Consider the following 52,558-nt stretch of genomic DNA (forward strand, 5'->3'; position numbering starts at 1 on the left):
GCATATAGCGGACAGATACGTTCCGTGATGGCCGGGCGGTGTGGAACGATCACCCGATGACCGTAGAAGCGACGACCGAACGGGTGCTGCGGCTGCTGTCGCTCCTCCAGCACCGCTCGTCCTGGACGGCCGGTGAACTCGCCGCCGAGCTGGGCGTCACCGACCGCTCGGTGCGCCGCGACGTGGAGCGGCTGCGCGCGGTCGGCTACCCCGTGCACGCGGTCCCGGGCGTCGGCGGCGGCTACCGGCTCGGCGCGGGCACCCGGCTGCCGCCGCTGCTGCTGGACGACGACGAGGCCATCGCGACGGCGGTCTCGCTGCGGCTGGCGTCGGGCGGCACGGTCGCGGGCGCGAGCGAGGCGGCGCTGCGGGCCCTCGCCAAGCTCGACCAGGTGATGCCGCCCCGGCTGCGCGCCGAGGTGCGGGCCGTCCAGGGCGCCACCGACACCCTGGTGGGCCCCACCGACGAAGTCGACCCGGACCTGCTGATGACCTTCGCGCGGGCCTGCCGGGACACCGTACGCGTACGGTTCGCGTACAGGGGCCGGGACGGCGGCACGGCGCGCGAGCGTACGGTCGAGCCGGTGCGGATGGTCACCACGGGACGCCGCTGGTACCTGATGGCCTGGGACGTCGACCGCGACGACTGGCGCACCTTCCGGCTCGACCGGATGCGCGACGCGCAGACGACCACCTGGCGCTTCCGGCCCCGCGAGCACCCCGACCCGGTCGCCTACGTGCGGCGCTCCGTGACCGAGTCCCCGTACGCGCACCTGGCCCGCGTCCGGCTGCGCGCCAGGACGGAGCTCGTGAGCGACATGGTGCCGCCGCAGGTCGGACGCGTCGAGGACGACGAGCGCGACGGCTGGTGCGTCCTCGTCATCGGCGCGGATTCCCTGGAGGTGACCGCCGCCCGCGTGGCCGCGCTGGGCTTCGAGGCCGAGGTGCTCGAACCGCCGGAGCTGCGCGAGGCCGCCGCCCGCCTGGCCCGCCGCCTCGCCGCCATGGCGGAGGGCGGCTGACCTCAGCCGGTCGGCGCGACGGTGTCCGTCGGTGCGGGGCCGGTGGCTCCGGGGCCGGTGGTTCCGGCTTCCGTCGTCGGCGGGGTGAAGGTGCCGGTCCTGGTGGGGGCGGCGCCGGAGGGGGTGAGGTTCGGCGGAGAGGAGACGTCGGCCGAGGTGGGGTCGATGGGCGGAGTCGTCGTGTCCGTCGGCGCTGGAGTCGTCGTAGGCGGCGGCGTCGTCGGAGTTGTCGGCGGCGTCGAGGGTGTCGTCGGCTTTGTCGTACGCGTCGGCGGCCTCGACGTCTGCGTGTTGCGCGGCGGCGTCGGCGTATCGCCCGGTGCCGACGTCAGGCCGCCGTCAGGGGGCGTGAACGGGGCTCCGGGGGCCGTTGTCGGGCCGCCCGTCGTCCCGGCCGGTGTCGACGGCGTCGGGGACGTGGCGGAGGCGGACGGCGAGGCGGCCGTGGGGCCGTCCGTCGAGGGATCGTCCGTCGGGGCGTCGGCCGAGGGGTCGTCCTGCTGGGCGGACTCGACCGGCTGGACCTGGTTGGGCTTGGGGCCGTCGCCCGAGGTGGCGCCCATGGTGACGATGGTGGCGAGGGCCGCCGCGAGCGCGACGCCGGTGCCGACCACCACCAGATTGCGGCGTCGGCGGTGCGTGGCGGGGCGCCCGGCCTCGCCCTGCGGTGCCGGGGCGCCGCTCTTGTTGATCACCGTCAGCGGCGTCGTGGCCGCCGTGATCGCGAGCGGCGCCGTACCGCCGGAGCCGCCCGGCGGGAGTTCGAGCAGCGCGGGCAGGTTCGGGAGGCCGCCGCCGTCACGGTCGTTGACCAGCGCGAGCGTACGGCGGCCGACGACGGTGCCCTGCCGGTCGGCGAGGGCCCCGCGCAGGGCGATGGACGCCTCCAGTTCGGCGCGGGCGCGGTCGGTGTTGCCGGTGCACAGCGCGAGGACGCCCAGCTCGTGGTGGAAGTACGCCTCTTCGGCGACCTCGCCCGACAGCCGTGCGGCTTCCTGGCCGATCCGCAGTGCCCGCTCCCAGGCGCCCCAGTGCAGCGCGGCGGCGAAGGCGGGCGCGACGGTGCGGGCGAGCAGGACGGCCGCGCTGGGGTTGCCGCCGTCGCGGCAGGCGGACATCGCGGCGAGGATCGCCTCGGACTCGGCGGCGGCGCGCTCGGGGCCGACCGAGGGGTGCCCGGTCCACCAGGCGTAGTGCAGGGCCGCGGTGTGCGACTGGACCGCGCTCAGCTCTCCGTCGGCGGTGAGCCGCGGCGCGAGCTGCTGGACGACTCCGGCGGCGAGGCGGAAGTGCGCGGAGACCGGTACGGCCAGGCCGACCGCGGTGAGTTCGCCGAGGGCCGCGTCGCCGTGGGTGTCACCGACGAGGGCGGGCAGGTGCGAGGGGTGCGGGCACTCGCCGTCGAGTGCCACGGCGAAGGCGAGGGCTTCGCGGGCCGATTCGCTCAGCCTGCTGGCGAGCAGTTCCGCGGGTGCCGCGCTCTCGGCGAGCGACGGCAGCGGCAGGTCGACGGGCGGGCCGGTGTATCCGGCGGGGCCGGGCTTGGGGGCGGACCCCGGTATCTCCGGTGTCGCGGGGGTCGCCGCGGTGTCCGGGCCGGCGGTGAGCGCGTCCGCGGGGTCCTCGGCGCCGTGCCCGGTGGGTGCGTCGGGACCCTGGAGTATGTCGAAGCCGGTGAGGTCGGGTATGGGCGGCGTTCCGGCGCCCTGCGGGCCGGTCGGCGAGCCGTTCTCCCACACCGAGTCGTCCCAGTCGGGCTCGGGCGGCTGGCGCAGCGCGTCCCGCTGCCGCAGCAGCGCGCCGGCCTGCACGAAGCGCAGCGGCAGGCCCTCGGACTCGAACCACAGGTCGGCCGCCCACGCGGTCTCGTCCTCGCCGAGGGGCCGCCCGGTGACGAATTGCAGCAGGTCGACGCAGGCGACGCGGGTCAGGCCCGACAGGAAGACCTCTTCGATCATCGAGTCGGCGGACGGTGTGGTGACGTCGGGCGTCGCGGACATCAGGAAGGCGCACTCGGGGGCCGCGGAGAGCAGTTCCTCCAGCCCCGCGCCGCCGAATTCCAGGTCGTCGATGACGACGACGGCGCCGGTGTCGCGCAGCAGGCCCGGCAGGTCCGCGCGGTCGGGGCGGTGGCCGTCGGTGGCGTAGACGGTGGCGAAGAGTTCCTGGAGCACGTCGGCGGGGGTGCGGCGGTAGCCGGACAGCCAGAGCACGCCGTCGGGGGCGAGGTCGGCGCAGGCGTTGGCGACGGATTCCAGCAGCGCGGTGCGGCCCGCGCCGGACGGTCCGGTGACCCGTACGGAACGGCCTCTGGCCAGCAGCCGGATCAGCCGCTCGCGCTCCTCGTCGCGCTCCAGCAGCGGCAGTTCGGGGGCGGGCGGTCCCGGCGGCGGCGAGGGGCGGCCCGCGGCCAGGTGCGCGACGCGCTCCTCGGGGGTGCGGCGCAGCGGCAGCGGGCGCTCGGCGGGCGGGCAGAGGGTGACCTCGGTGCCGTCGATCGGGTTGACGGTCAGCAGGTAGTCGGAGGTGGTGACGCGCAGCACGCGGGCGTTGCCGCCGCTGGAGGCGCCGCCGAGTTCCGGGGTGAGCGGGTCGCGGGAGGCGCGGGGGCCGCGCAGCGCCAGGGTGCTGTCCGTGAGGGCGGGCAGGGACCCCGTGGCGGGGCCGTGGCCATTGCCGTGGCCGTGGTCGGCGGGGGCACTGAAATCGGAGCCGGAGCCCGCGGCGAAGTCGGAGCCGAAGCCGGTTCCCGGGCCGGGCGTGGGGGCCGGGCCGAAGTCGGCGGCGAAGTCCGCGCCGTGCCCGAATTCGACGCCCTGGCCGAAGTCGGGGCCGGTGGCGGGGCGCGCGTCGGCGTCGGCGACCGTCAGGTCGTCGACGTCCGGTATCGGGCGTTCGCCCGACTCGCCGGTGCGGTGGTCCATCTCGTACGCCCCCCAGGTGCGTGACGTGCGGGGGCCCGATCGGGCCGCCCTGTGTCCGCTGCCGGACCCGGCCCGATTCCCCTTTTCTGGCGTACGGGGTGGCACGCCTGCTGGCAATCTGCGGCAAACTCTAAAGGCTGCCACAGTATTCATGAAGTGCCGGGGCCACGGTGCCGCCCTTACGTCACCTTTCGGCCTCGATCGCGAGGATTCGGTGCAGCCGGGTGGCGACCAGCAGGCGCTGCATTCGCGGCGGGACCCCGCGCAGCACGAGCCTCCGGTTGGCGCGGCCCGCTCTGCGGTGGGCGCCCATGATCACGCCGAGACCGGTGGCGTCCCACGAGTCCAGCTCCGTGAGATCGAGCACCAGGTCCCCGCGGCCGGAGTCGACGGCGGTGTGCAGGGCCGAACGGGCGTCCGCCGCGCTCCGGACGTCGAGGCGGCCCCCGACGACCAGCTCGGCGTGGTCGCCCTTGATGTGCATAGTCGCTCCCCGAGGAGTGCCGGCTCGTGGGCCCGGCTCGTGGCATGGCCGCCGCGGGACGGCGACGGCACGGATCATCCGTATGTCTTCACACAACTGACGGTCCGTCGTATGGAGAAGTTGCCGTCTGTGAGCGAACCGATACCGAATTCACTCCTGGGGGTGACGTTGTTTAGTACGCGTGCCCAGGATGCGCGTTCCGTACGGTGCCCCGGTGCGGGTGGAAACTCAGTACGAGTAGAAGCCCTTGCCGCTCTTGCGGCCGAGGTCGCCCGCGTCGACCATGCGGCGCATGATCTCCGGCGGCGCGAACTTCTCGTCCTGCGACTCGGTGTAGATGTTGCCCGCGGCGTGCAGCAGGATGTCCACGCCGGTGAGGTCGGCGGTGGCGAGCGGGCCCATCGCGTGGCCGAAGCCGAGCTTGCAGGCGATGTCGATGTCCTCGGCGGAGGCGACGCCCGACTCGTAGAGCTTGACGGCCTCGACGACCAGGGCCGAGATCAGCCGGGTGGTGACGAAGCCCGCCACGTCGCGGTTGACGACGACGCAGGTCTTGCCGATCTCCTCGGCGAAGGCGCGGGCGCGCTCCAGCGTGGCGTCGCTGGTCTTGTAGCCGCGGACGAGTTCGCAGAGCTGCATCAGCGGGACCGGCGAGAAGAAGTGGGTGCCGACGACGCGTTCGGGGTTGCGGGTGACGGCGGCGATCTTGGTGATCGGGATCGCGGAGGTGTTGGAGGCGAGGACCGCGTCGTCGCGCACGATCGTGTCGAGGGCGCGGAAGATCTCCTGCTTGACCTCGATCCGCTCGAAGACGGCCTCCACGACGATGTCCGCGTCCGCGGCGGCGTCGAGGTCGGTGGTCGCGGTGATCCTGGCCAGCGCCGCCTCGGCGTCCGCCGCGTCCAGCTTGCCCTTGGAGACGAACTTCTCGTACGAGGCGCGGATGCCGTCGGTGCCGCGCTTGAGCGCCGCGTCGGTGACGTCCCGCAGGACCACGTCGTACCCCGCCTGGGCCGACACCTGCGCGATACCGGAGCCCATCAGTCCCGCTCCGACGACGGCGAGCTTCTTCGCCACGGCACACACCTCTCCATTGGGGCCGAGCCATTGCGGCCGACTGGCCGAATTCGCTGATCTCGCCGGACCTTAACGCCCGTTCACCTCCGCGCGCAGCAGGAAGTAAGCGGTGTCACCGTGTGTCCTTCGTCGCACTGGGCGTCAACCGGCCGTCGGACGGGGGCGGGAGACGGCCCGTCGGGCGGGCACGCTCTACGCTCGACCGTATGGTCAACCTCACCCGCATCTACACCCGTACCGGCGACGACGGCACCACGGCGCTCGGCGACATGAGCCGGACCGCGAAGACCGACAGCCGGATCGCCGCCTACGCCGACGCCAACGAGGCCAACGCCGCGCTCGGTGTGGCGCTCGCGCTCGGCGCGCTGCCCGAGGAGGTCGCCACCGTCCTGGTGCGCGTGCAGAACGACCTCTTCGACGTCGGCGCCGACCTCGCCACTCCGGTGGTCCCCGACCCGGAGTACCCGCCGCTGCGGGTCGAGCAGACCTATGTCGACCGGCTGGAGGAGGAGTGCGACCGCTTCCTCGCCGATCTGGAGAAGCTCCGCAGCTTCATCCTCCCCGGCGGCACGCCCGGCGCGGCCCTGCTCCACCAGGCGTGCACCATCGTCCGCCGCGCCGAACGCTCCACCTGGGCCGCTCTGGAGGACCACGCGGACACGATGAACCCGCTCACCGCGACCTACCTGAACCGGCTCTCCGACCTGCTGTTCATCCTCGCCCGCACCGCCAACAAGTCCCGCGGGGACGTCCTGTGGATCCCCGGCGAGAACCGCTGACACCAGGGGTCGACATGGTCCAGACCTCTTGACCGGTGGTCCAGACCTTTCTAGGCTCCGGCTGACCCATACGGCCGGGGGTCGACACCGCCGCCCGTCGGCCTCCGGTCCTCACCGGGCGCGCCCGGGAATCCGCCCGCGAATCCGCCCGGCCGAAACCCGCGCCGAGCGACGCACCGGCCCTGAAACGCGCGAAGCCGCGCCTCCCAGAGGCACGGCAAGGAACAGGTGCTACGCCACGTTGACCCGCTGGCCGGGCGGCGCCGCTTCGAGCCAGGCGAGGAAACCCGTCAGGGCGTCGTCGCTCATCGCCAGCTCCAGCCGGGTGCCCTGATGCTCGCAGGAGAGCACCACCGCGTCCGACAGCAGGGCCAGCTCCTCCGAGCCCTGCGGGTCCCGGCGCCCCAGTACCTCGATCGCCGGACGCAGCAGCACCCGCCGCGGGCGGGGCGCGTACGAGAAGACCCGGAACCACTCCACCCGGTCACCGCTGTAGCGCGCGACTCCGTACACCCAGCCCTTGCCGCCGCCGCCGGCCGGCTCCGCGTCCTGCTCGGGAGCGGGGCGCAGGCTGCAGTCGAAAGTGCCGCCTGGCCGTTGGATCAGCCGGCGGCGCAGTCCGAAGACGAAGAGTCCGAGCAGCGCGGCGGCGATCACCGCGCCACCCACCTCAAAGGAGAGGATCACGTCCACCGACCTCCTCGCCTAGAAATGGGTTACTGCCCTTGCTGTACCGGAGCCGCGGACCGCCCCAGGAGGGCAGTCCGCGGCACCGTGGTCGTTCGGTCACGCCTGGTACGTCTGCTGATGCGGTTGTGGTGGTGCGGTTGCCCGGTCAGCCGGTCGCGCCGACCCGCGGACCGTCCTGCGGACCGGTCAGTGCGCTCCCGCGGCGGCGGCCAGCCGGACCTCGGCGCGGCGCTCGGCCGCGGCGTCGGTCTCCGACTTCGACCGCTCAAGAGCACGCTCGGCGCGCGCCACATCGATCTCGTCCGCCAGCTCCGCGATCTCCGCGAGAATCGAGAGCTTGTCGTCGGAGAAGGAGATGAAGCCACCGTGCACGGCGGCCACGACAGTGCCGCCGTCAGAGGTGCGCACCGTCACCGGGCCGGACTGGAGCACCCCGAGGAGCGGCTCGTGTCCCGGCATGATGCCGATGTCACCCGACGTGGTACGGGCGATGACCATGGTGGCCTCGCCGGACCAGACACTACGGTCCGCGGCGACCAGCTCGACGTGAAGATCGGCCAAGACGGCTCCTCGGGTTGGCACCCACCGTCCTCAGTGGATGCGTAAGACACAGAATAAGGGGTGCGAGAGGGGGCGGGCGCCCCGGGGCTTCGCCACGGGACTCACCGCCCCCCTTTTACGCTGTCGCGCGCGCTCCTACCGACGCGGACGCGCGGCCTGCGCGAGGCTCCCGCGTCAGTTGACGCCGAGCTTCGCCGCGTTGGCCTTGAGGTCGTCCAGGCCACCGCACATGAAGAACGCCTGCTCCGGGAAGTGGTCGTACTCACCGTCGGCGATGGCGTTGAACGCGGAGATCGACTCGTCCAGCGACACGTCGGAGCCGTCGACACCGGTGAACTGCTTCGCCGCGTGGGTGTTCTGCGACAAGAAGCGCTCGATCCGGCGGGCGCGGAAGACGGTGAGCTTGTCCTCTTCGCCCAGCTCGTCGATGCCGAGGATGGAGATGATGTCCTGGAGGTCCTTGTACTTCTGCAGGATTCCCTTGACGCGCATGGCGCAGTCGTAGTGGTCCTGCGCGATGTAGCGCGGGTCCAGGATGCGGGACGTGGAGTCCAGCGGGTCCACCGCGGGGTAGATGCCCTTCTCCGAGATCGGCCGCGAAAGCACGGTCGTCGCGTCGAGGTGGGCGAAGGTGGTCGCCGGGGCCGGGTCGGTCAGGTCGTCCGCGGGGACGTAGATCGCCTGCATCGAGGTGATCGAGTGACCACGCGTCGAGGTGATCCGCTCCTGGAGCTGACCCATCTCGTCGGCCAGGTTCGGCTGGTAACCCACCGCGGACGGCATACGGCCGAGCAGCGTGGAGACCTCGGAACCGGCCTGCGTGAAGCGGAAGATGTTGTCGATGAAGAACAGCACGTCCTGCTTGGCCACGTCACGGAAGTACTCCGCCATGGTCAGACCGGCCAGCGCCACGCGCAGACGGGTGCCCGGGGGCTCGTCCATCTGACCGAAGACCAGCGCGGTCTGCGGCAGCACGCCCGACTCGGCCATTTCCGCGATGAGGTCGTTGCCCTCACGGGTGCGCTCGCCGACACCGGCGAACACCGAGACGCCCTCGTGCAGCTTGGCCACACGCATGATCATTTCCTGGATGAGCACGGTCTTGCCGACACCGGCGCCGCCGAACAGACCGATCTTGCCGCCCTTGACGTACGGGGTCAGCAGGTCGACGACCTTCAGGCCGGTCTCGAACATCTCGGTCTTCGACTCGAGGTCGTCGAACTTCGGCGCCTTGCGGTGGATCGCCCAGCGGTCGGTGACCTCGGACTCGGCCTCCGGCTCGTTCAGGATCTGGCCCAGGGTGTTGAACACCCGGCCCTTGGTGACGTCGCCGACGGGCACCGTGATGCCGTCGCCGGTGTCGGTCACCGGGGCCTGGCGGACCAGGCCGTCGGTGGGCTGCATCGAGATGGCGCGGACCAGGCCGTCGCCGAGGTGCTGCGCCACCTCCAGCGTCAGCGTCTTCGTGCCGGACTCGGCGCCCGTGTCGGCCACGTCGACGTGCAGCGCGTTGTAGATCTCCGGCATCGCGTCGACGGGGAACTCCACGTCGACGACCGGGCCGATGACCCGCGCGACGCGGCCGGTGGCCGTAGCGGTTTCAACAGTGGTGGTCATAGTGGTTAGTCACTCCCCGCGTTCGCGTCGGCCAGCGCACTGGAGCCGCCGACGATCTCGCTGATTTCCTGGGTGATGTCGGCCTGTCGGGCCGCATTGGCAAGCCGCGTGAGCGACTTGATGAGGTCTTCCGCGTTGTCGGTCGCGGACTTCATCGCACGGCGGCGGGCCGCGTGCTCCGAAGCCGCCGCCTGGAGCAGCGCGTTGAAGATGCGGCTCTCGACGTAGCGAGGCAGCAGCGCGTCCAGCACACCCTCGGCGGAAGGCTCGAACTCGTAGAGCGGCAGGATCTCGCCCTTGGCGGCCCGCTCCTCGGCACCGGCGGCGGCCGTCTCGTCCAGCGAGAGCGGCAGCAGCCTGGCGTCGACCGGGGACTGCGTCATCATCGACACGAACTCCGTGAAGACGATGTGCAGTTCGTCCACGCCACCGTCGGCCGTGTCCTTGAGCACCGACTCGATCAGCGGCGCCGCGACCTTCTTGGCGTCGCCGTAGCCGGGGCTGTCGGAGAAGCCGGTCCAGGACTCGGCGACCGTCCGCTCGCGGAAGCTGTAGTACGCCACGGCCTTGCGGCCGATGAGGTACGAGTCGACTTCCTTGCCCTCCGCGCGCAGCCGCTCGATGAGCCGGTCGGCCGCCTTGATCGCGTTGGACGAGTAACCGCCCGCCAGACCGCGGTCGCTCGTGACGAGCAGGACCGCGGCGCGGGTCGGGTTCTCGGCCTCGGTGGTCAGCGGGTGCTTGGTGTTGGAGCCGGTCGCCACCGCCGTGACCGCACGGGTCAGTTCATCGGCGTACGGGGACGAGGCCGCCACCTGGCGCTGCGCCTTGACGATGCGCGAGGCGGCGATCATCTCCATCGCCTTGGTGATCTTCTTCGTGGCGGTGACGGACTTGATCCGGCGCTTGTAAACCCGAATCTGTGCGCCCATGCGATCAGCCCTCGACCAGCAGCGCGCCCGAGGACGTCTCGAACTGCTTCTTGAAGGCGGCGACCGCGTCGGTGAGCACCTCGACGGTCTCGTCCGGCAGCTTGCCGGTCTCGACGATCGCGGTGAGCAGCGACTTGTGCTCGCGGTGCAGGTAGTCGAGCAGCTCGCGCTCGAAGCGGCGGACGTCCTCGACCGGTACGTCGTCCAGCTTGCCGGTGGTGCCGGCCCAGATGGAGACGACCTGGTCCTCGATCGCGTACGGCGCGTACTGGCCCTGCTTGAGCAGCTCGACCATCCGCTGGCCGCGCTCGAGCTGGGCCTTGGACGCCGCGTCCAGGTCGGAACCGAAGGCGGCGAACGCCTCCAGCTCGCGGAACTGGGCCAGGTCCACGCGCAGCCGTCCGGCCACGCCCTTCATGGCCTTGATCTGCGCGGAGCCGCCGACGCGGGAGACCGAGATACCGACGTTCAGCGCGGGGCGCTGACCGGCGTTGAACAGGTCCGACTCCAGGAAGCACTGGCCGTCGGTGATGGAGATGACGTTGGTCGGGATGAACGCCGACACGTCGTTCGCCTTGGTCTCGACGATCGGCAGACCGGTCATCGAACCGGCGCCCAGCTCGTCGGAGAGCTTGGCGCAGCGCTCCAGCAGGCGGGAGTGCAGGTAGAAGACGTCGCCCGGGTAGGCCTCGCGGCCCGGCGGACGGCGCAGCAGCAGGGAGACCGCGCGGTAGGCGTCGGCCTGCTTGCTCAGGTCGTCGAAGACGATCAGTACGTGCTTGCCCTGGTACATCCAGTGCTGGCCGATGGCAGAACCGGTGTACGGGGCGAGGTACTTGAAGCCGGCCGGGTCGGACGCCGGGGCGGCGACGATCGTCGTGTACTCCAGCGCGCCGGCCTCCTCCAGCGAGGCGCGCACGCCCGCGATGGTGGAGCCCTTCTGGCCGATGGCGACGTAGATGCAGCGGACCTGCTTCTTCGGGTCGCCGGAACGCCAGTTGTCGCGCTGGTTGATGATCGTGTCGATCGCCAGGGCGGTCTTGCCGGTCTGCCGGTCGCCGATGATGAGCTGGCGCTGGCCGCGGCCGATCGGGGTCATCGCGTCCACGGCCTTGAGGCCGGTCTGCATCGGCTCGTGCACCGACTTGCGCTGCATGACCGTGGGGGCCTGCAGTTCAAGGGCGCGGCGGCCGTCGGTCTCGATCTCGCCGAGGCCGTCGATCGGGGTGCCGAGCGGGTCCACGACCCGGCCCAGGTAGCCCTCGCCGACCGCGACGGAGAGCACCTCGCCGGTGCGCTGCACCGGCTGGCCCTCCTCGATTCCGTTGAACTCGCCGAGGACGATCGCGCCGATCTCGCGCTCTTCCAGGTTGAGGGCGAGACCGAGGGTGCCGTCCTCGAACTTCAGCAGCTCGTTCGCCATGGCCGAGGGCAGACCCTCGACCTTCGCGATGCCGTCTCCGGCAACGCTGACCGTGCCGACCTCCTCGCGCGAGGCGGCGTCCGGCTTGTACGACTGGACAAAGGTCTCCAGCGCGTCCCGGATCTCCTCCGGCCGGATCGTGAGCTCCGCCATCTGGGTTCCCTGCTCTCCTTGTTGGGCCCGAAAGTCTTCTTGGGGGTTTCTGGGGTCAACCCCCAGAAAGGCTCTGTTAGGCTCCGTCGGCCCAACTCGGGCCGCTCGTACTGCGTCGTCGTGCTTCGTACTGCGTTCTGCGTGGCTGGTGCCGCGCGGTCCTGGTGGAGCGACCGGCTGTCAGCCCGCCATCCGCCGGGCCGCCTCGTCGAGACGGTCGGAGATGGCTCCGTTGATGACCTCGTCACCGACCTGCACCCGGACTCCGCCGAGGACCGTGGGGTCCACGTCCAGGTTCAGATGGACCTGGCGGCCGTAGATCCGGGCCAGCGCGGCGCCGAGGCGCTGCTTCTGCTGGTCACTGAGCGGAGTCGCCGACACCACTTCCGCGACCATCCGGTCACGGCGGGCCGCGGCCAGCTTGGACAGGGATTCGATCCCCGACTCCAGGCTACGTCCCCGCGGCGTGGTGACCAGCCGGACGACCAGCCGTTCGGTGACCGGATTGGCCCGCCCGCCGAGCAGCGTGTGCAGCAGTGCGGCCTTGGCCGGAGCGCCGACGACGCGGTCGGTGAGAGCGGAGCGCAGTTCGGTGCTGCCGGAGACGATCCGGCCGAAGCGGAACAGCTCGTCCTCGACGTCGTCGAGGTGACCGGCCCGCTGGGCGGTGGCGAGGTCGGCGCTCGACGCCAGCTCCTCGACCGAGTCGACCAGGTCGCGCGAGCGCGACCAGCGGGACCTGACCATGCCGGTGAGCAGGTCGAGGCTTTCGCCGCCGATCTGGCCGCCGAGGAGCTGCCGCGCCAGCGACGCCTTGGCCTCGCCGGACTTCGCCGGGTCGGTCAGGGCGCGACGGAGCGTGCCCTCGCGGTCCAGCAGCCCGGTGACGGCGGCCAGGTCCTCGGCGAGCTTGGCCACGTCGACGGACTGGACGTCCGTCAGCGCGTCGAGCCGTTCGCGGGCCGCGCCCAGCGCGTCGCGGCTCGCGCCGTTCATCGCGCCGCCTCGGCCGTCGCGGAACCGGCGGCGGGAGCCGCGTTGTCCAGGCCGTCGAGGAAGCGGTCGATGGTGCGGCTCTGCCGGGCGGAGTCCTCCAGGGACTCACCGACGAGCTTGCCCGCCAGTTCGGTGGCGAGCTTGCCGACGTCCTGGCGCAGCGCGGCGGCGGCGGCCTTGCGGTCGGCCTCGATCTGCGCGTGACCCGCGGCCACGATCTCCTCGCGCTGGCGCTGGCCTTCGGCCCGCATCTCCGCGATCAGCGCGGCGCCCTGCTCCTGCGCCTCCTGGCGCAGTCGCGCGGCCTCGTGCCGGGCCTCGGAGAGCTGCTCGCGGTACTGCTCCAGCGTCTGCTGGGCCTCGGCCTGGGTGGCCTCGGCCTTCTCCATGCCACCTTCGATGGCCTCACGGCGCTCGTCCAGAACCTTGTTGATGTTCGGGAGGAGCTTCTTGGCGAGGAAGAAGAAGACGATGGCGAAGGCGATCAGGCCGATGATGAGCTCGGGGATCGGCGGGATGAGCGGGTTCTCCGCTGTCGCCAGCGGTACCTGGGCGATCACATCAGTGCCTTCCGTCTAGGTTTCTGTTCGTCGGCCGGGATCAGGTGGCCGGGTAGACGAACGGCATGACCAGACCGATGAGGGCGAGCGCCTCACAGAAGGCGAAGCCGAGGATCTGGTTGGCGCGGATCAGACCGGCCGCCTCGGGCTGGCGGGCGAGGGCCTGGGTGCCGTTACCGAAGATGATGCCGATGCCGACGCCGGGGCCGATGGCCGCGAGGCCGTAACCGATCGAGCCGAGGTTGCCCTTGATCTGGGTGGCGGCGAGCGTCGCGTGCGCGAGAGCGGACATGCCGGTTCTTCCTTATCTTTCTCGGACCGGTGGGGGTTGGCCACCGGACATCTATCGGGTCGTGGGGGCGGTGCTCAGTGGTGCTCGGCGAGCGCGCCCTGGACGTAGCTACAGGCCAGGAGCACGAACACGTACGCCTGAACGGCCTGGATGAACAGCTCGAAGGCGGTCATCACGATGGTCATCACGAACGAGACGCCCGCGTAGGCGATGCCGATGCCGTTGAGCATGTACCAGCTCGCGATGGTGAACAGCAGCAGCAGCGTGTGACCGGCGAACATGTTGGCGAAGAGCCGGACCGCGTGGGTGAAGGGCCGCACCAGGACGTTCGAGAAGAACTCGATGGTCATGGAGAGCGGCAGCACGGCGCCGAGTGTCTTGTCGTAGCCGGTGATGTTCTTCAGGCCGCCGACGAAGCCGTGCTTCTTGAACGTCAGGTACATCCACGTGACGTAGACGATCGCGGCCAGCCCGACGGGGAAGGCGATGATCGACGTCACGGGGAACTGGGCGACCGGGATGACCGACCAGATGTTCATGATCCAGACGAAGAAGAACAGCGAGACCATCAGCGGGACGTACTTCTCGCCGACCTTCTTGCCGAGCGTCTCGTAGACGATGCCGCGGCGGACGAAGTCGTAGCCCGCCTCGCCCACCATCTGGACCTTGCCCGGGACCACCTTGGGCTTGTTGAACGCGGCCCAGAAGAATCCGACGACCACGATCGTGCTCAACAGCGCCAGCAGCATCGGCTTGTTGAAGTGGAAGCTGCCGATCGAGAAGATCGGCTCGAAGACGAACGAGTGCAGTCCGGGGGCCGGGAAGCCGCACCCGTCGAAGAGGTGGCAGTTCGTCTCGAAGGCGAGAACCTGGTCAGCACTCACCGCGAGCTCCTTCAGCGTGGCGCATGGGTACGGCAACCTCGATGTGTCGGCGGGCCTGACGGCCACGGAACGGCACTGGACTGGTGGGTCGGATGTGTACGCGGCGAGTCGGCGCTGAACCGAGCGGCAGGGCAGGCTTGAGTGCCGCTCGCGGCAGCTCCGCCGCAGTTGAGTCCGGACGATAGCAAACGAGCGGCAGGGTCTTTACACCGGCCCTACCGAACCCGCGGCTCACGACGGTGTTCCCGCCGACTCGGGCTCGACGTAAAGGATCTTGGTCTTCATGTGCGCGCGTGCCTGCGCGGCGATCCAGACGAGCGCCGCGGCCAGCAGCGAGAAGGCGAACGCGCGGGTGTTGAAGAGCGAGGTGTGCTTGAACACCGCGAGCACGATCGCCAGCAGCAGGATCTGCACGGTGTAGAGCACGAGGCCCATCATCTGGAACAGCGACGGGTACGCCTTGGCGGTGCGCTGGAGCACCACCATCCCGATCGCCATGAAGGCGATCACGACCAACGTGCCGGCGGCGGCGCCGATCGCTCCCTTGCCACCGGCCACCGCTCCGCTCACAGCGGTGGCGATGACACCGGCCGCGGCAGTGGGGACGGTGCAGTTGAGGAGAGTTCGGACGTCGTTGGACTGCATGGTGGCAGCTCCTCCGGCGGGAGTTGGGGAAAGCGGGTGTCGTCGGAGACGAGCGTAATCCGGGTTTGGGGACGTGCCTCACGCCGGAAGACCATCTCACTACGGTCTTTCGGCTTGTTTCCCGGGTTTCGTGAACGGTATCACAAAGTATTTAGCCAGGGCTTTACCATGGAGATGTGCTCACTGTCACACGGGAGAGGTATCGACACGCCGTTCAACTGACGTCCTATTTGCCCACTTCGGGGAAATTGCCGGATATGCCGGACTTAAAGGACTTTATCGATGACGGTCAACTACCGGCTGCCGACGCCGCTCAGAGCCTGCCCGACACCTACCGGCGGCTCTCGACGGGACGCCGGTCCGGCAGCCGCGAACGGTCGCCGATCGCGGTCGATCCGTGCAGCGGCGGACGGTCCTCGGAGCGCATCTCCCGCTCGGCCGCGGCAGCGGCGGCGGCCAGCCGACGGCGCCGGCGCCGGTAGCGCGGCGGTACGAACGCCTCGGCCCAGTGCGGCGCGCGCGGCCGGAACCGCGGCAGCAGCAGGACCAGCAGACCCAGCGCGCTCAGGCCCACGATCACCATGACGATGCCGAGGCTGGAGGAGTTCACCGAGAACGCCACCGCGGAGAAGGCGAACAGCGCCGACCAGAAGTACATGATCAGCACGGCCCGGCTGTGCGAGTGCCCGATCTCCAGCAGCCGGTGGTGCAGGTGGCCGCGGTCGGCGGCGAACGGCGACTGCCCCTTCCACGTCCTGCGGACCACGGCAAGCACCAGGTCGGCGGCCGGGATCGCGATCATCGTCAGCGGCAGCAGCAGCGGCATGTAGACCGGCACCATGAAGTGCACGGTGCTGCGGCTGGAGCCGGTGAAGTCGGTGATGGCGTCCGGGTCGACCTGCCCGGTGATGGAGATCGCGGACGAGGCGAGCACCAGGCCGATCAGCATCGACCCCGAGTCGCCCATGAAGATCCGCGCCGGGTGGATGTTGTGCGGCAGGAAGCCCACGCACATGCCGATCAGGATCGCGCTGAACAGCGTGGCGGGCGCGGCGGCCTCGACGCCGTAGCCGTACCACATGCGGTACGCGTACATGAAGAACGCGATGGCGGCGATGCAGACGACGCCCGCGGCCAGACCGTCGAGGCCGTCCACGAAGTTGACCGCGTTGATGGTGATGACGACCAGCGCGACCGTCAGCAGCGTCGACTGGATCGGGGTGAGCGCGACCGGGCCGACACCGGGCACCGGCAGCCACAGAATCGTCAGGCCCTGGAAGACCATCAGACCCGCGGCGATCATCTGCACGCCGAGCTTGACCAGCGCGTCGACGCCCCACTTGTCGTCCAGCACACCGAGCAGCCAGATCAGCCCGGCGCCGGACAGCAGCGCGCGCGGCTCGTTGGACTGCGAGAACACGTCCCCGATGTTGCTCAGGTGCGCGGCGACCAGCAGACCGGCGCACAGCCCGCCGAACATCGCGATGCCGCCCAGCCGGGGCGTGGGCTCGCGGTGCACGTCACGCGCGCGGATCGGCGGCATGGCGCCCGCCGCGATGGCGAACTTCCGTACCGGGCCGGTCAGCAGATACGTGACGGCGGCGGCGACGCACAGGGTCAGCAGATACTCGCGCACGAGCAGCCTCCGACGACTTCGGGGGCGTAGCAGCGCTGCGCACACGTCCGGGGGATCCTCACAGCGTCACACCCTAGTGGTGGCCGGGCCGAGACGGCGAACATCAATCAAGACTCACAGGGAGGGCCCACGGTTGCACACCGGCTGTACGGGGAATGTGAAGGGGTTGTCCCGGGCGTGCCGTCGCGGGCTCAGACGGCCGCGGGGATGCCCGTCAGGGCGGTGACGACGGGGTCGAGCGCGGTGTGGATCTCGTCGCCGATGCTGCGGAAGTACGAGATGGGAGCGCCGTACGGGTCGTGGACCTCGTCGGCGTCGGGGCTGGGCGCGAGCAGCCAGCCGCGCAGCGCGGCGGCGGCGCCGACCAGGGCGCGGGCGCGGTCGGTGACACTGCCCTCGGGCAGCGTGGTGGGGTCTATGGCCCGCACCAGGCGGGTGAACTCCTTGAGCGTGAAGGTACGCAGACCCGCCGCGTGTCCCATCGAGATCACCTGGGAACGGTGGTCGCGGGTCGCGGTCAGGACGAGGTCGGCGTCGATCACGTGGTCGTCGAGCAGCTCCCGGCCGGTGAAACCGGTCGGGTCGGCGCCGTACTCGGCGAGTACGGCGGCGGCGTGCGCCTCCATCGGCGCGCCTTCGTGGCCCCAGGTGCCCGCGGACTCCACGACGATGCCGGTGGCGCCGTCGCCGAGGCGGCGCGCCAGCCCATGCCGCGTCAGCCGCTCGGCCATCGGCGAGCGGCAGACGTTGCCGGTGCAGACGTGGAGGATGCGGAAGGCGTCACCGCCCTGTCCGGGGAGGGTCCCCGCGCGGGCGGCGAGGCCCGGTATGCCACGCCCGTCGGGCGCAGTCAACTGCGCTCCTCCAGGTCGGGGACCACCTTGCGCAGCTCCTCCGCACTGATCGCCCCGGCCCGCAGCAGTACCGGGACCTTCCCCGTCACGTCCACGATCGAGGAGGCGACGGCGGACGGGGTGGGGCCGCCGTCGAGGTAGACCGCCACGGAGTCGCCGAGCATGCCCTGGGCGGCGTCGCAGTCCTGCGGCGAGGGGTGTCCCGTGAGGTTGGCGCTGGAGACGGCCATCGGCCCGGTGGCGGTCAGCAGCTCGATCGCGACCGGGTGCAGCGGCATCCGGACGGCGACGGTGCCGCGGGCGTCGCCGAGGTCCCAGTTGAGCGACGGCTGGTGCTTGGTGACCAGGGTGAGCGCGCCGGGCCAGAAGGCGTCGACGAGCTCCCACGCCTGCTCGGAGAAGTCGGTGACGATGCCGTGCAGGGTGTTCGGGGAGCCGACCAGGACGGGCGAGGGCATGTTGCGCCCGCGGCCCTTGGCCTCCAGCAGGTCGCCGACCGCCTCGGCGTCGAAGGCGTCCGCGCCGATGCCGTACACGGTGTCGGTGGGCAGGACGACGAGTTCACCGCGCTTGACGGCCGAGGTGGCCTCGCGCAGGCCGGTGGCCCGGTCGGTCGCATCCGAGCAGTCGTATCGCCGTGCCATTAGCTGACCTCCAGAAGATGCTGTGTCCCCGTCATGGTGTCGCCTTACGGGCCGTGGTGAAACGGGGGCGGTTGTTGAGATCGGGGTGGTCGGCCGCGTCCGCCCAGCCCGCGTCCTCCTTGAAGATCCACGGCACTTGGCCGCCCTGGGAGTCGGCGTGCTCGATGACGACGACGCCGCCGGGCCGCAGCAGCCGGTGCGCGGTGCGCTCGATGCCGCGGATGGTGTCCAGGCCGTCCTCGCCGGAGAACAGGGCGAGTTCGGGGTCGTGGTCGCGGGCCTCGGGCGCCACGTACTCCCACTCGGTGAGCGGGATGTAGGGCGGGTTGGAGATCACCAGGTCGACGTGACCGTTGAGTTCGGGGAACGCGGTCAGCGCGTTGCCCTGCCGCAGGTCGACCTTGCTGCCCTCGACGTTCTTGCGGGCCCACTCCAGGGCGTCCTCGGACAGCTCCACGGCGTGCACCCGCGAGCGCGGCACCTCCTGGGCCAGCGCCAGCGCGATGGCGCCGGAGCCGGTGCACAGGTCCACGATCAGCGGTTCCGCGACGTCCATGGCGCGTACGGCGTCTATCGCCCAGCCGACCACCGACTCGGTCTCCGGGCGGGGCACGAACACCCCTGGCCCCACCTGGAGTTCGAGGTAGCGGAAGAAGGCCCGGCCGGTGATGTGCTGGAGCGGTTCGCGTGCCTCGCGGCGCGCCACGGCCTCCCAGTACCGGGCGTCGAACTCGGTGTCGGCGACGCCGTGCAGTTCGCCGCGCTTGACCCCGTGGACGTACGCGGCGAGTTCCTCGGCGTCGAAGCGTGGCGACGGCACGCCCGCGTCGGCCAGTCGCTGGGCGGCCTGCGCCACCTCGGCGAGCAGCAGGTTCACTCTGCCTTCCCCCCTTAGCTGCCGTCGCCAGCGGCGGCCAGTTTGGCCGCCGAATCGGCGTCCACGCAGGCCTGGATCATCGCGTCCAGGTCCCCGTCGAGCACCTGGTCCAAGTTGTACGCCTTGAAGCCGACCCGGTGGTCCGAGATGCGGTTCTCGGGGAAGTTGTACGTACGGATGCGCTCGGAGCGGTCGACGGTACGGACCTGGCTGCGACGGGCGTCGGAGGCTTCCTTCTCGGCCTCCTCCTGCGCGGCGGCCAGCAGCCGGGAGCGCAGGATGCGCATCGCCGACTCCTTGTTCTGGAGCTGGCTCTTCTCGTTCTGGCAGGAGACGACCAGGCCGCTGGGGAGGTGTGTGATGCGGACCGCGGAGTCGGTGGTGTTGACGGACTGGCCGCCGGGGCCCGACGAGCGGTAGACGTCGATCCGCAGGTCGTTGGGGCCGATCTCGACCTCGACCTCCTCGGCCTCCGGGGTGACCAGCACACCGGCCGCGGAGGTGTGGATACGGCCCTGCGACTCGGTGGCGGGCACCCGCTGGACGCGGTGCACGCCGCCCTCGTACTTCATACGGGCCCAGACGCCCTGGCCGGGCTCGTGGTTGCTCTTGGCCTTGACCACGACCTGGACGTCCTTGTAGCCGCCGAGGTCGGACTCGTTGGCGTCGAGGATCTCGGTCTTCCAGCCGACGCGCTCGGCGTAGCGCAGGTACATCCGCAGCAGGTCGCCGGCGAACAGCGCGGACTCCTCGCCGCCCTCCCCCGCCTTGACCTCCAGGATGACGTCCTTGTCGTCGCTCGGGTCGCGGGGCACCAGCAGCAGCCGCAGCCGCTCGGTCACCTCGCCGCGCTGCTTCTCCAGGTCCTTCACCTCGGCGGCGAAGTCCGGGTCGTCGGCGCCGAGTTCGCGGGCGGTACCGATGTCGTCGCCGAGCTGCCGCCAGGAGCGGTACGTGCTGATGATGGGGGTCAGCTCGGCGTAACGCTTGTTCAGCTTGCGGGCGTTGGCCTGGTCCGCGTGGACCGCGGGGTCGGCAAGCTGCTTTTCGAGGTCGGCGTGCTCGCCGATCAGTTCCTCGACCGCCTCGAACATCTTCGGTTCCCTAGCTGGATGAAGTGGCTGCCTGGCCTGGCTGGCCCGGGACGACAAAGCGCCGGTCCGGTCACCCATGACTGGGCGACCGGGAACCGGCGCTTGCGGGTCGCTACTTCTTGGCGGACCCGGCGGCCTTGCCGAAGCGGGCCTCGAAGCGGGCCACACGGCCGCCGGTGTCGAGGATCTTCTGCTTGCCCGTGTAGAACGGGTGGCACTCGGAGCACACGTCGGCGCGGATCTGGCCGCTCTTCTCGGTGCTGTGAGTGGTGAACGAGGCGCCACAGGTGCAGGTGACCTGGGTCTCGAAGTACTCGGGGTGGATGCCTTGCTTCAAGGGATGCTCCTAGGTTCGGGAGGGCGCCGGGTCGTACCGCGGGTTTGCGTGCACGTGAACCGGAGCCAGCGGTCCAGTCTGCCAGGACTGGCCGTATCTCCCAAAACGAGGGGTGGGCCCGGATAATTCCCGGCCCGAAAGCGCAGGTCGGAGCGAGTGCGGGGCGCGGGCCCCGGAGCGGGTCCGGGGCGGGTCCGGCCAGGTCAGGGCGTGGTGCTCGGGCTGAGGCCCGGGCTCGGCGAGGTGCCCGCGTCCGCGGTGGCACCGGCCCCGACCACCTTCTTGGCGTTGACCTCGTCGGCGGCCGAGCCCTTGGTGGCGGCGGCCGGGATCGGCCGGTCGGCCCGCAGCGCGGCCCACACCATCGCGGCCTGCGCGGGCATCGGCTCCACCCGGTTGGGATCGCTGACCGCGTACTGGACCGGCAGTGTCACCATGTGGACATTCGTCGAGTCCAGGCCGCGCACGCTCTCCGCGAAGCCCATCAGGGAGCCGACCGAGGCGAGGTCGGAGTCGGTGGTGATGGCGCTGGTGGCGGTGTCGGCGACGTCGATCAGCTTGGTGGGGCTGGTCAGCAGGCCGAGCCCGCTCACCCGGTTCATCAGCGCCTTCATGAACGCCTGCTGGAGCTGGATCCGGCCCAGGTCGCTGCCGTCGGCCACGCCGTGCCGGGTGCGGACCAGGCCGAGCGCCTGCTCGCCGTTGAGGGTGTGGGTGCCCGCGGCCAGGTCCAGGTGGCTCTTGGTGTCGTGTATGGCCTGGGTGGTGGTGAGCGGGACGCCGCCCAGCGCGTTGATGAGGTTCTTGAAGCCGGTGAAGTCCACCTCGATGTAGTGGTCCATCCGCAGGCCCGTCATGGCCTCGACGGTCTTGACCGCGCAGGCCGGGCCGCCGACCTCGTAGGCGCTGTTGAACATGACGCTCGGAACGGCCGGTGCGGTGCCCCCGCCGGGCTTGGCGCACACGGGCCGGGGGACGAGGGTGTCGCGCGGGATGCTGACCACGCTGGCGGCCTTGTGGCCCTTGTTCAGGTGCACGATCATCGCGGTGTCCGAGCGGGCGCCGCCGCCCGCGTGGCCGTACTCGCTGTTGGCGCCGGACCGGGAGTCCGAGCCGAGCACGAGGATGTCCATCGCGCCGTTGCCCAGGGCCGCGGGGCGGTCGGTGCCGAGCGCGGAGTCGATGTCGACGCTCTTGATGTTGCCGTTGAGCCGGAAGTAGAGATAGCCCGCGCCCGCGCCGCCGAGCAGCACCAGGCCCGCGGTGCCCCAGGCGACCACGCGCAGCACCCGGCGGCGCCGGGTGCGCTGGTGCCGCCTGCTGCCCTTGCCGTCGCTGACGGCAGTGGCCCCGGTCGGCAGCTGGTCCTCGGACATGGCTCCCTCCGTTTCCTGGGCGTCGTGGGCGTGCACGGTCTTCGTGGGCTTCGCCGGCGTCACGGTCTCCGTGGGCTTCGCGGGCATTCGTCCCGAAGTGTCAGACGCTCCATCCTCCGCCGAGGTTCCCCTTCCCGGCATCCGGGGAGACCGGGAGAAGACGTGCGAGCGCCCGCGTACCCCCAGGTCAGGGGGTACGCGGGCGCTCTTTTGATCACCCTGCGTGAAACTCAGCCGAACAGGTTGTACGCATTCCAGCCGGTCCCGATCTTGACCTTGGCCGCGTAGGGGCCGGACGCGGAGCCCGTGCCCTTGTACAGCCACAGCGTGCCCGAGGCGTCCCGGGCGATCAGGTCGGCCTTGCCGTCGCCGGTGATGTCACCGACGGCCGCGAAGGCGTTGTACGCGTTCCAGCCGGTCCCGATCTTCGTACGGGCCGCCCAGGGCCCGGACGCGAGGCCCGTGCCCTTGTAGAGCCACAGGGCGCCCGCGCTGTCCCGCGCCATGATGTCGGGACGGCCGTCGCCGGTCAGATCGCCCTTGCCGTAGATCTGGCCGTTGAAGATGTCCCAGCCGCCGCCGATCTTGGCGCGGGCGCCGAGGGCGCCCTTGCCGTTGCCGGGGTAGAGCCACGAGTTCCCGCTGGTGTCGGTGGCGACCACGTCCGGCAGACCGTCGCCGTTGACGTCACCCGGCGTGATGATCGACTTCATGACGTTCCAGCCCGGACCGATCAGCACATTGTTACCGCTGTATCCGTCCAGCCAGAACAGCCGGCCGTCCGTGGTGCGGACGACCAGGTCCTGGTAGTCGTTCCGGTCCAGGTCGCTCTGACGGACCAGGTTCAGTCCGCTGAAGTCGCCCATCGACGCCTTCGGGGCGAAGGCGCCGCCGGTCGACACGTACTCGTACGCCGATCCGGCCGGTGTCACGGCGACCAGGTCGGCCTTGTCGTCCAGGCTGAGATTCGCGTCGTCGATCCGGGGGTTGACGGCGCCGACGTAGGCGCTGACCCGGCTGAAGACGCTGTACGTGCCCTGCGCGACACAGTCCTTGGTGCCCCACGAGACGACGCCGACCAGCTTCCCGGCGACCACGAGCGGGCCGCCCGAGTCACCGTTGCAGCTCGCGGTGGTCCCGGCGTCCGCGCCGGAAGCGGGCGCTCCCGCGCAGACCATGTGGCCCGCGACGAATCTCGACCCGTACACCGTTGTGCACGCGGTGTTCGCGGCGACCGGCAGGGTCGCCTTCCGCAGCGTCTGCGAGGGGTCCGGGCTGCCGGAGCTGGTGCGCCCCCAGCCGTAGACGGTTCCCTGGGTGCCGGTGACGTACGAGGCGCTGTCGGTCGCCGTGGTGATCGGCAGCGGCTTGGCCGTCGTGGGGACGTCGAGCGTCAGTACGGCCACGTCGTTGTCGTACTCGGGGTTGTCGTACGTCGGGTTGCTCCACTGCCGCCACACGCCGGTGGCGGTACCGCCGTGCAGATCCGTGGTGGTGCCGTCGGCGCTGTCGGTGGGGAGCTGGTCGGTGCCGCCGATGACGACACCGTGCAGATTCCAGTTGAGGCCCGCGACGCAGTGGGCGGCGGTCAGGATCTTCGACGGGGACACCACGGTGCCGCCGCAGAAGAAGCTGTCGTCGTCCTTCGTCGAGTCGGTGCCCTTGTCGTCGAAGTACCAGAGCTGGACCATCCACGGCGCGCTGGAGATCGTCGTGGTGGTGCCGCCGATGATCTTCGGGTCGACCGTGTGCGGGCCGGCGGAGAGCTTGGTGCGGGACGGGCCGTCGTCCGCCGCCACCGCGCCCGCGACGCGGGCGCGCAGTTCCGCCTGGGACGGCGCACTGGGGTGCCCGGCCGGGTGGAGAACGGGCGGCTGCGGGTCGCCGGCCTGGGCCGGCGTCGCCAGGAACAGACTCACGGCGCCCGCGGCGACCGTGGCTGCGAGGACCGCTGTACGGCTGCGCCGCCAGCGCCCCCGGCCCTCATGGGCAGAGAACACTCAGAACTCCTGTCGTAGAAATGCGCGACGGCCGCCAACGGGCGGTGGCCGCACGGGAGATGTGCACAGGAGCGAGTAGCTGACCGGACGTCGGCGAAAAGGGGCGCGGGCAGGCTGAAGCACAGCCCTGCGGCCGGGTCGGACGTCCGAAGATGGTTCCCCCCACCTGCGACTGGCAGATCATATGACTGCCAGCTTGGCCCGGACCACCCTCACCGGTAGCCGGGAACACATGTTTGAGCAAAGAAACAGCTCGGCCCGCCGGGAAACCGGCGGGCCGAGCTGTTTCTCGTCTGTCCTGACCGGAAGGTCAGTCGTTGTTGCCCGGCGTCGTCTTCGCGATCTGCATCAGGAACTCCGCGTTGGACTTCGTCTGCTTCATCTTGTCCAGCAGCAGCTCGATCGCCTGCTGGGAGTCGAGCGCGTGCAGAACGCGGCGGAGCTTCCAGACGATCGCCAACTCGTCCCGGTCCAGCAGGATCTCTTCCTTACGGGTACCGGACGGGTCGACGTCCACCGCGGGGAAGATCCGCTTGTCCGCGAGCTTGCGGTCGAGCTTGAGCTCCATGTTGCCGGTGCCCTTGAACTCCTCGAAGATCACCTCGTCCATCCGCGAGCCGGTCTCGACCAGCGCGGTGGCCAGGATGGTCAGCGAGCCGCCGTCCTCGATGTTGCGCGCCGCGCCGAAGAACCGCTTCGGCGGGTAGAGCGCGGTCGAGTCGACACCACCGGACAGGATGCGGCCGGAAGCGGGCGCCGCCAGGTTGTACGCGCGGCCCAGACGGGTGATGGAGTCGAGCAGCACGACCACGTCGTGACCCAGCTCCACGAGCCGCTTGGCCCGCTCGATGGCCAGCTCGGCGACCGTGGTGTGGTCCTCGGCGGGGCGGTCGAAGGTCGAGGAGATGACCTCGCCCTTCACCGACCGCTGCATGTCGGTGACCTCTTCGGGACGCTCGTCGACCAGGACGACCATCAGGTGGCACTCGGGGTTGTTCGTGGTGATCGCGTTGGCGATGGCCTGCATGATCATGGTCTTGCCGGTCTTCGGCGGGGCCACGATCAGACCGCGCTGGCCCTTGCCGATCGGCGACACGAGGTCGATGATCCGGGTGGTCAGCACGCCCGGGTCGGTCTCCAGACGGAGCCGGTCCTGCGGATACAGCGGCGTGAGCTTGTTGAACTCCGGACGGCCGCGGCCGGAGTCGGCGCCCATCCCGTTCGCGGAGTCCAGCCGGACCAGCGCGTTGAACTTCTCGCGGCGCTCGCCGTCCTTGGGCTGCCGTACGGCGCCGGTGACGTGGTCGCCCTTGCGCAGGCCGTTCTTGCGGACCTGGGCGAGCGAGACGTACACGTCATTGGGACCCGGCAGGTAGCCGGAGGTCCGGATGAAGGCGTAGTTGTCGAGGATGTCCAGGATGCCCGCGACGGGGATCAGCACGTCGTCGTCGGAGACCTGGACCTCGCCGCCGCCGAACTCGTCGCGGCGGTTGCCCCGCCCGCGGCGGTCGCGGTAGCGCCCGCGCCGACGGCCGCGACCGTCGCCGAACTCGTCGTCGTCCTGCGCGTTGCCGCCGCCGCCCTGGCCGCCCTGCTGCTGGTTCTGGCCGCCCTGGCCGCCGCCCTGCTGCTGGTTGCCCCGGTCGCCGCGGTCGCGGTTCTGCCGGTTGCCGCCGTCGCGGTTGCCGCCCTCGGCGCCGTCCTCGCCGCGCCCGCGGCGGTCGCGCTGCCGCTCACGGCGGTCGCCGCGCTGGCCGCGCTGCCGGTCCTGGCGCTCGTCGCCGGACCCGGCGGCGCCGCCGCCGTTCTGCTGCTGCTTGCCGTCGCCCTTGGCGTCCTTGGCCTCGGTACGGCTGTCGGTCTTGCCCTCCGCGGTGTCGGCGGCGGCCTCGGCGGCGCGCTCGGCCTTCGCGGCCGACTTGGCCTGCTCACCGGCGGGCTGGCCGGGAATCTCGATCTGCTGGGGCTCCGCGGGCGCGGTGGCGGCGGCCTTGGCGGGGGCGGCCTTGGCCGCACCGTCCGCCTCGGCGGGCGCCTCGGCCAGCCGGGCCCGCGACGTCGCGCGGCGCTTGGGCTTCTCGGCCGCGGGGGCCTCTGCCGCGGGCGCGGCGGCCTGGGCCGTCGCGGCGCCGCCGCCCGCCTGCTTCTCCTTGATGGTCTCGATCAACTGGCTCTTGCGCATCCGCGCGGTGCCCTTGATCCCGAGACCGGAGGCGAGCTGCTGCAACTCGGCCAGGACCATGCCGTCAAGACCGGTCCCGGACCGGCGTCGCCGTGAGGCACTGGCCGTGGCAGCACCGGTAGCAGGCGCGTCGGCATCGGACGCGGCGACAGAGTTCTCTGCGCGCACGCCCATCAGATCGGTGGTGTCGCTCACGAAGGGTCCTTCCCTGGAGCGGACGTCGGCCTGTCTGGCTCGGCGACCGGTCGTGCTGTCCGGATCTGGGCGTTTCCGCTGCTCAGAGCCGGGGCGGTGGTCCGCCTGACGGCGGCAGAAATACATTCGGGGCTCGGCACGACAAGGGTTCTGGTGCCGACTCCGGAGCGTGCTCGACACTGCGCAGGACTGCTGCCTATGCGGTGTGGGAGGCTCCCGGAAGATAAGCGGTCCCACGGAAGGGACACAGTGCATCGCGCCCATTGGGCGTCGAATGCAGGCTTGAGGTTAACACTACCGGATCCAACAAACATTCCCCCTCTCTACGACCGGCAATCGTGTCACTGCCCCCCTGCGAGCGGCAGGACACTGGCTCCGGCCGTGTCGAGCGCCAGACGGTTGGCCGCCCAGCCCTCGCCGGCGAGCCGGGTGACCTTGTCGGCGGCGCCCTCCTCGGTGAGCGCCAGCACCGTGGGTCCCGCACCGGAGATCACGGCCGGTACGCCGTCGGCGCGCAGCCGGTTCACCAGCGCCAGGCTCTCGGGCATGGCGGGCCCGCGGTAGTCCTGGTGCAGGCGGTCCTCGGTGGCGGGCAGCAGCAGCTCGGGGCGCCGGGTGAGCGCCTCCACCAGCAGCGCGGCCCGGCCCGCGTTGGCCGCGGCGTCCACATGCGGGACGGTACGCGGCAGCAGCCCGCGGGCGGTCTCGGTGAGCAGGGGGGTGGCGGGCACGAACACCACGGGGACCAGCGAGCGCGCCGGGTCCAGCCGGATCGCGCGGGCCGCGCCGCCCTCGGTCCACGCCAGGGTGAAGCCGCCCATCAGGCAGGCGGCGACGTTGTCGGGGTGGCCCTCGATCTCGGTGGCCAGCTCCAGCAGCGCGATGTCGTCGAGTACGGCGGGGCCGCCTATCCTCACCGCGCGGGCGGCGATGATGCCCGCGCAGATGGCGGCGGAGGACGAACCCAGGCCGCGGCCGTGCGGAATGCGGTTGGCGCACACCACCTCGAGGCCGCGCGGCTGACCGCCCAGCAGGTCGAAGGCGGTCCGCAACGACCGTACGACCAGGTGCTTCTCGTCCCTGGCCAGGGTGTCGGCGCCCTCGCCCGCGATGTCCACGTGCAGGCCGGAGTCGGCGACGCGGACCACGACGTCGTCGTACAGGCCGAGCGCCAGGCCGAAGGCGTCGAAACCGGGGCCCAGATTGGCGCTGGTCGCGGGGACGCGCACTCGTACTGCGGCGGCGCGGAACGCGGGACCGGCCATCGTTCGACGAATCTCCTCGTGCGGTTCGCCCTGCGGGCGCGGCGTCATCGCCGGGCGGCGGGGCGGGGGAGGCACTGCCCATTGGCAACTGCCGGAGTCGGGCACACTGCGGTGCCGCTGAGGTAAGCCTATCGAAGGAAGGTTCTCCTGCGACATAGGGCGCACGAAGAGCGCGTGATGCGTGTCGCCCCTCCCCTGTGCGCCCCGTGCCTGCGGCACGCTTCCCCATGACGGCGAGCCGATCTTTTCCGGGGCGCCGCACCGCCGAGGACGGCGAGCCGATCTTTTCAGGGGCGCGGGGAACTGCGCGACAAGCCCCCACCGGGCTGTCAGCCCGGAAACAGCCGCAACTGCCCCGCTGGGGCCGGTTGTTAGGCCGCGCCACCGTCGGTGGCTGAGCGCGCAGTTCCCCGCACCCCTGGCGGGGCGCGTCCCGCCCCGGGGACGGCCCGGCTCAGACCAGCCCGAGCCGCTGCGCAGCAGCATCGGCATCGACCGGCACGATCACCGGCTGCGGAGCACCCTCCACGGCCCACCCGGGGTCCTTGAGCCCGTTCCCGGTGACCGTGCAGACGATCCGCTGACCGGGATCCACCTTGCCCTCTTCGCGGGCCTTGAGCAGCCCGGCGACCGAGGCGGCGGAGGCGGGCTCGACGAAGACGCCCTCCTTCGCGGCCAGCAGCCGGTAGGCGGCCAGGATCTGACGGTCGGTCACGGCCTCGATGAGGCCGCCGGACTCGTCGCGGGCCTGCTCGGCCTGCTGCCAGGACGCGGGGTTGCCGATCCGGATCGCGGTGGCGATCGTCTGCGGCTGACGTACCGGCGCGCCGTTGACGATCGGCGCGGCGCCGTGTGCCTGGAAGCCCCACATCCGCGGGCGCGAGGCGGACACACCGTCCGCCGCGTATTCGCTGTACCCCTTCCAGTACGCGGTGATGTTGCCCGCGTTGCCGACCGGGAGGAGGTGGATGTCGGGGGCGACACCGAGCGCGTCGACGATCTCGAAGGCGGCGGTCTTCTGCCCCTCGATACGGGCCGGGTTGACCGAATTGACCAGCGCCACCGGGTACTTCTCGCTCAGCCCGCGCGCCAGGTCGAGGCAGTCGTCGAAGTTGCCGTCGACCTGGAGGATGCGGCTGCCGTGCACCAGCGCCTGGCCCATCTTGCCGAGCGCGATCTTGCCCTGCGGCACCAGCACCGCGCAGACCATGCCCGCGCGCACCGCGTAGGCGGCGGCCGACGCCGAGGTGTTGCCGGTCGAGGCGCAGATGACGGCCTGCGCGCCCTCTTCCTTGGCCTTGGAGATGGCCATGGTCATGCCCCGGTCCTTGAAGGAGCCGGTGGGGTTGGCGCCCTCGACCTTCAGGAAGACGTCACAGCCGGTCAGCTCGGACAGGAGCTGGGCGGGGACCAGCGGGGTGCCACCCTCCAGCAGCGTGACCACCGGGGCGCCCGGGGCGACCGGCAGCCGGTCCCGGTACTCCTCGATGATGCCGCGCCACTGGTGGGTGCCCGACATTCGGGGCCGGTCGACGGTTCCGTTGTTCATGGTGCTGTTCATAGCGGGCCCTACTCCCCTTCCACGCGCATGATGCTGGCGACGCCGCGTACGGTGTCGAGTTTCCGCAGGCTGGCGACCGTCGCCGAGAGGGCGGAGTCGAGCGCGCGGTGAGTGACGACGACGAGGGAGGCCTCGCCGTCCTTACCCTGCTGCCGCACCGTGTCGATGGACACGTCGTGCTCGGCGAAGACCGTCGCGACCTGAGCCAGGACGCCCGGTTTGTCCGCCACGTCGAGGCTGATGTGGTAGCGGGTGACCACATCGCCCATCGGGCTCACCGGCAGTTGCGTGTACGCGGACTCGCCGGCGCCGGTGGTCTCCGCCAGCTTGTTGCGGCAGGCGGCCACCAGGTCGCCGAGGACGGCGGAGGCGGTGGGTGCACCGCCCGCACCAGGACCGTAGAACATCAGCCGCCCGGCCGCCTCCGCCTCGACGAAGACCGCGTTGTACGCCTCGCGCACCGAGGCCAGCGGGTGGCTGAGCGGGATCATCGCGGGGTGGACGCGCGCGGTCACCGAGCGCCCGTCGGGGCGGCGCTCGCAGATGGCGAGCATCTTCACCGTGCAGCCCATCTTCCGCGCGGACGCGATGTCGGCGGCGGTGACCTCGGTGAGGCCCTCGCGGTGCACGTCGTCGATGGTCACGCGGGTGTGGAAGGCGATTCCGGCGAGGATCGCGGCCTTCGCGGCGGCGTCGAAGCCCTCGACGTCGGCGGTCGGGTCGGCCTCGGCGTATCCGAGCGCGGTCGCCTCGTCCAGCGCCTCGCTGTACCCGGCGCCGGTGGAGTCCATCTTGTCGAGGATGAAGTTCGTCGTGCCGTTGACGATGCCCAGCACCCTGTTGACCTTGTCGCCCGCGAGCGACTCGCGCAGCGGCCTGATCAGCGGGATCGCCCCGGCGACGGCGGCCTCGTAGTACAGGTCGACACCGTGCTCGGCGGCCTTGGCGTGCAGCTTCGCGCCGTCGGCGGCGAGCAGCGCCTTGTTCGCGGAGACCACGGACGCGCCGTGCTCGAAGGCGGTGGTGATCAGCGTGCGGACCGGCTCGATGCCGCCGATGACCTCGACGACGACGTCGATGTCGCCCCGTTTGACCAGGGCGGTCGCGTCCGTGGTGAGGAGTTCGGCGGGGACGCCCTCGCGGACCCGGTTGGGGCGGCGTACCGCGATCCCGGCCAGTTCGATGGGGGCACCGATCCGCGCGGCGAGGTCGGCGCCCTGCGTCGTGAGGATGCGCGTGACCTCTGAGCCGACCACTCCACAGCCCAGCAGCGCCACCTTCAGCGGACGCGTACGCATCATCCGACCTCGTCTCTCGTACAGCTCCGTGCGGACCCGGGGTCCGTACAGCTCTTGGATGGGAACCAGTCTCACTCACCGGACGGGAGATGCCACGCCCTGTCCGGTGAGTGAGACCGGCCGTTCACCCGGCGATATTTCACGTCACCGAGCGCGTTCGGCCCGTGAGATTACGCGTCAGCGGGCCCTCGTACTGCCGAATCGCCTCAACGTGCTTGCGGGGACGGTGAATTCTTCACCATCGCGGGCGCTTCGCGCTGCCGGCGTCCCGGCGGCGTCTGGCGGCATTTCGGCGGCTCTTCGGCGGCTTTTCCGCGGCCTTTTCGGCACCTTCGGGGTCAGCCGACGTCCAGCCGCAGCAGGTCGTCCTCCGTCTCGCGGCGGACGATCACCCGCGCCCGGCCGTCGGTGACCGCGACCACCGGGGGCCGCAGCGCGTGGTTGTAGTTGCTGGCCATGGCCCGGCAGTACGCGCCGGTGGCCGGTACGGCGAGCAGGTCGCCGGGCGCGAGGTCGGCGGGGAGGAAGGCGTCCTTGACGACGATGTCGCCGCTCTCGCAGTGCTTGCCGACGACCCGGCTGAGCATCGGCTCGGCGTCACTCGTACGGGACACCAGCGAGACGCTGTACTCGGCGTCGTAGAGCGCGGTGCGGATGTTGTCGGACATGCCGCCGTCGACGCTGACGTACGTGCGCAGGCCGTCCAGCGGCTTGATCGTGCCGACCTCGTACAGCGTGAAGGCGGTCGGTCCGACGATCGCGCGGCCCGGCTCGACCGAGAGCCGGGGCACCGCGAGCCGGGCCGCCTCGCACTCGCGGGTGACGATCTCGCCGAGCGCCTTGGCGATCTCCTGCGGCTCGCGCGGGTCGTCGTCGGTGGTGTACGCGATGCCGAGGCCGCCGCCGAGGTCGATCTCGGGCAGCTCGACGCCGTGCTCGTCGCGTACCTCCGCCAGCAGCGACACGACACGGCGGGCGGCCACCTCGAAGCCGGCCATGTCGAAGATCTGCGAGCCGATGTGGCTGTGGATGCCGACCAGTTCGAGGCTCTCCAGCTTCAGCACCCGGCGGACCGCCTCCGCGGCCTGCCCGCCCGCCAGCGCGAGACCGAACTTCTGGTCCTCGTGCGCGGTCGCGATGAACTCGTGGGTGTGCGCCTCGACGCCGACCGTCACCCGGATCTGCACGCGCTGCCGCTTGCCCTGCCGGTCCGCCTCCGCGGCGACCCTGGCGATCTCCTGGAACGAGTCGAGCACGATCCGGCCGACGCCGGTCTCCACCGCGCGCTCGATCTCCGCGGTGGACTTGTTGTTGCCGTGCAGCGCGATCCGCTCGGCGGGCATCCCCGCCTCCAGCGCCACCGCCAGCTCCGTACCGGAGCAGACGTCCAGATTCAGCCCCTCCTCGTGCAGCCACTTCACGACCGCGCGGGACAGGAACGCCTTGCCCGCGTAGAAGACGTCCGCGTCGTGCCCGAAGGCCGCCCGCCACGCGCGGCAGCGGGCCCTGAAGTCCGCCTCGTCGAGGATGTACGCGGGCGTGCCGTATTCCTCGGCGAGCGCGCGCACGTCCAGGCCGCCGACTTCGGCGGCGCCGTCGGCGTTACGGGTGACGGTGCGGGACCAGACGCGGGTGTCGAGGGTGTTGAGGTCGGCGGGCGGGGCGGCGTAGTGGCCCTCGGGCAGCACATCGGCGTGGCGGGGCCCGGCGGGGTGTGCGGAACGGCTCACGGTGTCGTCTTTCTTCGCAGATCGGGGGTTGTTTTATGGGGTGCTGGGTTGTGGACCGGCCTCGTCGTCGGCCCGCTGTCGCTCGCCGGGCTTCCGGCCGTCAGACGCGGTCGGGAGCGCTGATGCCGAGGAGGTGGAGGCCGTTGGCGAGCACGATGCCGGTGGCGTCGGCGAGCCGGATCCGGGCGGCGTGGACGGCCGAGGGTTTCTCGTCGCCCTTCGGCAGCGCGGGGCACTCGTCGTGGAAGCGGAGGAAGGCGTCGGACAGCCGTTCCAGATGGCGGGCGAGCCGGTCGGGCGCGCGGCGCCGTGCGGCGGTCTCGATGACGCGGGGGAAGTCGGCGATCAGGCCGAGCAGTTCGGTCTCCGCGGGGTGGTGGTACGGGTCGTCCACCGTGCTCTCGATCTCCACGCCCAGGTCATGGGCGTTACGGAGCAGCGCGCGGGTGCGGGCGTGGGCGTAGCGGATACGGAAGAGCGGGTTGCTCTCGCGCTGCGCGAGGAACGTGTCGTCCGTACGGGGCGGGTCCTCGGCGGGCGGCCGGAGCAGCGACCAGCGGGCGGCGTCGGGGCCGAGGCGGGCGACGGGGTCGTCCTGGGGTTCGGCCGCCGTCACGCGTTCCTCGGCGGCTGCGGGTGCGGCGCCCGCGGCGCGCAGCAGCCGGTTCACGGCCTCGGCGACGGCCTGGGCCCGTACGGCCCCTTCGTCCGCGGCCACGCCGCCGGCCTCACCGGCCAGGCCATCCCCGGTCCCGTACTCCGGGCCCTGGGCGCGCACCTGCCGGACGACGTCCGCGTACGCCCACGCGTTGAGGGTGATGTTGAGGAAGCCGGGGCCCGCGATCTCGACCAGCGCGATGCCGGGCTCGGCGCTGAGCCGCCTGCTGAGGATCTCCGCGACCTGTCGCGGCGGGCGCCCCGCGGCTCCCGCGAGCTGCAACGCCACGTTCGTCGCGTAGTCCCCGCATCCCGGCCGTGGGGGCCTCTGCACCACGACTCGCTCCGGCACCTCCACCCCCAGCTCCCCCGCCGCGACGGCACGGCGCACCGTACTCAACACGGTGCGGGACAGCTCAGCGGGGGTCACGCGGCAAAGCCTAGGCGAGGGGGTGGGCCCGGGGGCGACCGGGTTTTCCCAGGGGGGTCGCGGCCGCGGCTTTGCGGGGGGGGCGGGGGCGTCTTTCGACGCGGGAGGCAGGGCGGGGGCCGCACGGGCCGGTGCGGGGTGCGGCGCTAGCTCTACGCGGGGGCAGGTGCCAGGCCCGACCGGCCTTGTGGGGCGGGGCGGGGCGGGCGCGGCACTCTCGCCTTACGGAACGGGCCCCTGCCGAACGGGCTCGGGTACGGTCCCCAGCCCTGTCCAGGCACCGGGCTTACGCGGAACCGGGTGCGGAAGCCGTCTGCCCGCGGGGCTCGGGCGGCACGGGGCCGCGCCGGACCAGCCCACGTACGGTCTCCACGAGGTCGGCGGGCTCGAAGGGCTTCGCGACATAGGCGTCCACCCCGCCCGTCCCCTCCGGCAGGGACCCGGCGCTCACCATGACGATGCCCACGCGCCGCGTCTCCGGATCCGGGTCCGCCCGCAGCCGCGCCGCCGTCCGTACCCCGTCCAGCCGCGGCATGACCACATCCAGCGTCACCACATCCGGCCGCACACTGTGCACGATCTCCAGGCACTCGGCACCATCAGCCGCGGTCACGACCTCGAAGCCCTCCAGCTCCAGGTTGACCCTGATCAGTTGCCGGATCACCTTGTTGTCATCCACAACAAGCACCCGGCCGGACGCACCCGCCACACCTCGAAGAGTAGGCGTGCCCCTCTCGATGCGTCCGCGTTTTGCCCATTTCTTCCCCGCCACGGGTGAACCCCCCTCCCCCCAGCACCCCCCACCTCCCCTCCCCCACCCAAACCCTGTCCGGCCCACCTCCCCCAACCTGCTAATGTTCTTCCCGTCGCCCCCGTAGCTCAGGGGATAGAGCAACGGCCTCCGGAGCCGTGTGCGCAGGTTCGAATCCTGCCGGGGGCACCCTGCACTGGGTGCCAAAAGACCCCGCCACCAGCGTCAACGCTGAGGTCGGGGTCTTTGCGTATGCGCAGCCGGAGGCGGCTTGCGGCAGCCGTTTGCCAGCGATCACGTAATGATCTTGATGAGGGCTCTCGCACGTCAGAGCAGCTAGCAAAGCAGAACGCGAACGGCGTGCACCCGACGCCATGCATCAACTCAGGTCCGCAGGATCCATCCAGTCCGGTCCAAGATCCGGTGGTACCCAGGGTGCCGTCTCTGCTCGATCCAGCGCAGGAGTCCCTGCAGCGGCGGGAATGGGTGCCCCATCGATCACTGCGGAGAGCGTTGCCTGCATGTACCGCAAGTAGTCCCGCACATCACGTATCTGCCTTTGCCTATGAGGCCGTCCGATCCCCCGCCACCCGACGTCGTAGGCGAGCTTCACCAGATCGCGGTATCTGCGGCGTACTTCGCCGTCCTGGATCACGAGCAGTTCCGTGTACGTACCTCTCCGTACGGACTCCATTGCCGATACGCATTGATCGCGCGCATGGCTGCTCTGCCTAGGTTGGTCGAGTCCGACGTCGGGGAGGGAAGGGAGCCAGGCGTAAAGATCGGCAAGTCGTTCAAGCAGTAGCCGAGCAGCGGCTCCCTCTCGCTCGTGGGTCGCCGACTGTGCGTCGGCGAGCCGTTGGCTCGAAGCAAGCTGTGCTTCTGCTGAGATCGTCCTCGTAAGCTGCCAGCGAGTGACGAAGAACGTGACCGCTCCGCCGACAAATGTCCCAAAGAGAGCGCTCGCCGTTTGGCCGAGAAGGCCATCTAATCCACTCATGCCTCAATGATCGAGTCCTACGTTAGGCCGCCACAAGGTCGATCACGCTTTACGCGAAAACGTTCGGGAGCCCCGGATCACTCTGGGACTCCTGAACGGCATACGGTGTTGCGGTTCAGTCCGTCTACTGCTTCTCTCCGAGCCCTTGCATGATTCGGTCGTTCATTTCAGCTTCCTGACCGTCGATGCACTTCGCGTAGATCTTCAACAGCACGTCTACCGAGTGACCCGCGCGGGCGGCGACCTCCGGGGCGGGTACGCCGGAGTTGAGCCACCGGGAGACGCCCGCGTGGCGGAGGTCGTACGGCCGGGCCGCCATCACCGAGGCCACCTGAGTGGGCAGGAGCCCAAGCTCTCGGGCCTGCTTCCAGACGCGGGAGTACGAGGAGGCAGCAACGACGTTGCCGTACTCGCTCTGGAAAAGGCGCCCATCGTCCGCCGTGCCGAACACCTTGATGTGGTCGAGGAGCGTTCGAACCAGCGGCGGCGGGATCGGCACGACCCGCACCTCGTCCTTCTCCCTCTGCTTGAGACCGCGCCGGTCGTGCGCCTCGCCAGAGTCCGTCCACGCCTTGCCGACGGAGGGCCGCGTCTCGGCCAATTCGATGCGCCCCCATCCCGACTCCGGCAGGGTGCAGTCGGACCAGCGGAGGCCCAGCGCCTCCCCCGGCCGCAGCGCTGCGTAGTAGAGGCAGCCGAAGAACGCTTGCAGTCGGCGCCCGGTGGCACGGTCGAAGCGACCGACATACAGCGAAGCGGTGCCAGAGAGCACCCGCGTGCACCTGCCAGAGGACAGCCCCCGCGTAGTCGTAACATCGCGGGCACAGCGGCTCGCCGAGGCGAAGATCGTCCGACGGGTGGTGCACGTGACAGCCGACCAAAGCACTGTGCGGGCACCGCTCCCCCGCCCGACGCGGACGACACGCAAGCTGTCGGCCGTTCCGTTCGCGTCGGGTGTGAACCGGCCCGAAGCCGGGAGCCGTCAGCGTGACGAAGACCCGCGGGCGCCCCGCCACGACGACAGGAGTCGACTTGCCGCCGACGAGCCCGGCCCGGATCAGTTGGTACGTGTCGGCCCGGTACGTACGCGCGCAGGCCGGGCAGACGCTCGCCCGACGATTGCCGCACGCGACCAGGAGGCGCCCGCCGTACGACTGGGAGTCGTGCGTCCACAGCACCTCGCCTGTGCGGGGGTCGATGAACGCCGACTGCCCGACGAGGTGAATCGGATTGGCGCAGCCGTTGAGACGGAGGATGTTCCGGCGCCAGGCCGCGAAGTCGGACTCTGCCGCCCTGGCGATGAGGGAGGCCACGCTATTCGGAGTCGCGTTCATCGACGACCGCCCCCGAACGCCTGCCACATGACAGCCGTGATGGCTTCCGGACGGGTCTTGGCGCTGAACCTCAGTGTGGGGTCGGTCAGCCAGAGCGCGGCGGCGTGCGCCGGGCACAGCCAGCGTTCGAAGCCGTCGAGGCCGACCATGACGACTTGTTCCCGGCCGTCGCACGTCGGGCGTTCCGGCTCCCGCAACTCGCAGTCAGGCAGGCGCGATTTGCGCGGGCGGTTGGCGGTGGACACAGTGTGAGTGCTCCTTTCACTGCTCATGTGGCGGATGGAGTGGGCTCCTGGCGGGGTCGGGTTTGGCGACTTCGCGCCCCGCTGGGAGCCGTCCGCGCATAAGCGCGCGGGCCTGGATCTGGGCATGGCTGTCCCCTTCGTCGTGCAGGAGGGGTTCGTCAGAAGCGCAGTTGGCCGAGGAAGGTGCTCAGGCCGGTCAGCGCGGTGGTGATGAGCGGGGCCGCACCGGTCGCGGCGAGCAGGAAGCCGAAGATCCCGCTGATCAGGACGTCCGGGAGCCGCAGGTAGCGGATGCGCAGCAGGAACCAGATGAGGAGGCCGAGCAGTACGACGGCCGACATGGACACCAACACGGTCCGCCCCCTCTCACGCGTCGTCGTCGCGGTCGAGGCGTTCCAGGACGGCGGTTGTGACTGCGGCGCTCTTGGCCGGGCCGAAGTCGCCTGACGCGTCTTGCAGTTCGGCGAGGTACGGCGTCAGGTGTGCGTACGCGGCCGCCGTTGACTCCGCATCCGTCTCCGAGATCAGGTGCGAGCGGGCGCGTTCCCAGCCGTCGCCGGAGGCCAGTACGGCGGTGCCGGCCTGGTCGGGACGGATGGCTTGAGCGGCCTTGAGGGCATCGGGGTTGAGGTCGCCGAGCGCCATCTCCGCTGTACCGGGATCGGCGACCCGATGGCAGACCCGGCCACCGAGTTGAGCGCGCAGCCACCATGGGGCGAGCCTCGAAGATCGGGGCCAACATCGGGCCATTGCGGGCAGGTCCAGAGACTGCCCGAGTCGCCGGAAGCTTACTGGCCCCGATCTCTCACCCCATGGCAGCTCCCGCCCAAACCCGCTCCACCGACCTAAAGTGGGCGTATTCGCCTATCGCTCAGCCCAGATTTTTGAGCAATTCAATTCTAGTGAGGGTATATTGAAAGGTTTCTCGCCCGGTAGTGAGGGACCAGATCCGTTTCTGGTCTACTTCAACTTCGACCAACTGGTTGTAATAAGCCCCTAGGTGAGCAGCCAGGTCGGGATCCACAACAAGGTTGATCCTCTTGCCGTCTTCCAAGATGAGCTGAGGGAAAACAACGGTGCTCACAGTTGAAAGCGTTCCCCGAAAGGTCTGAGGTGAGATCTCTTCCCTAGTTCGCTGAATAGCGTCCCGGAGGGCTAGGGCTCCACGACGACCCAAACGAGCGCCCGATCGATCCAGACCGTTTCGCCAAGACAGGTCGATATCAATTTCTGACTCAGTCAATTCCTCTGCTAGATCATTTAGATGCTTCACGGTTCGCGGGCCAAGCCGGCGCAGATCATCGACTGTTTTAGCCTCTGCCAGTTCATCCTTCTCTACCACGTTCAGAAGACCAAAAAGGCTACGGAACGTCGTATCCAGCAATGTCGGTGAACCCGTCAGCTCCGGGATCTCATTGCCGGTGATTTCTTCCGATGCGCCGCCCAGATGGAAAACAACTGATCCGAAACCGAGTGCCGGTGACAGTCGGAGCTCAGTGGCCTTGAGGATAGCCGTATGGATACTCCCCGCAGCCGTCGCCTTCTTAGCTAGAGCCTGACCACAGGCGGACACTACCTCTTGCAGAGAGCCAAGAATCGACGTCGCTTCCCGAACCGGGACCTCGTGCCCCGGGATGGACCGTCCGTGCATTCGCACTTCGAGCTTAGGACCCTGATCGACATGGGAAATACCAGAGTCGCGCAGCATTGCTTGCAGGCTCGCGCTACCAAGCTCCTCGCTCGTCCGTGGAACGTCAAGATTCGCCGCAGCCAGCCGAGCCCGTAGGGCAGCGGCTCTTTCATGAGAGGTAGTCACGGTATGGCACCTCCAAATAACCACGACGGGGGATGGCATCGGCTGAAACTGGCAGTGCACCTTTAGGCCCGCTGCGATCCCGGAGCCACCAATCGTCCCAATAGCCTCGCATGGCGAAATATTGCAACTCGGCAGGATTACCGTTCACCGTCGGCATAGGAAAGCAAGCCCATGGAATAATAAAAGAGTCTACCTGAAGCCCATGTACAGCCGCCCCAGCACCACCACTCGCAAAGGCAGCAACGATAGACTTATTTGTGTCCGTCAGAGCTTCATACTCGATTCCATTAACAATGAAGACGACGTCAATGTCACCAGGGTCAAGTTTCGAAGTTGTAAAACTTCCTGCAACCCAGACAGCGTGCACGGGAACGATACTCGTAATGGTATCTCGCGCAGTCTCCCAATCATTCCAAATATTCACTCTAGTTGTTGACGAGCTGAATTTATCGCCTTCAACAAACGCTTGCTTGATCTCCTCTTCGGTGCATTGGTAGCGACCAAGCGGCAGCCTCCCCGTTGCAGCCACTAGCTCAGGTATCGGCATATCTGACCCCCTCCGCGCAGCCTCGCACGCACGGTGCAAGAGCCTGAGGCTAGCGCGCCGCTCTGGCCTCAGGCACCCTTATGACACGATTCCAGCATGCCCCCTGCGCGCCCCTGCGGGTCGCACGCCGGGTATGGAAGACCACCAATCAGGTGACGCTTCTAGCAGGGCGGCGGCCCGTGCCCGCTGCGTGCCCGCCTGAGGGGCACGCCAGGGGGAACCACGGAGAACGGCGGTCCGGACGCCCCGCAGGCCCTGCATGGGGCCTTCCCAGGTCACAACTGGGGTGCCGCACTCGTCTTCCAAACTAGGGATGCGCTTCCACGTGCGGTGGCTGCTTCCGGGTTGGGCTGCGGCGCTGAGGCGCCGGTCTCACCCGGAAGCGGCCACGGTGTGACCTTCGTGACGAGCAGAGGGGCTCAGGGGCGGCTCTGCGGGATACCTGTCCGCCACGGTGCGCCGTTGGGGTCGATGCCGTTTTCGTGGGACCATTCGTCCAGTTGCTCGGCCAGGAGGCCGACGGTGAGCAGGCTGGCCAACCGTACGGCGACCTCGGGGCGGATCGTGCCCAGGCACACCAAGTCCTCGCCGAAGACGTTGACGTCGGCCTTCAGCGTGGTGAAGTCGTCCGAAAGTTCTGCTGAGCGGAGTTGTTCCGCCAAGGCTTCTGTGGCACGCCGGCCCTCAGACCAGCCGCGGACGTAAGGCACTCCCGGAGCAAGAGACTCAGCGGGGCTGGCGCACACGCCACGTGGGTCGGTCATGTCGGCTCCCCCTCGTCTCCTGATGACGGGTTGCGGACGGCCGCGATGCCGAGGCGGAGGAGTGCGGCGAGGCGTTCGGCGGTTTCTGGGGAGATGCGGCCGAGGTCGATGAAGCCGTGGCCGAAGGCGTTCATGTCGGCGCGGAGGAAGGGGAAGTCCCGTTCCATGCCAAGGGCGACCAGCACGCGGCGGAGGGAAGTCACGGCATCGCGGGCCGCGTACCACTCGTGGCTGTCGATCGGCGACCAGAGGGCCGCGTCACGCTCCTGTCGCCCGTCACTCGGCATCGGCTGTCTCCTGGCCGTACTTTTCAGCGCGGGCGAGAAGTTTGGCGGAGGCGGCGAGCATCACGGCCAGGGCGACGGTTTGCAGCGGCGAGCCGTGCTGGGAGTGGGTGGGTGCGTTCAGCCACTCGAAGCGGTCGCCGGTCAGGGCCATTGGGCCGGGGACGACGATGTACGAGCCCTCGCTGAGGATGCGGTATTCGGGAGGGGTCGAGGTTTCGCGAGACAGCGAGCCCACGAAGCGCGGCCCGGACTCGGGCGGCAGGAAGAAACCCATCCGGCTCGCCCCGCGATCGACCATCACCGCGCCGACCGGCATTCCGCGGCGCCGGAGTTGGTCGAACGTCTCCATCCCCGTCTGTTGATCGACGGCCAGGACATCGAAAAGCGCTCCGGTGGCGACGAGTTGGGGCTGTCGCGGGTCGTCGAGCCACATCATGCGGCACTGCGTCGGGTCCTCCGACGCCAAACTCAGCCATTCGATTCCGCGGCGTGTCATCATCTGCACGCGCCATCACCCCAAAGCGTCCGGCCGCGGACTGTCCGCCACCACGACCAGCCTCGAACCGCGCCCCCTGAGCTGGGCAGATGACGACAGATGACGTGAGGTGACGAGCAGGAGCAGTACGCGTCATCCGCCGTCCCCCCGCCGGTCCCTCAGTCTGCGGCGAGATCAAGCGCGTAACGCATCGATCACGTAAGGTGATGAGTCAGCCACTAATCGCGCGACGCAGCGAAGAGGCCGGGTGGGATACGTGATCGGCGGAGACGGCGCCCAGATCCGGGCAGCGCGAAAGCAACGAGGATGGGGCCAACTGAGGCTCGTCAACGAGCTGCGTCGGGCTGCGCACCAGCGTGGAAGCGCACTTCCTACGGACGCCAGCGTGAAGCGTCGCATTGCGAGTTGGGAGAACGGGCACAGCCAGCCCGACGAGTTCTACGGTCCGCTCCTTTGCGATGCGCTCGGCGTCACCGGAACCGAATTGGGGCTCCGGCCGAGCGCGGTCGACGGTGAGCCCCAACTCCTCGAAGCCCGCTATCCGCCGACGCCGGACGCGGCGGTCTCGGCCGTTGACCGCCTGTGGCGAGCCGATCTGAACGGCTACGAGCCGCTGTTGACCTCAGAGCCATCCGAACATGCCTGGAGCGACGCGTCGTTACGGTGGCTGGTCGCGCCCGAGCCGGCGCCGACGCAGGCCGCCGACCGTACGAGTTCGCGCGTCGGTCTGGCGGACGTAGCCATGGTAAAGGCCACCAGCGATACGTTCGCCTCGCTGGACGACCAGTTTGGGGGCGAGCACGCCCGGCATGCGGTGATCCAGTACCTCAGCCGCGATGTAGCGCCGCTGCTCGGCGGCCGGTACACCGAGGGCGTTGGTCGCGCACTGTTCTCCACGGTCGCCGAAGCGACGCTCCTGCCGGGTGGATGTCGTACGACGCCTGCCACCACGGACTCGCTCAGCGGTATTTCCTGCAAGCGCTTCGCTTCGCACAGGACGGCGGCGACCGCCGGCTCGCGGGCAGCATCCTGTCGGCGATGAGCCACCAGGCCACGTTCCTCGGCCGCCATACGGAGGCGGCGACACTTGCCCGTGCGGCACGTATGGGCATCTCGGGCGTGGCCACGCCCACGCTCATGGCGCAGTTCCACGCAATGGAGGCACGGGCCCTGGCCCGGACCGGCGACAAGCGCGGCTGCGAACAAGCCCTCACCGAGGCGGCGCGCTTCCTGGACCGCCGCAACTCCGGCGACGAGCCGGAGTGGATCACCTATTTCGATGACGCTGAACTCGCCGCCGAGGCCGCGCACTGCTTCCGCGACGTCAACAGCGCCCGCCAGGCCGTCGAGCACGCCGGGAACGCGATGAGCGGCAGCCACGTACGGTCGGACTTCTTCGTGACGATGGTGCTCGCCGACGCGCATCTCTGGGCGGGCGACGTCGAGGAGGCGTGCCGGGTGGCCCTGGACGCGCTGGACCTGGGCGAGCAGCTCCGGTCCGCCCGGTGCGTCAGTTACCTACGCGAGTTTCGTGCCGCGCTGACCCCGCATGGCACGACCACCGCTGTGCGTGAGCTGCACGAACAGGCGGCAGACCACCGGCTATGGCTGGCGACCGGCCGCGAAAGTGCGTAGGAGTGCGTAGTCAGAAGGGACGCCAATCACGGCGTGTGGCGCCTGTGCGGATCGCTTTCACGCGGCGGGCGAACTCCTCGGCTGCCCTCGGCTCGACCGCGGCCTTCCCACCCATCCAGAGCGTCATCATCAGCTCGCGCAGGTCGGCGAGGACCGGGTAGCCGGGCCAGTTCATGACGTCGAAGCCGTAGTGGTGGACGAAGGACTCGTACTGCTCCCGCGTGTGCCACCCGTACCGGTCGTAGTAAATCGCGGTGAGGATCAGGTCCCATTCACGCGGGGCCAGCGCGAAGCCGTCGAGGTCGATGAGGACCGCCTGCCCGGAGCGGGCGCGGAGCACGTTGCCGATGTTCGCGTCGCCGTGGATCAGGCCGAAGGGCAGAACGAAGTCGAGCCGGCCGTAATCCTTCTCCAACTGGTCGGCCAACTCAGCGAGAAACGCCGCGTCTTCCGGGTGGACGCCGTCACCGAGACCATTCAGCGAGGCCCGCACCTTCGCCATCGGATCGAAGTACGGCAGCCCCAGCGACTCCGGCTCCTCCAACCAGTGAAGCCGCTTCAACAGGTCGGCCAGCTCGGTCACGGTCGCGTACTCTTCCGCGTCCTGGACGCTTTCCCAGAACGTGACCACACGCCCGTCGACCACCGCTGGCTGCGACACCCCCGCCAGCACGCGGTTCGCCGGGAAGTCCTCCGCACCCAGCCATCGGGCTACCCGGACGGCACGCTCCATCTCTGCCAGCGCATCGGGATCGGCAGCGATACGTACGATCACCGGCCGGTCGGCAAGGGCGTACACCGCGTTGGAGCCGAGCCTCAGCAACCGGGCACCGGTCGAGTCCAGGCCGATCGACGCGCATGCCTCACGCAACACGGCGAGGGTCGTCTCGGCCGTGAACTCCACAGCTCCACTACCTGTTTGACCGTCGCCAGCCGCACCAGACACCATGCGACTGACGATACGGGTGTACGGGGACCCCTACAGGCCCTCACGTCATAGGGACGTGATGATCTTCCCCACGGCAAGCGACAGCCACGGCTCCCGCCCAGCTCAGCGCCCCGCGACAGTCAACGGCCTCGCTGGCCTCCGGAGCTGTGTGCGCAGGTTCGCATCCTGCTCGGGGGCACTTCGCCAGGGGTGTCAAAAGACCCTGCCAGCAGCGTCAGCGGTGAGGTCGGGGGCTTTGCGTATGTGCGGCCGGATGCGGCGGACCGCGGCGGCCGTTTGCCAGTGATCGCAGGTCACGACGGGTCGGTGAACGTCTATCCAGGCCAAGGGGAGAAGGCTTCCGACTGGTCGAGACGGAACAGGGGACCGGGGTTCTCGGGGGCCCAGCCACGTGTGAGGGCAGCGCGCACAGCGGAGGCGACATCTGATGGGAGCACCGGGCTGCCCGCCGAATGGACCGCGTTCCGCATGTGCGGTTGATCTGTTCTGACGGTGAGAACTGCGCCGGACCGATCAGCGCGTTCGACCGCGTATGTGCAAGGCGCCCAGCCGAGGAGCTGGTCGTACGTCGGCCTGCGCCGCAGCCGCCACCGGTAGGTCACGCCATCGACCACGATCCGTCGTGATCCCTTTTTCACCAATGTCATACGCACCCCCCTCGGCAGCGCGGATGCTATCTGTTCACGCTCAACCGCCGCGATTGGATTCGGCGAAAGCTGACGGGGACCGCACCAGTTGTGCACCTCACCGGAGTGCGTTCATGCGTTGGCGAGGGAGGGGCGGGGGGCGGGGTCAGGCGGAGACGGGGTAGAGGAACCAGCGGGACTCGTCGTTGGTGCCGCAGGTGGCGATCATGAGGCGGCGGTCGGAGCCGCCGGGGCTGACGTTGCCGGGGCGGATGCAGAGGTTGCCGCTGATGAAGCTGCGGATGTGGACGGCGCTGTTGCCGACGGGTTCGAGCCACCAGAGCTGGTTGTCGGCGAGGGTGCCGTCGCAGTTGGCCTCGTTGAGGGTGGTGCCGGCGGGCTGGGGGCCGCGGTTGGGCATGTCGAGGCAGAGATCGTCCTTGGCGTTGACGAAGAGGACGAGGTCGGTGCCGCCGGGGCCTTTGCCGACGGGCTGGACGCGCATGTTCCAGATCTGGTTGTCGTTGCTGGTGCCGTCGCACTTGTGGGTGTTGACGGACCCGCCGACCTTGCCCGCGCCGAAGTAGGGGATGTCGGCGCACAGCGCCGTCGCGGCGTTCAGGAGCAGCGCGGTGGAGGGGTAGACGGCGATGGTCGGCGTGGGAGTGGCGGTCGCCTTCTTGGACCGCTTCGGCGAAGGCGTCGGCGAGTGGGTGGTGTGGACCGGCACCTTGGGCGTGGCGGAGTGCGACGGCTTCGGCGTCGGCTTCTTCGCGGTCGGGCTGACGGAGCCGGTGGGGAGGTGGGCGAGCCGGTCGGCCGCCTTGGTCTGCGCGGCCGTGAGCTCCTTCGCGTCCTGGTCGGCCTGGTGGCCGCGCCAGGCGCCGATCCCCATGGTGGCGCCCGCGGCGAGCGCCAGTACGGCCGTGGCGCCCGCGACCCTGGAGCCCAGCCGGGAACGCTCCCCCGGCTGGCGGGCACTGCTCGTGAGCACCTCGACGAACCGTGCCCGCCGCCGCCGCTTCGCCTCGTCCTGATCGGTGTCGCTCAACGCCCGTTCCCCACTCGCCAAGAGTCCAACAAAGAGATGCCCATCGCTCAGACGCACATGAAGGCCCTCAGGTCACACCCGGCCAGTCAAGCACCAGGACCGAGGCCAACGGCCGCCCCCGAAACCGGATGGGCACGGAATGGGCACGGAATGAGCAGAAGGACCGGCGGGACGGCGCCGCCCGGCCCGGTGCGGCGTCCACCGGCCGCGTGCCGTGCGCGACGGCGCCCGTACCGCTTGGTGACCGGAGTCCCCCACTCCCCTTGCGCACCACGAGTATCACACGGCGCGCGCACCCCGCTACGGCGGTTCCTCTCGCGGATCCGGTGCCGGTGCGGGCACCGGATCCGCCGAGGCGTCCGGGGCGATCGGCGCTCTCGCCCTCACCGCCTCGTGGCCGGGCGCGGTTCGGAGCCGAAGAAGACCTCGGGCGCCGGTTCCCCGCCGGAGGCGGCCCGGCGCCGCGGGCCACTGGCCGTACCGAAGCCGAGTCGCAGCGGCGCTGACGGCGGCGCGGACAGGGGCGCGGACGGGGGCGAGGACGGGACGGTGGCCGCCACGTGCCGGTCGGGTGCCGAGGGCACCGGAGCCGGGGCCTGGTCCGGAGCCAACTCCGGTGCCGACAGCGGCGATACGGGCGGTACGGGCCGCTGCTCCGGTACGCCGCCGATGGGCTCGGTCGCCGCCCACCGCGCGGTGTACGGAGCGGGGTCCGCCTGCTGGAAGAGCAGGACGGGGCGGCCGTCGTCCGGTCCTGCCGTCCAGGGGGTTCCGTCCGGCGTCAGTACGGTGACCCGGAGCCCGAGCACGGGTGCGGCCACCGCGAGCACGAGCCAGTCCGCGTCATCGGAACCGGTCCCCGTACGTACGGCTTCGACGGCCGCTTCCTCGGAGCCGACGAGCGGCGCCGTCCGTCCGGGGGCGGTCAGGCCCGTGAGCGGCGGCCACAACCGCCTTTCCCCCGGCGGCCGTTGCGCGTCGGTCACGAGCGCGTCGGCCAGGGTGTCCCGCAACTCCTGCGACCCGGCGGGCCGTCCGTGCCCCACGAGCCGTCCGCTCTCCACCGGCGCGACGGCGGTCAACGCGTGGGTCACCGCGTCCCCTTGGTCGAGGATGTACAGCGGCGCCAGCCCGCGCTCGGCCAGCCGGTCCTCCTGCGAGCGTGCGGGGGACGGGAGTTCGGGGGCGGCGTGCGACGGACGTACGGCCACGGGCATCGCCGGTGCCGCTGGTGCCACGGGCATCGCCGGTACCGCCGGTACCACGGCTTCGACCGGTACCGGACGGGACCCGGGCGCCTGCTCCGTGACAGGAGCCTCGTACGTGACAGGGACCTCGCCCGCCGCCGGGGCCTGATCCGTAGCAGGCTCCTTGCCCTTCCCCGGCGGAACGTCCGCGCCCGCCCGCACGCGCGGCGCCGCGAAAGAGGTGCCGGTACGAGGCGTCACGGGAACGTGGACCGCCTCGTCCCCCGGCAGGGCCGGCCCCATGTGCAGGCCGTCGCCGGAGAGCACCGGCACGTACGCGGTCGCGGACGGATCGAGCTCGTCCCATACCTCGGCGACCTGCTCGATGTTCCCGACCTCGCCGATCCAGCCGCTGTCCCCGTACATGATCATGCCGGTCGGGGTGTGGATGAAGTCGTCACCGAAACTGACCCAGCCACCCGGAGACAGGACCGTGCCGTCCGGCAGCCTGATCCAGCCGCCCGGATCGACCTCGTACCCCAACGGCCGTGACGACGACGGCGTGTCGGCCGGAGGCAGCGGCAGGTCGAACACCGCGAACTCACCGGGCCTGTCGGCCGTACGCGGACCCGCCGCAGGAGCGGGAACCCGCACCAGACCCGTATCGGAGCGCGGCTCCATCAGCGTGACCACCCGCCCGATGCCCCACTGCTCCCGGATCGGATCGATCCCCACGTCCGGCGAACCGCCCCGCGCTCCCCACCGGTTGCCCGGCAGATCCCACGAGCCGCTCGGCCGCCCCGCCGAACTTCCCGGCCGCCCCGACGACCCGCTCGGTCGGCTCGACGACCCACTCGGTCGACCCGACGACCCGCCCGGACGGTCCCAAGACCCGCTGGGCCGGCTCGAAGACCCGCTGGGCTGGCCCGACATACCGCTCGGCTGCCGTGACAGTCCGCTCGGCCGCCCCGAGGACACGCTGGACCGGCGCGACAGCCCGCCCGGCTGGCTCAAGGACACGCTCGGCCGCCGCGACGAACTTCCGGGGCGGCCCGACGACCCTCCCGGCCGACCTGACGAACCGCCAATCGGCCGGTTCGAGCCCGGAATTCGAGGGTGCCGGTGCGCGAAGTAGACGTCCCAAGCGTGCCCGGGCGGATACATGTTCCGGACGGGCGACGGCATCGCGAGGTCCTGGTACATGTTGTACAAGCCCTCGTACTGACTGGCCGCGACGGGCGTGCCCGTGAAGTCCATGATGTTGAGGATCGCGCCCGTGTCGATCTGGCTGAGACCGACGTTCAGGTAGTCCACCCCGTCGTGCGGGAGCGGAACGGCCCTCGGGGTGATCGACGGCGCGTTGCGCGGACCGACCAGGAACGGGAAGGGGAACGCGGGGTCTCCGGCGAAGATCGGAGTCGCGTTCACCTCCCACGGGTCGAGCAGCACGATGTTGCGAGGCCGCTCGGGATAGCCGACCGCGATGAACACGTGGTCGGTGTACGGCGCGATGGCGTGCAACGGGTGTTCGCCCGGGTGGAGGTTGAGCGGCACGTGCCAGATCCGCATCCCCGGGGGCAGCTGCCTCCGGTTCAGGAGGACGTAGGTCAGGGCCGCGTGCTCACCGCAGTTGCCGGTGTTGACCAGTGACGCCTGGGCCGCGCTCTGCCCCAACGACTCCTGGATATTGCGGGGTTGAACGCGGGGCACCTGACGGGCCAGGTGGTTGCGCACCAGGAGCGCCCCGCCCGTCGCCGCGACCGAGGACGCCTGATTCGACTGGCCCCCGTGCAGGATCTCGCGTACCCCGGCGAAGATCTCATGGCCGAGGTCCATCAGCCACAGTTCGTTCTGCAAAGGCTCCGACGGGAGCATGTCGGGCGGAAGGGGTTCGCCCATCCCCACCCGCCGTCCGCCGCGACTCGCCGCCTCGGCCGCGTCCCGCTGCGCGTAGTAGTTGGTGTGCCACTGCACGGACTGACGGTTGAGCCGCTCGATGGCGAACCACTGCTCGGGCGCCATGCCGGGCGGCGGAGCCGTCGCGGTCGGTACGTAGAAGGGGGCGGGCTGCCAGCTCGGCAGGCGGGGCGAGGGCGGCGCGTCCGCCATCTCCACGTCCTCCGGCTCGAAGGAGCGCGCAGGCGGCCGACTGGGCCCCGCGGACGGCGGATACGGCTGCCTGCTCGACCCTGCGGACGGCGGGTACGGCTGCCGACTCGATCCGGCGGTGGGCGGGTACGGCTGTCGGCTCGATCCCGACGACGGCGGATACTGCTGCCTGCTCGATCCCGACGAGGGGTACTGCTGCCTGCTCGGCTCGGCGAAGGAGGACTCCCTGCTCGGTCGGCGGGTGAACCCGGAGGAGGGGTAGGACAACACGCCCGTCCGCCGGACCGACCCGGAGGAGGGATAGGACCGGCGGCTCGACCGGCGACCGGAAGACGACACCGGCGGCCTGCTCTCCTCCCTCGGATCGGTGTAGACCGTAGTCCTGGAATACCCTCCCGAACCCGAGTACGACGATGACCCGCCCGGGAGCGACATCGGACGACCGGTCACGATCATCTGCGCGATGGCCTGGCCACGCGGCCGCAGCGGCATACGCTGCCGCCAGTCGGGCAACTGCGCGTGCAGCTCCGGCACATCGGCCACCGTCACCGGCGGATGCGTCGCGTCCAGCCGGTGCAGTTCCGTGTTGATGTCCTGGGCCAGGACCACCTGATCGAATTCACTGAGGTCGGAACCGTGGCCGGACGTCCCCTGCGCGGGAGGCGACGGCACGGCGGACGGCGTCGGCGCCATCGGCCGGGCGACGGGCGCCCAGGCCGCCGCGGGCGTCTCGTCCCAGCCGGAAGTCCCCTCCGTCGCGGGCTCCTTGCCCTTGGCGGACGGACCGGGTGAACCGGATGTGCCCGCCGTGCCCGCCGTGCCCGCCGTGCCCGATGTGCCCGCCGTGCCGGTCGGCACGGGGCCACGGGGCCGCGGCGTCCCGGAGCTGGGGTGCGCGATCGGGGCCGCCGCCTGCGTCTCCGAGTCGGTACGGGGCCGCAGCGGGATGTGCACGGCCTGGTCGCCGGGGTGTACCGGCACCATGTGCAGGCCGTCGCCGGAGGGCACCGGCAGGTGTGGGGCCGCCGACGGGTCGAAGTGGTGCCACGTCTCGGCGATCTGCTCGATGTTGCCGACCTCGCCGATCCAGCCGCTGTCGCCGTGCATGATCGCGCCCGTGGGGGTGTGGATGAAGTCGTCCCCGAAGCTGACCCAGCCGCCGGGCGACAGCACGCTGCCGTCCGGCAGCCTGATCCAGCCGCCCGGATCGACCTCGTACCCCAACGGCCGTGACGACGACGGCGTGTCGGCCGGAGGCAGCGGCAGGTCGAACACCGCGAACTCACCAGGTCGACCGGTCGTACGCGGACCGGTCTCCGGGGCAGGACCGCGCACCAGACCCGTGCCGGAGCGCGGCTCCGCCAGCGTGACCACCCGCCCGATGCCCCACTGCTCCCGGATCGGATCGATCCCCGTGTCCGGCGAACCGCCCACCGTACGGGCCGGGCCGCCCGGCTGGTCCCACGGCATGCTCGGCCGACGCGACGAGCCGCTCGGCCGCCGTGAAGAACCGCTGGGCTGACCCGAAGAGCCGCCAGGCTGGCGCGATGAGCCGCTGGGCCGACGCGAAGAACCGCTGGGCTGACGCGACATGCCGCTCGGCTGCCTCGACGGCCCGGCCGGCCGACCCGAAGAGCTGCTCGGCCGGCTCGACGAACCGCTCGGCCGGATCAGGCCGGACGGCTGACCCGACGGACCACCCGGCCGGATCAGCCCCGACGGCTGACCCGACGGACCACCCGGCCGGATCAGACCCGACGGCTGACCCGACGAACCGCCCGGCCGGATCAAGCCGGGCTGCTGGGGGTGCCGGTGCGCGAAATAGGCGTCCCACGCGGGGCCGGCCGGATACATGTTCCGGACGGGCGCCGGCATGGCGAAGTCCTGATACATGTTGTACACCCCCTGGTACTGGCTGGCGGGGAGAGGCGTACCGGTGAAATCCATGATGTCGTGGACTTCGTGCCCGATCTGACGATGGCCGATGGCCAGGTAGTCGATTCCGTCATTCGGCAGAAGAACGGCCCGCGGGTTGATCGACGGCGCATTGCGCGGACCGACCAGGAACGGGAAGCGGAAAGCGGGATCCCCGGCGAAGATCGGAGTCGCGTTCACCTCCCACGGGTCGAGCATGACGATGTTACGGGGCCGCTCGGGATAACCGACCGCGATGAACACATGGTCGGTGTACGGGGCGACGGGGTTGTCGCCGCGTTCACCCCGGTGCAGATTCAGCGGCACGTACCAGATACGCATGCCGTCGGGCAGCCTGTGCCGGTTCACGAGCGTGTAGGTCAAGGCCGCGTGCTCACCGCAGTTGCCCGTGCCGGTGATGGATGCCGTGGCCGCGCTCTGCCCCAGTTGTTCCATGGTATTTCTGGGCTGCTCCCGGGGAGCGACCTGCCGGGCCAGGGAAAGGCGAATCTGGAGCGCCCCGCCCGTCGCCGCGACCGAGGACGCCTGATTCGACTGGCCCCCGTGGAGAATGCGGCGTACGTCGGCGAAGACCTCATGACCGAAGTTCAACAACTCGATCTCGCGCGGCAGCGGCTCGAACGGCAATGTGTCGTGCGGAGAGACCGGAATTCCCTGATTCCGCAGGTTCTGGCGGATCGCCTCCTCTTGAAGGCCCATTCGCCGGTAGTAATCGGTGTGCCATCGATCGGAGATCCGCTGGGCCTCCAGGATGTCGTGCCAATGCCTGTCGGAGATGCCGTGGGGCCGGACCGTCGCGGTCGGCGCGTAGAAGGGGGCGTGCTCCGGGGGCGGCGCGTCCATCATCTCCACGTCCCCGATGTCAGAGAAGGGGGTGCGCGGTCGGCTCGAACTCGGCGGCGGGTACGGCTGTCGGCTCGATCCCGACGGCGGCGGGTACGACTGTCGGCTCGATCCCGACGGCGGCGGGGCGTACGACTGCCCGCGCGACCCGGAGCTGCTGGGCTGCCTCCTCGGCGCAGGGGCGGGCGGCGCGATCGGTCGGCGGCCGAGCGCGGAGGAGGGGTAGGACAGCAGGCCAGGCCGCTGGACCGACCCGGGGGAAGGATAGGACCGCCGGCTCGACCGGCGCCCGGAGGACGAGACCGGCGGCCTGCTCTGCTCCCTCGGGTCGGTGAAGACGGACGTCCTGGAATATCCTCCCGAACCCGAATGCGAGGACCCGCCGGGGAGCGACAGCGGCTTGCCCGTCACCATCGTCTGCGCGATCGCCTCACCGCGTGGCCGCAACGGCATGCGCTGCCGCCAGTGGGGCAGTTGGGCGTGCAGCTCGTCCACGTCCCCGGGGCGGACCGGAGGTCGGCGTGGATCGAGCCGGTGCAATTCGCGGTTGATCTCGTGCGCCAGGATCACCTTGTCGAATTCGCTCAGACCGGGACCGTGGCCCGACCCCTCCTGCCCATGCGGCTGTTCACCCGGCGGCACGTGCTCCGAGGGGGGTGCCTCCTCCGACGCGGGCTCCTTGCCTTTGCCCTTGCCCTCATCGGTCGCGGGCTCCTTGCCCTTGCCCTCGTCCGTCGCGGGCTCCTTGCCCTTGCCCTCGTCCGTCGCGGGCTCCTTGCCCTTGCCCTTGTCCGACGAGGCGGGGGCCGGCTCGGTGGTGGTCTCCGACGTCGACTTGCCGTTCTGGGGCTGCTTGCCCTCCTTGCCGGAGGGAGCGGGCGACTTGGGCTCGGGGGCCGCGGTGGTCGGCGGGGCCTCCTTCGTGTGCGGTGCGGCGGCCGGGGGTTCCTTGCCGACCGGCGGTACGGTCTGGCCGCCGTCGGGCCGACTGCCGTTCCCGGCACCGGAGTCCTTACCGGAACCGGGCTCGTGCGGCGGCGGCGCGGTCTCGATCTGCGTGTGGCTGCTGTTGCCCTGGTTAGGACGCAGATTGCCGGGGCCGTCGCCCGAACTCCCGTTGCCGGAGTTCGGCCGCCCGCCCGGTACGTCGTCGAGCGTCGCAGGACCGTCGTAACCGGGACCCTTGCGCGTTGGCTGCTTCGGCGCGGGCGGCAGCTTCGGTCCGGCCCCGTGCGAGCCGTCGCCCCGGTTGCCTGAACCGGGCGGCTTCCACAGGCCGTTCGGGTCCGGGATGCCGCCGCCCAGGCGGTGTCCCGGATTCTCCATCGGATCGGAGCTGACGGGCTTGGACGACGTTCCGGATGACGTCCCGGACGATCCGCCCCGACCCGGCTCCTTCCAGCCCGAATCCGGCGCGGGCTTCGCGCCGCCCAAGGTCCGGCCGGGATTCGCCATCGGGTCGGAGTGCGACTCCGGCCCGCCGGAACCCTGCGGCTTCGTCTCCGGCGCGGGGAACGGATTCTCACCCGGACCACCCAACCGACGCCCCGGATTGTCCATCGGATTCGGACTCAACGGCACCGGCGACGACTCAGAAGAACCACCCGAACGCGGCTCCCTGGCCGGTACCGGCTTCCCGTCGCCCAGCGTCCGACCGGGATTCGCCATCGGGTCGGAGTGCGACTCCGGCCCGCCGGAACCCTGCGGCTTCGACTCCGGCGCGGGGAACGGATTCTCACCCGGACCACCCAACCGACGCCCCGGATTGTCCATCGGATTCGGACTCAACGGCACCGGCGACGACTCAG

Annotated in this window: 41 protein-coding genes, 1 tRNA gene and 4 pseudogenes; 5 read left to right on the top strand and 41 right to left on the bottom strand. The window is 70.3% G+C overall.

Features of this window, described 5'->3' with window-relative positions:
- The first annotated feature begins 56 nt into the window (after nucleotides 1-56).
- A complete protein-coding gene (locus tag ACZ4EF_RS26715) occupies nucleotides 57-1,022 on the top strand; it encodes a helix-turn-helix transcriptional regulator (protein WP_467506603.1) in 966 nt (321 codons plus the stop codon).
- A gap of 2 nt (nucleotides 1,023-1,024) precedes the next feature.
- Here the strand turns inward: ACZ4EF_RS26715 and ACZ4EF_RS26720 are convergent, their stop codons facing one another.
- The 3 genes from ACZ4EF_RS26720 to ACZ4EF_RS26730 form a co-directional block, all read right to left on the bottom strand.
- The gene (locus tag ACZ4EF_RS26720) at nucleotides 1,025-3,946 is read right to left on the bottom strand and encodes an ATP-binding protein (protein ID WP_467506604.1); all 2,922 of its coding nucleotides are present in this window, start codon (nucleotides 3,944-3,946) and stop codon (nucleotides 1,025-1,027) included.
- Between the two features lie 184 nt (nucleotides 3,947-4,130).
- A complete protein-coding gene (locus tag ACZ4EF_RS26725) occupies nucleotides 4,131-4,430 on the bottom strand; it encodes an STAS domain-containing protein (protein ID WP_188281939.1) in 300 nt (99 codons plus the stop codon).
- Nucleotides 4,431-4,658: 228 nt separating this feature from the next.
- Nucleotides 4,659-5,507 carry a 3-hydroxyacyl-CoA dehydrogenase family protein gene (locus ACZ4EF_RS26730; RefSeq protein ID WP_355344167.1) on the bottom strand — a complete coding sequence of 283 codons (849 nt, stop codon included), beginning with the start codon at nucleotides 5,505-5,507 and terminating at the stop codon, nucleotides 4,659-4,661.
- 206 nt (nucleotides 5,508-5,713) lie between these two features.
- Between ACZ4EF_RS26730 and ACZ4EF_RS26735 the strand changes: the two genes are divergently transcribed.
- On the top strand, nucleotides 5,714-6,286 hold the full coding sequence (locus ACZ4EF_RS26735; protein WP_355344170.1) for a cob(I)yrinic acid a,c-diamide adenosyltransferase: 573 nt from the start codon (nucleotides 5,714-5,716) through the stop codon (nucleotides 6,284-6,286).
- A gap of 231 nt (nucleotides 6,287-6,517) precedes the next feature.
- Here the strand turns inward: ACZ4EF_RS26735 and ACZ4EF_RS26740 are convergent, their stop codons facing one another.
- From ACZ4EF_RS26740 to ACZ4EF_RS26860, 25 genes are all read right to left on the bottom strand, one after another.
- Nucleotides 6,518-6,973, bottom strand: coding sequence for a DUF2550 domain-containing protein (locus ACZ4EF_RS26740; RefSeq protein ID WP_391044592.1), 456 nt, complete (start codon nucleotides 6,971-6,973; stop codon nucleotides 6,518-6,520).
- Nucleotides 6,974-7,162: 189 nt separating this feature from the next.
- Nucleotides 7,163-7,537 carry a F0F1 ATP synthase subunit epsilon gene (locus ACZ4EF_RS26745; protein WP_355344176.1) on the bottom strand — a complete coding sequence of 125 codons (375 nt, stop codon included), beginning with the start codon at nucleotides 7,535-7,537 and terminating at the stop codon, nucleotides 7,163-7,165.
- Nucleotides 7,538-7,711: 174 nt separating this feature from the next.
- Complete coding sequence (gene atpD, locus ACZ4EF_RS26750) at nucleotides 7,712-9,154, bottom strand: F0F1 ATP synthase subunit beta (RefSeq protein ID WP_355344179.1); 1,443 nt, start codon at nucleotides 9,152-9,154, stop codon at nucleotides 7,712-7,714.
- A 5-nt stretch (nucleotides 9,155-9,159) separates the two neighbouring features.
- Nucleotides 9,160-10,086, bottom strand: coding sequence for a F0F1 ATP synthase subunit gamma (locus ACZ4EF_RS26755; protein WP_355344182.1), 927 nt, complete (start codon nucleotides 10,084-10,086; stop codon nucleotides 9,160-9,162).
- Between the two features lie 4 nt (nucleotides 10,087-10,090).
- Nucleotides 10,091-11,662 carry a F0F1 ATP synthase subunit alpha gene (gene atpA / locus ACZ4EF_RS26760; protein WP_467506605.1) on the bottom strand — a complete coding sequence of 524 codons (1,572 nt, stop codon included), beginning with the start codon at nucleotides 11,660-11,662 and terminating at the stop codon, nucleotides 10,091-10,093.
- A gap of 180 nt (nucleotides 11,663-11,842) precedes the next feature.
- On the bottom strand, nucleotides 11,843-12,658 hold the full coding sequence (locus ACZ4EF_RS26765; protein ID WP_355344188.1) for a F0F1 ATP synthase subunit delta: 816 nt from the start codon (nucleotides 12,656-12,658) through the stop codon (nucleotides 11,843-11,845).
- Nucleotides 12,655-13,218: a F0F1 ATP synthase subunit B gene (locus tag ACZ4EF_RS26770; protein ID WP_188281951.1), complete on the bottom strand. Its 564-nt coding sequence runs from the start codon at nucleotides 13,216-13,218 to the stop codon at nucleotides 12,655-12,657. Before ACZ4EF_RS26770 ends, ACZ4EF_RS26765 begins: the two co-directional genes overlap by 4 nt.
- Before the next feature lie 40 nt (nucleotides 13,219-13,258).
- The gene (atpE, locus tag ACZ4EF_RS26775; protein WP_188281952.1) at nucleotides 13,259-13,510 is read right to left on the bottom strand and encodes an ATP synthase F0 subunit C; all 252 of its coding nucleotides are present in this window, start codon (nucleotides 13,508-13,510) and stop codon (nucleotides 13,259-13,261) included.
- A 74-nt stretch (nucleotides 13,511-13,584) separates the two neighbouring features.
- The gene (gene atpB / locus ACZ4EF_RS26780) at nucleotides 13,585-14,409 is read right to left on the bottom strand and encodes a F0F1 ATP synthase subunit A (protein ID WP_391044822.1); all 825 of its coding nucleotides are present in this window, start codon (nucleotides 14,407-14,409) and stop codon (nucleotides 13,585-13,587) included.
- A 216-nt stretch (nucleotides 14,410-14,625) separates the two neighbouring features.
- Nucleotides 14,626-15,039 carry a hypothetical protein gene (locus ACZ4EF_RS26785; RefSeq protein ID WP_188281953.1) on the bottom strand — a complete coding sequence of 138 codons (414 nt, stop codon included), beginning with the start codon at nucleotides 15,037-15,039 and terminating at the stop codon, nucleotides 14,626-14,628.
- 331 nt (nucleotides 15,040-15,370) lie between these two features.
- Nucleotides 15,371-16,675 carry an MraY family glycosyltransferase gene (locus tag ACZ4EF_RS26790; RefSeq protein WP_188281954.1) on the bottom strand — a complete coding sequence of 435 codons (1,305 nt, stop codon included), beginning with the start codon at nucleotides 16,673-16,675 and terminating at the stop codon, nucleotides 15,371-15,373.
- 191 nt (nucleotides 16,676-16,866) lie between these two features.
- On the bottom strand, nucleotides 16,867-17,529 hold the full coding sequence (locus tag ACZ4EF_RS26795; protein ID WP_188281955.1) for an arsenate reductase/protein-tyrosine-phosphatase family protein: 663 nt from the start codon (nucleotides 17,527-17,529) through the stop codon (nucleotides 16,867-16,869).
- On the bottom strand, nucleotides 17,526-18,173 hold the full coding sequence (locus ACZ4EF_RS26800) for an L-threonylcarbamoyladenylate synthase (RefSeq protein WP_188281956.1): 648 nt from the start codon (nucleotides 18,171-18,173) through the stop codon (nucleotides 17,526-17,528). The genes ACZ4EF_RS26795 and ACZ4EF_RS26800 overlap by 4 nt, the downstream gene beginning before the upstream one ends.
- 31 nt (nucleotides 18,174-18,204) lie before the next feature.
- The gene (gene prmC, locus ACZ4EF_RS26805; RefSeq protein WP_188281957.1) at nucleotides 18,205-19,050 is read right to left on the bottom strand and encodes a peptide chain release factor N(5)-glutamine methyltransferase; all 846 of its coding nucleotides are present in this window, start codon (nucleotides 19,048-19,050) and stop codon (nucleotides 18,205-18,207) included.
- Between the two features lie 14 nt (nucleotides 19,051-19,064).
- Nucleotides 19,065-20,144 carry a peptide chain release factor 1 gene (gene prfA, locus ACZ4EF_RS26810; protein ID WP_401852334.1) on the bottom strand — a complete coding sequence of 360 codons (1,080 nt, stop codon included), beginning with the start codon at nucleotides 20,142-20,144 and terminating at the stop codon, nucleotides 19,065-19,067.
- A 112-nt stretch (nucleotides 20,145-20,256) separates the two neighbouring features.
- Entirely contained in the window at nucleotides 20,257-20,481 is a 225-nt protein-coding gene (rpmE, locus tag ACZ4EF_RS26815; protein ID WP_188281959.1) for a 50S ribosomal protein L31, read from the bottom strand.
- A gap of 203 nt (nucleotides 20,482-20,684) precedes the next feature.
- Nucleotides 20,685-21,857 (bottom strand): LCP family protein, encoded by a 1,173-nt coding sequence (locus ACZ4EF_RS26820; protein ID WP_467506606.1) that lies wholly within the window; start codon nucleotides 21,855-21,857, stop codon nucleotides 20,685-20,687.
- A 230-nt stretch (nucleotides 21,858-22,087) separates the two neighbouring features.
- Complete coding sequence (locus ACZ4EF_RS26825; protein WP_467506607.1) at nucleotides 22,088-23,857, bottom strand: trypsin-like serine protease; 1,770 nt, start codon at nucleotides 23,855-23,857, stop codon at nucleotides 22,088-22,090.
- A 310-nt stretch (nucleotides 23,858-24,167) separates the two neighbouring features.
- Nucleotides 24,168-26,234, bottom strand: coding sequence for a transcription termination factor Rho (gene rho, locus ACZ4EF_RS26830; protein WP_355344209.1), 2,067 nt, complete (start codon nucleotides 26,232-26,234; stop codon nucleotides 24,168-24,170).
- A gap of 341 nt (nucleotides 26,235-26,575) precedes the next feature.
- The gene (gene thrB / locus ACZ4EF_RS26835) at nucleotides 26,576-27,499 is read right to left on the bottom strand and encodes a homoserine kinase (RefSeq protein ID WP_467506608.1); all 924 of its coding nucleotides are present in this window, start codon (nucleotides 27,497-27,499) and stop codon (nucleotides 26,576-26,578) included.
- Nucleotides 27,500-27,953: 454 nt separating this feature from the next.
- Nucleotides 27,954-29,048, bottom strand: a complete 1,095-nt coding sequence (gene thrC / locus ACZ4EF_RS26840) for a threonine synthase (protein ID WP_355344215.1) — start codon at nucleotides 29,046-29,048, stop codon at nucleotides 27,954-27,956.
- 20 nt (nucleotides 29,049-29,068) lie between these two features.
- Nucleotides 29,069-30,361, bottom strand: coding sequence for a homoserine dehydrogenase (locus ACZ4EF_RS26845; RefSeq protein ID WP_355344218.1), 1,293 nt, complete (start codon nucleotides 30,359-30,361; stop codon nucleotides 29,069-29,071).
- A gap of 335 nt (nucleotides 30,362-30,696) precedes the next feature.
- Nucleotides 30,697-32,088, bottom strand: coding sequence for a diaminopimelate decarboxylase (gene lysA, locus ACZ4EF_RS26850; protein WP_355344221.1), 1,392 nt, complete (start codon nucleotides 32,086-32,088; stop codon nucleotides 30,697-30,699).
- Between the two features lie 100 nt (nucleotides 32,089-32,188).
- A complete protein-coding gene (gene nrtL, locus ACZ4EF_RS26855) occupies nucleotides 32,189-33,175 on the bottom strand; it encodes an ArgS-related anticodon-binding protein NrtL (protein WP_401723574.1) in 987 nt (328 codons plus the stop codon).
- A gap of 286 nt (nucleotides 33,176-33,461) precedes the next feature.
- Nucleotides 33,462-33,854 carry a response regulator transcription factor gene (locus ACZ4EF_RS26860; RefSeq protein ID WP_391122650.1) on the bottom strand — a complete coding sequence of 131 codons (393 nt, stop codon included), beginning with the start codon at nucleotides 33,852-33,854 and terminating at the stop codon, nucleotides 33,462-33,464.
- Nucleotides 33,855-34,043: 189 nt separating this feature from the next.
- On the opposite strand from ACZ4EF_RS26860, the gene ACZ4EF_RS26865 reads away from it, so the two are divergent.
- A tRNA-Arg gene (locus ACZ4EF_RS26865) sits at nucleotides 34,044-34,115 on the top strand.
- Nucleotides 34,116-35,050: 935 nt separating this feature from the next.
- Here the strand turns inward: ACZ4EF_RS26865 and ACZ4EF_RS26870 are convergent.
- From ACZ4EF_RS26870 to ACZ4EF_RS26915, 10 genes and pseudogenes are all read right to left on the bottom strand, one after another.
- Nucleotides 35,051-35,686: pseudogene (locus ACZ4EF_RS26870) on the bottom strand (site-specific integrase); the annotation flags it as partial.
- Between the two features lie 46 nt (nucleotides 35,687-35,732).
- A pseudogene (locus ACZ4EF_RS26875) lies at nucleotides 35,733-36,260 on the bottom strand (replication initiator); the annotation flags it as partial.
- On the bottom strand, nucleotides 36,257-36,505 hold the full coding sequence (locus ACZ4EF_RS26880; protein WP_467506609.1) for a hypothetical protein: 249 nt from the start codon (nucleotides 36,503-36,505) through the stop codon (nucleotides 36,257-36,259). The gene ACZ4EF_RS26880 and the pseudogene ACZ4EF_RS26875, both read right to left, overlap by 4 nt.
- 158 nt (nucleotides 36,506-36,663) lie before the next feature.
- A complete protein-coding gene (locus tag ACZ4EF_RS26885; protein ID WP_467506610.1) occupies nucleotides 36,664-36,858 on the bottom strand; it encodes a hypothetical protein in 195 nt (64 codons plus the stop codon).
- A gap of 13 nt (nucleotides 36,859-36,871) precedes the next feature.
- Entirely contained in the window at nucleotides 36,872-37,150 is a 279-nt protein-coding gene (locus ACZ4EF_RS26890; protein ID WP_467506611.1) for a hypothetical protein, read from the bottom strand.
- 226 nt (nucleotides 37,151-37,376) lie between these two features.
- Nucleotides 37,377-38,213, bottom strand: a complete 837-nt coding sequence (locus tag ACZ4EF_RS26895) for a hypothetical protein (protein WP_467506612.1) — start codon at nucleotides 38,211-38,213, stop codon at nucleotides 37,377-37,379.
- Nucleotides 38,214-38,304: 91 nt separating this feature from the next.
- Entirely contained in the window at nucleotides 38,305-38,868 is a 564-nt protein-coding gene (locus tag ACZ4EF_RS26900) for a DUF6932 family protein (protein ID WP_467506613.1), read from the bottom strand.
- Nucleotides 38,869-39,287: 419 nt separating this feature from the next.
- Entirely contained in the window at nucleotides 39,288-39,530 is a 243-nt protein-coding gene (locus tag ACZ4EF_RS26905; RefSeq protein WP_467506614.1) for a hypothetical protein, read from the bottom strand.
- A gap of 98 nt (nucleotides 39,531-39,628) precedes the next feature.
- A complete protein-coding gene (locus ACZ4EF_RS26910) occupies nucleotides 39,629-39,919 on the bottom strand; it encodes a hypothetical protein (RefSeq protein WP_467506615.1) in 291 nt (96 codons plus the stop codon).
- Entirely contained in the window at nucleotides 39,909-40,418 is a 510-nt protein-coding gene (locus ACZ4EF_RS26915; protein WP_467506646.1) for a bifunctional DNA primase/polymerase, read from the bottom strand. The genes ACZ4EF_RS26910 and ACZ4EF_RS26915 overlap by 11 nt, the downstream gene beginning before the upstream one ends.
- A gap of 382 nt (nucleotides 40,419-40,800) precedes the next feature.
- Here ACZ4EF_RS26915 and ACZ4EF_RS26920 point away from each other — a divergent pair.
- Nucleotides 40,801-42,050, top strand: a pseudogene (locus tag ACZ4EF_RS26920) (hypothetical protein).
- Between the two features lie 10 nt (nucleotides 42,051-42,060).
- Here ACZ4EF_RS26920 and ACZ4EF_RS26925 read toward each other — a convergent pair.
- The 3 genes from ACZ4EF_RS26925 to ACZ4EF_RS26935 form a co-directional block, all read right to left on the bottom strand.
- On the bottom strand, nucleotides 42,061-42,999 hold the full coding sequence (locus ACZ4EF_RS26925) for a phosphotransferase (RefSeq protein WP_467506616.1): 939 nt from the start codon (nucleotides 42,997-42,999) through the stop codon (nucleotides 42,061-42,063).
- 792 nt (nucleotides 43,000-43,791) lie between these two features.
- The gene (locus ACZ4EF_RS26930) at nucleotides 43,792-44,676 is read right to left on the bottom strand and encodes an RICIN domain-containing protein (protein ID WP_467506617.1); all 885 of its coding nucleotides are present in this window, start codon (nucleotides 44,674-44,676) and stop codon (nucleotides 43,792-43,794) included.
- A gap of 383 nt (nucleotides 44,677-45,059) precedes the next feature.
- Nucleotides 45,060-52,076 (bottom strand): hypothetical protein, encoded by a 7,017-nt coding sequence (locus ACZ4EF_RS26935; RefSeq protein WP_467506618.1) that lies wholly within the window; start codon nucleotides 52,074-52,076, stop codon nucleotides 45,060-45,062.
- A gap of 19 nt (nucleotides 52,077-52,095) precedes the next feature.
- Between ACZ4EF_RS26935 and ACZ4EF_RS26940 the strand changes: the two are divergent.
- Nucleotides 52,096-52,558: pseudogene (locus tag ACZ4EF_RS26940) on the top strand (hypothetical protein); the annotation flags it as partial.

The sequence above is a fragment of the Streptomyces sp. NPDC025721 genome, from assembly GCF_055558595.1.

What these genes read in the sequence shown, in the direction of transcription:
- ACZ4EF_RS26715 (WP_467506603.1), top strand. Translation starts at nt 57, where the DNA reads ATGACCGTAGAAGCGACGACCGAACGGGTGCTGCGGCTGCTGTCGCTC.
- ACZ4EF_RS26720 (WP_467506604.1), bottom strand. Translation starts at nt 3,946, where the DNA reads ATGGACCACCGCACCGGCGAGTCGGGCGAACGCCCGATACCGGACGTC.
- ACZ4EF_RS26725 (WP_188281939.1), bottom strand. Translation starts at nt 4,430, where the DNA reads ATGCACATCAAGGGCGACCACGCCGAGCTGGTCGTCGGGGGCCGCCTC.
- ACZ4EF_RS26735 (WP_355344170.1), top strand. Translation starts at nt 5,714, where the DNA reads ATGGTCAACCTCACCCGCATCTACACCCGTACCGGCGACGACGGCACC.
- atpD (WP_355344179.1), bottom strand. Translation starts at nt 9,154, where the DNA reads ATGACCACCACTGTTGAAACCGCTACGGCCACCGGCCGCGTCGCGCGG.
- ACZ4EF_RS26755 (WP_355344182.1), bottom strand. Translation starts at nt 10,086, where the DNA reads ATGGGCGCACAGATTCGGGTTTACAAGCGCCGGATCAAGTCCGTCACC.
- atpA (WP_467506605.1), bottom strand. Translation starts at nt 11,662, where the DNA reads ATGGCGGAGCTCACGATCCGGCCGGAGGAGATCCGGGACGCGCTGGAG.
- ACZ4EF_RS26765 (WP_355344188.1), bottom strand. Translation starts at nt 12,658, where the DNA reads ATGAACGGCGCGAGCCGCGACGCGCTGGGCGCGGCCCGCGAACGGCTC.
- atpE (WP_188281952.1), bottom strand. Translation starts at nt 13,510, where the DNA reads ATGTCCGCTCTCGCGCACGCGACGCTCGCCGCCACCCAGATCAAGGGC.
- ACZ4EF_RS26785 (WP_188281953.1), bottom strand. Translation starts at nt 15,039, where the DNA reads ATGCAGTCCAACGACGTCCGAACTCTCCTCAACTGCACCGTCCCCACT.
- ACZ4EF_RS26800 (WP_188281956.1), bottom strand. Translation starts at nt 18,173, where the DNA reads ATGGCACGGCGATACGACTGCTCGGATGCGACCGACCGGGCCACCGGC.
- prfA (WP_401852334.1), bottom strand. Translation starts at nt 20,144, where the DNA reads ATGTTCGAGGCGGTCGAGGAACTGATCGGCGAGCACGCCGACCTCGAA.
- ACZ4EF_RS26820 (WP_467506606.1), bottom strand. Translation starts at nt 21,857, where the DNA reads ATGTCCGAGGACCAGCTGCCGACCGGGGCCACTGCCGTCAGCGACGGC.
- thrB (WP_467506608.1), bottom strand. Translation starts at nt 27,499, where the DNA reads ATGGCCGGTCCCGCGTTCCGCGCCGCCGCAGTACGAGTGCGCGTCCCC.
- thrC (WP_355344215.1), bottom strand. Translation starts at nt 29,048, where the DNA reads ATGAACAACGGAACCGTCGACCGGCCCCGAATGTCGGGCACCCACCAG.
- ACZ4EF_RS26845 (WP_355344218.1), bottom strand. Translation starts at nt 30,361, where the DNA reads ATGATGCGTACGCGTCCGCTGAAGGTGGCGCTGCTGGGCTGTGGAGTG.
- ACZ4EF_RS26890 (WP_467506611.1), bottom strand. Translation starts at nt 37,150, where the DNA reads ATGGCGCTCGGCGACCTCAACCCCGATGCCCTCAAGGCCGCTCAAGCC.
- ACZ4EF_RS26895 (WP_467506612.1), bottom strand. Translation starts at nt 38,213, where the DNA reads ATGCTGCGCGACTCTGGTATTTCCCATGTCGATCAGGGTCCTAAGCTC.
- ACZ4EF_RS26900 (WP_467506613.1), bottom strand. Translation starts at nt 38,868, where the DNA reads ATGCCGATACCTGAGCTAGTGGCTGCAACGGGGAGGCTGCCGCTTGGT.
- ACZ4EF_RS26910 (WP_467506615.1), bottom strand. Translation starts at nt 39,919, where the DNA reads ATGCCGAGTGACGGGCGACAGGAGCGTGACGCGGCCCTCTGGTCGCCG.
- ACZ4EF_RS26915 (WP_467506646.1), bottom strand. Translation starts at nt 40,418, where the DNA reads ATGATGACACGCCGCGGAATCGAATGGCTGAGTTTGGCGTCGGAGGAC.
- ACZ4EF_RS26925 (WP_467506616.1), bottom strand. Translation starts at nt 42,999, where the DNA reads ATGGTGTCTGGTGCGGCTGGCGACGGTCAAACAGGTAGTGGAGCTGTG.
- ACZ4EF_RS26935 (WP_467506618.1), bottom strand. Translation starts at nt 52,076, where the DNA reads ATGGAGAATCCGGGACACCGCCTGGGCGGCGGCATCCCGGACCCGAAC.